We start from the raw sequence: 55,325 nt of genomic DNA on the forward strand, positions 1-55,325 counted from the left end.
CGGCCAGCGGCATCACGCCAAAACAGTGCCCTGGCAGGCCCAGCTTGTCCATGGCATCCGATACGCCGGGGGTATCGAGGCCCTCGAACAGCGCAACCAGTTCTTTGTCTTCGGTATTCATCAGCAGCTCCTTGGTACGGTGATCAAATAAAAGATTGTGCAGCGCAAGACCTCAGGACTCAGCCGTTCTGGGGACCGGCTCGATAATGGTCAGCAGCAACACGAAACTGACGAACGAACCGATCGCCAGGTAGGAGAAGACGTAGCTCCAGCCGTAGCTGTCGAGCAATAGACCGGTCAGGAATGGCGTGGCTGCGGCGCCCAACTGGCCAACCATGTTGACGATGGCATTGGCAATCGGGAAGGTCTGCTTGCTGGCCAGCGCCATGGGGTAAACCATATAGGACGAAAAGCCCAGGCTCAGCACCACACCCGTGGCCATCAGCAGCAGCCCATAGGCCAATGGGTCGGCAGGCGAGTTGATCAACAGGTACATCATCACCGAGGTACCCAGGGCCGACAGCAGCATCCCGGGCTTGCGCCGTCCGGCCAGCAAGCGGTCCGAGCAGTAGCCACCCAGCAGGTTGCCCAACACGGCGCCGACCCAAGGCGCTGCCGAGACCAGGCCCATGTTCATTACCGAGAAGCCCTTGACGGTCATCAGATAAGTCGGGATCCAGGCCAGCAGCACGCTGGACACGCCCAGCTGGAAGCAGTAGCTCAGCGCGCTGCCCCATATCTGCCAGGAGCCGAACACCTGGCGACGGGTTTCAAGCTGCGGTATTTCGCGTCGACGAATGAAGGCATCCAGCCGAGCAAAGCTGCGTACTTCAGGTCGCCCGGTATTGCTTGCCGCGGTTCCGGTGCCGCCGGTCCCTGCCGGCTCGCTGATGTAGTCCAACTCGGCCTGGTTAACGAAGCGGCTCCTGGAGGGGTGATCGGCAACCATGAAGTACCAGGCGATTGACAGCAGGATCCCGGGTACGGCAAAGAAGTAGAACACCTCGCGCCAGCCCCACACCGAAATGATCACGGCGCACAGGGGCGGGACGATGACTGGGCCGAACTTCACGGCAGACAGAAAGATGCCCGAGGCGATGCCTTTTTCCCGGGGCGGGAACCAGTTGTTGATGGTGGTCGTCATGCTGATCGGTAACGGGCCCTCCGCCACCCCCAGGCCCAGGCGATAGAGTTTCAATGCCAACAGCGAGCCTGCCGTGCCGACCAGGCCGGTCAGCGCCGAGGTCATGATCATTGCGCCGGGCAGGATTCGGCTTACGCCGTATTTGCTGAACGCCAAACCGGCCGGGATCTGGGCCAGTGCGTAGGCCAGCAGGAATAGGCTCATGAGGCCGCCGGCCTGGGCGTTGCTCATCTCGAATTCCTGCCGGATGAACGGCAGCGCGACACCGAGATTGGCCCTGTCCGCCGCTGCGATGGTGTAGATGGAAAAAATCATCCCGGCAACGATCCAGCGGTAGCTGCTGCGCCCTTTGGCATGGACTATTTCAGCGGTCAACATAATGTGCACACCCTTGTTGTTGTAATTCGCGGGTAATCTAGGCACGGTGATACAAGAAAAAAAGCGACAAAAACTCAACTCAAATCATCGCTTTTGGTGGACAGTCTGAATCCCACTCGCCCTAGACAGCAGCCCTGCGGAGGTAATAAACGTGATCACCCTGAAGCAGATCGAAGCCATTTACTGGATTGTCGAGCTGGGCAGTTTCGAGGCCGCCGCCACCAAACTGAACATGTCGCAGTCGGCGATTTCCAAACGAGTCCAGGAGTTGGAGGATGCCTTCGGCGTATCGATCTTCGATCGCTCCAAGCGCACTGCCCGGCTTACGCAAAAGGGTATCGAACTGCATGGCTGCGCGGTGGACATGCTGCGCCAGCGTGACGACTTGCTCGAACGCATCAGCTCGAAGGAAACCCTGATCAGGCGGTTTCGCCTTGGGGTGACGGAACTCACCGCGCTCACCTGGCTACCCTCGCTGGTCGAGCGCATACATCAGACCTACCCACGGGTCGACCTCGAGCCTTCCATCGAACTCAGCACCGACCTGTTGCGGCGGCTGGAAAACGATGAGATGGACCTCATCGTCGTGCCTGACATCTTTCACGATCCGCGCTTCATCAGCACGCCCTTGAAGGCCGTAGAGAACGCCTGGATGTGTGCACCCGCCTTGTATCCAGGCGACGGCGCCATCAGCCTGAATGCGCTGGCGAACTTCACCGTATTGACGCAGGGCGGCAGCTCAGGGACCGGCCTGACCTACGAGCGCTGGCTGGCAGAACACGACATTCGCCTTGGCAAGACCCTGACCAGCAACTACCTCGTGGCGCAGGTCGGCCTGACCATCTCAGGTGTGGGCATCAGCTACCTGCCGCTCGCCTGCATGGGCACGCTTATCACCCAGGAGCGCTTGAAGGTGATCCACACGCAGCAGCCATTGCCAGCCATCAACTACGTCTGCGTTCACAGGGCCGACCGCTACCAGGGGCTGACGGTCGAAGTGGCCCGTCTCGCCCAGCAAACCTGTAATTTCAACCAGCTAATCATCACTTGAGGCGATGATTTCTGATAAAAAAATATCGCTAAAAGCAAAGCCTGTTCTCTCCTAACATCGGCGCATACCCCTTGAACAGGAGATTGAACATGTTATTACCCGGGTCCCGCATCCTCGCTTCACCTGCTCTGGCCCCCGCGTCAGTCATCGAAGCTTTCGCTTCGGTGGTCACCCCGCACATCAGCGACAACCTCGGCCGCCACATTGGTGCCCGAGGCCTGACCCGCTACAACACAACGGGCAAACTGGTGGGTACCGCACTGACCATCAAGACCCGGCCCGGTGACAATCTCTATATCTACAAGGCCCTGACCTTGCTCGAGCCGGGTCACGTATTGGTGATCGACGCCCAGGGTGACACCAACAATGCGGTGATCGGCGAGCTCATCAAGCTCTACGCCGAACAACGCGGCTGTGTGGGGTTCATCGTCGACGGCGCGATTCGTGATGTGGATTCATTCCGTTCGAGCCCCTGTTACGCACGGGGTGTCGTGCATTGCGGCCCTTACAAGACTGGCCCAGGCGAAATCAACGTACCGGTGTCGGTTGGCGGCATGCTGGTGAACCCGGGTGACATCATCGTCGGTGACGAGGATGGCGTCGTGGCGTTCCCCCTCGCGGCAGCCGAGCAGGTGCTGGCTCAGGCCCATGCTCATCAAGCCCATGAAGAGCGGGTAAAGGCTGAAATCGCCACTGGAGCTGTGGATCAATCCTGGCTGGACAAGGTGCTGGAAAAGGCCGGGTTGGCGGATTGAAACCCGCTATCGATCAGCCCTCCCGTGGCGGACCGTCTGACCGCCACGGTCACTGCTTATTCCAGACTTGTCAGGAAGCTAAAGAGATTCGCTGCCTCTGAGGGTGATAGAGCGCGGGGATGGGTGCTGCATCGTCCGGATTACTCGACCACGATTGCCATGGCTATCAAAGATCACAGGGAAAAGTAACGGCTGCAATCAATCTGTCGGGCCCAGATGCCGTGATGGGTCCCGAGGGTACTACGGAGAAGTTCGTGGCGTTACAGCGGGAATGCAGCGGAAAGATCAGCGCCGAACTGGAATATGTCAAAGACTGATGACTGGATCGTGTGGCAGGACCGTGGAAACCTTGTGTCATAGGCAGCACGCACCAGACAGCCAATTCCATCCCACGACTTTACGCCATTTTTACTCGACATTTCCGGACAGCAGGCAATACTGCCGGCACTGTCCTAACGAGCTTACTCAATGCCGCTTCCAGCATTGCGTTTCATCGCCTTCATCATTGGTGTATTCCTGATTACTCTGGCCGTCAGCATGGTGATCCCGATGCTGACGCTGCTGTTGTATGACCGCAGCGACGACCTCGGCGCTTTCGCCTGGTCGAGCCTCATCATTCTGTGCGCCGGCCTGGTCATGGTAGCTCGCGGCATCCCGGACACACCGCAGTTGCGGGCCAGGGACATGTATTTCCTCACGACGGCAAGCTGGGTCATCGTGTGCGCATGTGCGGCCCTACCGATGGTGTTCATTCGGCACATCAGTTACACGGATGCGTTCTTCGAAACCATGTCGGGAATCACCACCACCGGCTCGACGGTGCTGACCGGCCTGGACAGTGCATCGCCGGGGCTGCTGATCTGGCGTTCTTTGCTGCACTGGCTGGGGGGCATCGGCTTTATCGGCATGGCCGTGGCGATCCTGCCACTGCTGCGCGTGGGCGGCATGCGCCTGTTCCAGACCGAGTCTTCGGACTGGTCCGACAAAGTGACGCCGCGTTCACATGTGGCAGCCAAGATGATCCTGCTGGTCTACCTGGCCCTGACAGCACTGGGGACAGGGGCGTTGTGGGCTGCCGGTATGACCCCGTTCGAAGCCATCAATCATTCGATGTCGCTGATTTCAACCGGCGGCTTCTCTACCTCGGATGCCTCGCTAGGTCATTGGGTGCAGCCTGCGGTGCATTGGGTGGCCGTGGTCATCATGATTCTCGGCAGCCTGCCCTTCACCCTGTATGTCGCCACGCTGCGTGGCCATCGACGCATCCTGCTCAAGGACCATCAAGTTCGTGGTTTCCTGGGTTTTCTAGTCTTCGTTTGGCTCACGGTCGGAACCTGGCTCTGCTGGCACAGCGACCTGCCCTGGTGGGATGCGTTTCGTATCACTGCGGTCAATGTGACCTCGGTGGTGACCACCACGGGCGTCGCCGTGGGTGATTACACGCTCTGGGGCAGCTTCGCCATCATGCTGTTCTTTTACCTGACGTTCGTCGGTGGCTGCTCGGGCTCTACTGCCGGCGGTTTGAAAATATTCCGTTTCCAGGTGGCCGCGGCCTTGCTAGTCAGCAGCCTGAAACAGTTGATCCATCCACGGGCAATGATCTCGAAGAAATACAATGGGCACCCCATCGATGAAGAGATCGTGCGCTCACTGTTGACGTTCTCGTTCTTCTTCTCAGTCACCATCGCGGTCATTGCCCTTGGCCTCTCTCTGCTAGGGCTCGACTGGACGACGGCGTTGAGCGGAGCCGCTACCGCCGTGTGCAACGTTGGACCAGGTCTGGGTACACTTATCGGTCCAGCAGGTAATTTCGCCTCGTTGCCGGACGCTGCGAAATGGTTGCTGACGGTCGGCATGCTGCTTGGACGGCTCGAAATCCTCACCGTGCTGGTACTCGTCTCGCCAGCTTTCTGGCGATTCTAGAGCAGACGTCATACAAACAATCAGCCATAAAATTGGGCAGAGGCTGCATATTCGTTCTAGGTTTACTGGCGCAGGAAGAACAACAACAAGCGGAGAACGACGCCATGAACCGAGCCCTTCGCCTGGCTTTGGCCAGCACCTTGTTTGCTGTCTGTGCTGCTGCCCAGGCCGCACCGACTTTCATCAACATCCTCACAGGCGGCACCAGCGGTGTCTATTACCCGATAGGTGTAGGCATCTCACAGCTCTACAGCCATGGCATCGAGGGCAGCAAGACCTCCGTGCAAGCCACCAAGGCGTCGGTCGAGAACCTCAACCTGCTACAAGCCGGTCGAGGGGAGTTGGCATTCGCGCTTGGGGACTCGGTGGCGGATGCCTGGAAGGGCGACGCAGAGGCTGGATTCAAAACGCCCTTGAAGAAACTCCGGGCCATCGCCGGCACCTACCCCAACTACATCCAGATCGTCGCCAGCAAGGAGTCGGGGATCACATCCCTGGCGGACCTCAAGGGCAAGCGCGTCTCGGTTGGAGCGCCCAAGTCCGGCACAGAGCTGAATGCACGCGCCATCTTCAAAGCCGCAGGGCTTACCTACCAAGACATGGGGAAAGTCGAGTACCTGCCCTATGCGGAGTCCGTCGAACTGATCAAAAACCGTCAACTTGACGCCACGCTCCAGTCCTCAGGGCTCGGTCAAGCGGCTATCCGTGATTTGGCCGCTACCTTGCCAGTCGTGTTCGTGCCTGTCCCGGCTGACGTCGTGACCAAGATCGGCAACAACGCCTACCAGCCCGCCACCATTCCTGCCAACACCTATGATGGCCAGAGTGCAGACGTATCGACTGCCGCGATCACCAACATCCTCGTGACCCGCGCCGATATCAGCGATGACCTGGCCTATCAGATGACCAAGCTGATCTTCGAGAATCTTCCACGCCTGGTCACGGCCCACGCTGCAGCGAAAGATATCCAGACCGAGAATGCGGCCAAGAACCTGCCCATTCCGTTACATCCTGGAGCAGAAAGGTACTTCAAGGAGAAAAACCTGCTCCCCTGATGACATCCTCAAGCCATGGAGCAGCGCATGAGTGATACCCAACAAGGTCTTCACGCCAGCACCGATCGTTGGCCTGCCACGCTTTTTGCCGTGGCGCTGGCCTTTTCGGTGTTCCAGATCGCCACAGCGGCCTTCCCCCTGATTTCTACCCAAGTACTGCGTGCAGTACACCTGGGGTTCCTGTTGCTGGTGGTGTACCTGAGCTATTCGTTCGTGGGTCACCGTCGGCCGTGGCAACCTCTCGGTTGGCTGCTGGGGCTTGCGGGAATGGCGACTGCCGCCTACCAGTGGCACTTCGAAGGCGACCTGATTCAACGCTCCGGTGAGCTGACGAGCAGTGACCTGGCCGCGGGCCTGTTGCTGACTGGTTTGGTCTTTGAGGCAGCGCGGCGAGTCATGGGCATAGCGTTGCCCATCATTTGCGCCCTGTTTCTGGCCTACGGGTTGCTCGGTCAATACTTGCCAGGAGAACTTGCGCATCGAGGCTACGGCCTCGATCAGATCGTCAATCAGTTGGCCTTCGGCACCGAGGGGCTGTATGGCACACCCACCTACGTCTCAGCCACTTACATTTACCTGTTCATTTTGTTCGGTGCCTTCCTTGAACAAGCGGGCATGATTCGTCTGTTTACCGATTTCGCCATGGGGCTGTTCGGCCATAGAAGCGGGGGGCCGGCCAAGGTATCGGTGTTTTCCTCAGCACTGATGGGGACCATTACCGGCTCAGGCGTGGCCAACGTCGTCACCACCGGGCAATTCACCATTCCGCTGATGAAGCGCTTCGGCTACAAAGCTGCATTCGCCGGTGGCGTCGAGGCGACCTCAAGCATGGGCAGCCAGCTGATGCCACCGGTGATGGGCGCGGTAGCGTTCATCATGGCCGAGACGATCAACGTGCCTTATGCCGAGGTAGCGAAAGCCGCACTCATCCCGGCATTGCTGTACTTTGGCTCGGTCTACTGGATGGTTCACCTGGAGGCTCGGCGCAGCCATCTGCATGGTTTGCCTCGTGAGCAATGCCCGAGTGCCTGGGACGCGTTGCGACAACGTTGGTTTCTGCTGGTACCGCTGATGGTCCTGGTCGCGCTGTTGTTTTCCGGACGAACGCCTTTGTTTTCAGGAATGGTCGGCCTGGCCCTGACCGCGATCGTCATCCTTGGCTCGGCCATCATCCTGCGCGCCCACCAGACATGGTTGCGAGCGGCCTTCTGGGTTGCGCTGGGGATACTGTGCTCTGGTTTTTTCCGCATGGGGATCGGCGTGATCCTACTGGTCATTGCCTGTTTGGCCATTGCGTGCTGCTTCGTCCAAGGCGGTCGCGCCACCCTGCGCGCATGCGTCATGGCCCTTGCGGAAGGCGCCCGTCATGCGGTGCCGGTGGGTATTGCCTGTGCGCTGGTCGGCGTCATTATCGGCATCATTTCGCTGACCGGCCTGGCCACCACGTTTGCCGGATACATTCTTGACCTGGGGCGAGACAACCTGTTCCTCTCGCTGGTATTGACCATGCTCACCTGCCTGGTGCTGGGTATGGGTATCCCGACCATCCCCAACTACATCATCACCAGTTCCATTGCCGCCCCCGCACTGTTGGAACTTGGGGTACCGCTGATCGTCTCGCACATGTTCGTGTTCTATTTCGGCATCCTGGCCGACCTGACACCGCCAGTGGCTTTGGCGTGCTTTGCCGCCGCCCCGATTGCCAAGGAAAAGGGGCTGTTGATCAGCTTCTGGGCAGTGCGCATTGCCTTGGCCGGCTTCGTGGTGCCCTTCATGGCGGTGTATGACCCGGCGTTGATGATGCAAGGCGAAAGCCTGGGCGCCACGCTGTACATGGTGATCAAAGCCGTGTTCGCGATAGTCCTTTGGGGATGTGCGTCGATTGGGCATTTGCGGGCACCCATGCCCGGGTGGGAGCGTCTATTGGCGTTCGCTGCTGGTGTGTCGTTGATACTCGCCGCGCCCATCAGTGATGAGGCCGGTTTTGCGTTGGGTACGGCAGTGCTGGGTTGGCACTACTGGCGAAGTCGGCCAGCCTCTGGGCAGCCCGCATGACCAGCCTTTGTCTTGGGCTGGCCGGCGTGGTCTGGGCCAGCCTGCCACTACAGGATTTTACTCTGGCCTGGCAGCACAGTATCGAAAAGCTCCGCTGGGAAGAGGATTACCACGTGACCCAGGCTGGCCTGTTGCTGGTAGAGGCCCGCGTCAAAGGCAGCGGAGCCGGCATGGAAATTCCGGACGACGCTCAACTGCGCGACGGAACTTGGCATTATCATCGCGACTTACCACCGCTGCAGCCTTTGCACGCTGGGCGGACGCCCGAGGCTGGCGACTACCAAGTCTGCACGACAGATTGGTGCCAGCCGCTGTCCTATTGGTTAGGACCGCCGAGCGAACGCATTGCTGCCGTAGACTTCTGGTCCTGTGAAAGTCCGCCCTTGGACAGCAGGCGAACCGCCCTGCCCTGACTGCACCAGACCAGGACCGAATCCATTTCAGCACACCACGTGCAAGTAATGCAGGTGGCGCTCGTACTGATCCAGGATGTTATCCACTACCAGCGCACCGGAGTCCGCCGACGTCACAAAAAACACCACAACCATCAGCATCGCGATCAACGAAACGACGCTGGAGAACGGGAAGTGCTATCGGCTTCGGTGATCGCGGCCGCGCTTGGCTTGGCCTGGGGTGTGTGGAGCAAGCTGAAGCTCAAGCAGCCTGCACGTGAAAAAGGCTACTCTGGCAGTACGCCAAAGCGTCGGACTGTTCCCTCGGCGAAGGAGACCTTAATGATAGCTCGGTGGCATTGGTTGGCTACGAGGATTGCCAAACGCCTCTGGTTCAGAGCGACACTCTTCTCGCTACTGGGGGTGGTGACAGCGCTTCTGGCCGTGGTATTCAAGGATGCGGTGCCGGCCACTTTGCCTGCGCGCATCGGCGCGGACGCAGTTGACAAGATACTGGGCATCATCGCGTCAAGCATGCTTGCTGTGACAACGTTCTCGCTGAGCACCATGGTGTCGGCCTATAGTGCCGCCAGCAGTGGGGTAACCCCACGTGCCACTTCGCTGGTCATGGAGGACGCGACGACCCAGAACGCGCTGGCCACTTTTATCGGGTCGTTTCTGTTCAGTCTCGTCGGTATCATTGCACTGAGCACTGGCGCCTACGGTACCCAAGGTCGCGTGCTGCTTTTCACCGTTACGATTGCAGTCGTGATCCTGATCATTTACACGTTGCTGCGCTGGATTGATCATCTTTCCAAACTAGGGCGCGTGGGCGAAACGATCGATCGTGTCGAAAGGGCAGTAATCAAAGCCATCCAGCAGCGTGTCGAGCATCCCCACCTGGGCGGCGCGGCCTACCCTGACAGCTTCGTACTACCTGAATCTACACATGCCTTGAGAAGCAGTGAAACGGGGTATGTACAGCACATCGATGTTCTCTCTCTGGGCAAGATTGCAACCGACGCCAAGGTCCGTATTTATGTTGAAGTCCTGCCAGGGGCCTTCGTTCATGAGGGAATGGTGTTGGCAAGAGTCCTGGCTTTGAACGGTGAGCCGGCCGATGTCGATGATGCACTGGACCTCGAGATTATCGCAGCCTTGACCATCGGGCTCAGAAGAACCTTCGAACACGACCCGCGTTTCGGGCTTTCAGTGCTGTCGGAGATCGCCTCGCGGGCGCTGTCTCCGGCAGTGAACGATCCAGGTACGGCGATCGACATCATTGGCCGTGGCATTCGATCCCTCACGTGTTGGGGCAGACTGCAGGCTGTCACACAGAGCCAGGCTAGCGAATGCGCGCAGGTACATGTTCGCACCCTGAGGGTAGATGATTTGTTCGATGATTTCTTTGCACCGATCAGCAGGGACGGCGCCGCTCTGCAAGAAGTGAACGTGCGCTTGATCAAAGCGCTTACCTGCTTGGCGCAGATTAACCCCCGTGTTTTTCAATCCTCAAGCAGCCGGCATGCCAAGCGATTGCTTGAACACGCGGACAGTGGACTTTTGATTCAACAGGACAAGGACGCTCTCCGCGCTCTTGCTGTCGAACTAATAGGGGTGCACTGAGTCAGGGTAAACCCAATTCTCTGAGTCGTCGAACCTCACCAAAGATCACAGCGATAATGCTGGTAGGCGGCGACCCGTACCGAAATGGGCGACTTAGCCGAATGACTGGTTGACCCGTTAGGTACGTTAACCCATGTGCTGGCGGTGTTCGGCGCTGCGAAACCGCACTGCGCTTATTTGTTCGCCAATCACCGAGCCAATCGGAGCGGATGACACGATTCCCAGCCACTTGCCGCGCCAGCGCGATGTCGTCGAGCGTGCAGCCTGGTCGGTGCCAGGCGTGAGCTAGCATTGACCCTGCGACCCCGTCCCGAGTAACGATGATGCTCACTGTCACACTGATCAATATGTTGATCGTTATCCTGGTGGTGGTCATCCACTACGAATGCCTGCTGCGCTTGAACGACTGGCTACCACGCCTGAGGCTGTGGAACCGGTTCCGTATCGTCGCGGGGGTGTTGGGCGCGTTGCTGGCCCATGCCGTGGAAGTCTGGTGCTTCGCCCTGGCTTATTACCTGATGGCCCATGCCGAGGGCTGGGGGACGCTCAGCGGAAATTTCGACGGGAGCTTTCTGGACTGCGTGTATTTTTCCTTCACCACCTACACCACCATAGGCTTCGGCGACATCGTCCCCACCGGCCACCTCAAATACCTCACCGGCCTGCAGGCGCTGACGGGCCTGGTGCTGATCACCTGGACCGCCTCGTTCCTTTTTCTGGAAATGCAGAAGTACTGGAAAACCAAATGAAGAAGGAGCCCGATGAAGCCATGCTCGACCAGTTGATGACGGTCGACCAGAACCGGCAGGCAGCCTATCACCCTGGGTGGATTCCTGGCCGCCGCGCGAGCCCTACATGAGGAGGTGATCGACGATGGCGTCTGCGATGAGATAGCCAGACCGCGATTGCCATGGCTATCAGAGATCACAGGGGAAAAGTAACGGCTGCAATCAATCTGTCGGGCCCAGATGCCGTGATGGATCCCGAGGGTACTACGGAGAAGTTCGTGGCGTTACTGCACCGAGCCACTTCACGCATGTCGCACGCCGTGCCGACGGTGTTCGCCCAGAGCATGATGGGAACCGTGCAAACCGCCTAACCTACCGCCCTGTCAAAGGCGTAGCCCTTCAAGACTAACCACCCTATCCCCCTGGGAACACTACACATGCCTATCGACTTCAGGCCCGCTCAAGCCTCGGACGCGCATGATATCGCGCGCTTCTTTCAACTGACTTCGGAGGGCATGGCCGATTACATATGGAGCAAGCTCGCCGCACCTGGAGAAGCATTGCTGAGTATCGGTACGTCTCGCTACGCCAGGGAGCAGGGCGACTTTTCCTACAAGAACTGCCTGATGGCCACTTTTGAAGGGCGCGTCATCGGCATGATGCATAGCTACGCCTTGCGCGCGATTCCTGACAGGCCTGTCGAGACCGACCCGGTCCTCGCGCCCTATTCCGACATGGAAATACCCGATACGTTGTACATATCCAGCCTGGCCCTGGATGAGGACTGGCGCAGCCAGGGGCTGGGCGTCCAGTTTCTTCGCCACGCCCAGCAGCGCGCTGAGGACAGTGGACTGCATGGGCTGTGCCTGATCGATTATGCAGAAAACCACGGTGCGCGCCGCTTCTACGAACGGCACGGTTTTGAGATTGTTAAAACCTGCCAGATCGTTCCGCACCCGATGCTGGGCGTAACCGGTGAGGCTTATTTGATGTACCGCCCTACCCACAACCTGCTCGAGAAAAAACCATGATCAAGAAACTGACCGTGTTCCGCGAACTGGATATTCAACCGGTGCGCGACCTGCCCTTTTTTGAAGAAGTGGTGGAGGGCACCCCTCACACGCTGACGTCCAAGTATTATCACGATGAACAGCAAGGTCGCATTTCCGGAGAATGGGAAGCCAGCACTGGAGCGTGGCGCATCGATTATAAAGTTTGGGAGTTCTGCCACGTCCTGAGTGGATGCTGCGTCATCGAGCTGGAGGGTTGCGCCCCCGTCACACTGGCCGCTGGCGACACGTTCATTATCGAACCGGGCGCCAAGGGCAAATGGACCGTGCTGGAAGACATGAAAAAGAACTTCGTGATCTTGTTGCCCGCGAACTAGGTACGGGGTTCGTTTCATGGAGCACAAGGCGATGACGGTTTGCATGATGCCGTAGTGATCGGAAACTTGCCTTCACCCGGCCATTGCGCAAGGACAGCTTTGTCGATGCGCGGTTGCAGGACTCCAGCTGGAACCTCTTCATCAAGACGTTGGCCCAGCGGCCGCTCGGGCTACAGCGAGACGGCGCTGGCCAATATCAGTGGCGGCCAGGTTGCCGCCGCCATCACTGAGAGCGCAGAGCGATTACGCTACTTGCCGCTCGAAAGGCATTTGATGGGTGGCCAGACACCTGGCGCGCCCTACCCCCCATGCCAATGCCCTGGTCATCGACTCGCCAGGCCGGGAGTCGAACGCTTCTTCATGGAGCGCCATCCCCGCCCCGGCATACACCCCGATGAACAACTGGGTATTGCCGGTGCGCGACAGTCGCACCTGGATATCCATGGTGGTGCCATCATCCAGTGTTTCGTCGTGAGACCTGTGATGGAGCGTTGGATCTGCCCATTTCCAAAACACATCACCGCGTATCCGCATGCCGACCTCCTACGACTTTAGTCTTATTTGTGGGGTGCTCTCACCATAGCGCAGCGAAGCGGCAACGCAATCACCGGCGGGCGGATTATGGCGGCTGATTATGTATGAAGCCTGGCGAACGCTTGGCGGTCCGGCATTACCGAGGAACTTTCCAGGCCAGGCAACAGCCCCAATTGGAGGTTTGACGTTAACGGAGATCAGACGATGAGTGCTCAACTGAATGGCAAGCGCGTGGCCTTCCTGGTCACGGATGGGTTTGAACAGGTGGAACTGACTGGGCCGCTGGAGGCATTGAAAAGTAGCGGCGCCGTGGTCGATATCCTCAGCGAGAAAGAGGGTACTGTGCGCGGCTGGAACCACGACAAGCCGGCAGACGAATTCCCTGTAGATGCAACCTTCGAAGGTGCCGGACTCGATCTCTACGATGCCTTGGTACTGCCGGGCGGCGTGCAGAATTCCGACACTATTCGTATCATCCCCGCCGCGCAGCAACTGGTGAAGAGTCATGACGCGGCGGGCAAGCCGCTGGCAGTAATCTGCCATGGTGCCTGGCTGCTGGTATCGAGCGGCCTGGTCAGCGGCAAACGCATGACCAGCTACAAGACACTGCAGGACGATATTCGCAATGCCGGTGGCCAATGGGTCGACGAACAGGTGGTGGTCGATGGCAACCTGATCACCAGCCGCCAACCGGATGACATTCCGGCATTCAATGAGCAGCTGATCAAGGCTTTAGCGCGATGAAAGCCAGCTATATCAGTGCCATGCGCGGCAAGCCGATTTTCTGATAAAGACAGGCTCGCCAATCGGCGAGCCTGACCCCTGCGTTATCGGGTTTTTTCCAGTTCATTCATGCCCTTTGTCACGTGCCGTTTTCTGCGCGGTGGAGTCATGGGAAGTACCGGTAGAACCATCAGGACGATGGGCATCATTGTCGCGCTCCTCCTCCCCTTTGGATCTGGTCGGCGCTTGCGGCTTGCGCGAATTGGCCTGGTCTTCTCTGTTCATGCTGATCTCCTGCCCCTTACTGTGGTCGGGTGGCGCCTGGCTTGCCCCTTATAGGCATAGGAAGCCAGCGCGCAGCGCGAAGTTCAGGCGAGATGCCAATGGGAGATGGTCGGGCGCAAGGTGTGATGAACCAATTACCGCTGGATTGCGTCCACCGGAAACAACTAGCGAGTAGATTCTCCCATGGCAACCGAACCTGTGTTGGCCGCGCTCGGCTACCTCAAAGACAACCACTTGATCCTGACCACAGCCGAGTCATGCACTGCGGGCTGCATGGTGGCGCTGCTGGCAGCGGTGCCCGGTACTGGGGAAGTATTGGAAAGTGGTTATGTGGTGTATTCGCCCAGTGCCAAGAAGCGCCTGCTGGGCGTCAGCCCCGAGACCATCGAGCGATATGGCCTTACCAGCGAGGCAGTCGCATGGGAAATGGCCTTGGGTGCCTTGAGAGACAGCGATGCCAATGTGGTGATTGCCACTACTGGAATCGCCGGGCCCGCGCCTGAATCCGGCATACCTCCAGGCACCATGTGCTTTGCCTGGGCCTTTGCCGGCGAGCCCGTTGCCGTCTTTACGCGCACTCAACGCTTTTTTGGCGAACGGGCAGATGTCATGCGTGAGGGTGCACTGTTCGGACTGACTCGCCTTTCCCACTATCACCAGCGCTGGCTGCGCGGCGAGCACGTCTGAGGCACAATTCGACGCCTCGATTCCAGGCCCTATTGCAAACATCCAGGAAAGCGAGCTGATCACATGAGTGAACGAATGGAAACGCGGCAAAGCGTCCTGAATTGTTACTCAAGCTCGCAGTCCTGAATGCATACCGTCTCAGAGAGCGAGCCATGATCAAGATAGCTCTACGCGTGTGGGTTGTCGGCGGGCTGCTGGGGCTTTTGCTGGGTTGTTCACCACTGAACGTGTTAAACCTGCTCACCCCCGCAGGCACTTACCACAAGGTATCTGACCTGAAGTACGGCAAGGATCCGCGCAACCGGCTGGATGTTTACACGCCGGTCAACCGCGCAGCCGATGTGCCGGTGGTGGTGTTCTTTTATGGAGGCAGCTGGAACAGCGGTTCACGCAGTGACTACCGCTTTGTCGGCGAGGCGCTGGCAGCACGCGGTATCGTAGCGGTGCTCGCTGATTACCGGCTTTATCCCCAGGTGCACTATCAGGGCTTTCTCGACGACAGTGCGCGAGTGGTTGGCTGGACGCGCGAACACATCCGCCAGTACGGCGGCGATCCAGCGCGACTCTATGTGATGGGCCATAGCGCAGGCGGCTACAACGCAGCGATGATTGCGCTAGACCCCAAATGGCTGGCAGCCGTGGATATGCAGCCTTCGGTGCTTAGCGGCTGGATCGGCCTGGCCGGGCCTTACGACTTTCTGCCCATCGAAAACCCGGAGGTTAAACCGATTTTCTTCTTTCCGAATTCGCCACCCGACTCCCAACCGATCAACCACATCAGCGCCGCATCGCCCCCGGCGCTTTTGATAGCGGCAAAGGACGATAAGCTGGTCAACCCCGAGCGTAACACGGGGGGCATGGCCCGACGTTTGCGCGAACAAGGTGTGCCCGTGCGCGAGCTCTATTTCTCCAGGCCGGGCCACGGGACATTGATCGCAGCATTCTCCCGCCCTATGCGAGGGCTGGCGCCGGTCCTGGATGAGGTGATGGCGTTCATTCATGGGCAGGATCCAGCCTCGGGAATTTCTAACGACAGATGAGGCACTGCGTTGATCCTGAAGCGTGCTCACGCGCTGGCATCTGATCACCGCCAGTGTCTTGTCAGGGCGCCGTCAGCCCCGGTAACCGGGTCCTGCTGAGGTATTGGGACTCTGGCGATCCTCGCCAGCGCCTGCTGGTGAGCACCGATCTCGGGGCGCTGGATGTCGTAGTGTTCCTGCCCTTGCGGATATCCGCCCACGACCAGAAAGTCGTCGCTGGACGCCAGGCAACGATGCCCGGTTCCGGCGGGTAGCACCAGCACATCACCCGCCTTTACCGTCAGCGCCTGACCTGCTGCACCACCGAGCATTATCCGGGCACGGCCGCGGGCAACGCCCAGCACTTCGTGCGCGTTGGAGTGGAAATGGTGGTAATCGAAAATGCCGGCACGCCAGAGCGGCGTCCACTGGTGCGCGGCGAACAAGGACTCGAAAGCGCCGGCATTGTCATGGGCAGGCTCCACCCGTTGCAGCCGGTAAAGCAATACGGGAAAACGGCTGTTGGGCGTTGCCCCGTCGTCCTCGAACCGCAAGGCTTGCATGGGCTGGGTGCTGCTGTCGATGGCGAACATGAGGGCATCCTGATCAGGCTGACGATATCCTTGAGAAGCCATGCCTACCCCGAGGTTCCTGTGGGGTGACCACGTACAGCCCGTGCTGCCCCTGCCGTCGCTCATCAAACTGCAACAGGCCAGGAAGTTCGCCAGCTGCCTACATCTGTCACAGCAGCCCGGGGAAAGCAGCGCCAGGCAGGCTGGGGTCCTTCAGGATCGATGCACTGCTGGCGATATCCGGGGCCAGCCAACGGTCCTGGGTGTAGGCCGGGACCCGTTCGCGCAACAACCGCCAGGCAATGTGGGTACCTGCGCCAAAGCGCTGCTCTTTGAAGAACTCGAAAGCCTGGGCGGCCAACAGGTATTCGATGGCAAGGATCTGCGTGCAGTTCTGCAGGGCGCGGTGCAGCTTCAAACCGGCATTGGTGCCCATGCTCAGATGATCCTCCTGCAGACCGGAGGTGACGTAGTTGTCGATGACCGCCGGTTGCGCCAGCTGACGGTTTTCTGCACAGAGAGAAGCGGCGACGTACTGGACAATCATCATGCCCGAGTTCACACCCGGCTGGCTAACCAGAAAGGCCGGCAAACCGCTGACCAGCGGGTTGATCAGGCGATCGAGACGACGCTCGGCAATCGCCCCGATCTCGGCCACCGCGATGGCCAGCAAGTCGGCCGCCATGGCCACCGACTGGCCATGCGGATTCGCCTGCGAAACCACCCGATACGACTCGGGTGTACCCAGCAATATCGGATTGTCGGTGGTGGAGTTGAGTTCGGTTTCGATCTGCCGCGCGGCGTGGTCCAACTGGTCGCGCGCGGCACCATGAACCTGCGGGATCGAGCGAATGCTCAAAGCGTCCTGGGTGCGAATGCCATGGCTGCCGGCAATGATTTCGCTACCGTCCAGCAGGCGACGCAAGTTGCTGCCCACCCGCTGCATGCCAGGGTGGGGTTTCAGCGCGATGATTTCTGGGTCGAAGGCATCGAGTTGGCCGCGCAGGGCCTCGAAGCTCATGGCGCTGATAACGTCCGCCCATTGGCTCAGCCGGGTGGCATCGTCCAGGGACAGGCAGCTCAGACCGGTCATGCAGGGCGTACCGTTGACCAGGCACAGACCATCCTTGGCACCCAGTTTGACCGGTGCCAGTCCGACCTCGGCCAAGGCTTGCTGCGCTGGCACGATCTGGCCGCGATAACTGACCTGGCCGACGCCCAGCAAGCTGATGCTGATATGGGCCATATGGGTCAGATACCCCACCGACCCCTGTTTCGGCACCTGCGGGGTGATGTGCTGGTTGAGCAGCGTCAGCAGCGCCTCGACCACCTTGCGCTGAAGGCCGGAACGGCCCTGGCAGAAGTTGATGATCGCCGCGCACATGATCGCCCGGGTCTGTTCGTCCGACAGCGCGGCACCCACGCCACAGGCATGGCTGAGCAAGGTGTTGTGCGACAGCTGGCTGAGTTGTTCGTCCTGTAACGAAACATTGCACAAGGCGCCAAGCCCGGTGTTGACGCCATAGGCGCGGTCACCGCTGGATACGATGCGCTGGACAATCGCCTGGGCGTTATCGATCCGCGCCCAGGCCGATGGGGCCAGCTCAAGCTTCGCTCCATGCCGGGCCACAGCCACCACGTCCTGCCAGCGAACGGGCGCCTCGGCGATGATGATTTTTTCGGCAAACGACATACTCGCGGGTCCTTAAAGCGAAGCTACGCGACGCTGCACGAAACGATCGACGTATTCGTCCGCAGGCTGGTAGAGGATTTCTTTGGGCGTGCCGACCTGGATCAGGCGCCCGTCCTTGAGAATGGCAATTCGGTTGCCGATACGCACCGCTTCGTCCAGGTCGTGAGTGATGAAGACGATGGTCTTGTGCAGGGTCTTTTGCAGTTCCAGCAACTGGTCCTGCATTTCGGCGCGAATCAGTGGGTCGAGCGCACTGAAGGCTTCGTCCATCAGGATGATATCGGTGTCGGCAGCCAACGCACGCGCCAGGCCGACGCGCTGGCGCATGCCGCCCGACAGCTGGTGCGGGTACGATTTTTCGTAACCCTTGAGGCCCACGGTGTGGATCCAGTGCAGGGCACGCTCTGTGCACAACGCTTTGCCCTCGCCACGGACTTTCAACCCGTAAGCGACGTTGTCCAGCACGCTGCGGTGCGGCAACAGGCCGAAGCTCTGGAACACCATGCTGATCTTGCGCCGGCGGAATTCGCGCAGGGCTTGCATGTCGTATTGCAGGATGTCCTCGCCATCGACCAGGATCTCGCCGCTGGTCGGGTCGATCAGGCGGTTGAAGTGACGCACCAGGGTCGACTTGCCCGAGCCTGACAGGCCCATGATCACGAAGATCTCGCCGCTGCCGATGGACAACGAGAGATCGTTGACCCCGACCACGCAGCCGGTTTCGGCCAGCACCTGCTCCTTGGTCTTGTTCTGGCGGATCAGTTTCAGGGCATCTTCGGCACGCGCACCGAATATCTTGAAGACATGGTTGACTTCGATCTTGTTCATCGTCTGCTTGGCGCTCATTTGCCCACCCCATGCCGTGGCCGGCCATAGGCCTGGGTAATGCGGTCGATCACAACCGCCAGAATCACAATGGCCAGCCCCGCTTCGAGGCCGCGGCCGACATTCAGGGTCTGGATGCCGACAAGGACGTCTTCGCCCAAGCCACGGGCACCGATCATCGACGCGATGACGACCATCGACAGGGCCATCATGGTGGTCTGGTTGATACCGGCCATGATGCTCGGCAACGCCAGCGGCAACTGCACGCCAAACAGTTGTTGCAGCCGGTTGGCACCGAACGCATTGATCGCTTCCATGACCTCGCCATCCACCTGGCGAATGCCCAGGTCGGTCAGGCGAATCAGTGGCGGGGCGGCATAGATGACAGTGGCGAAGATCGCCGGCACCTTGCCCAGGCCGAACAGCATCAATACCGGGATCAGGTACACGAAGCTGGGCATTGTCTGCATGATGTCCAGCAGCGGCATCAACACCGCCCGCAGGCGATCGTTGCGCGCCGACAGGATACCCAGCGGAATGCCGACCAGAACCGAGATCAGCGTTGCTACCAGCATCAGCGCCAGGGTCTGCATCAGCTTGTCCCAGAGCCCGACCGCACCGACCAGGAACAGCAAACCTACGATCACCGCGGTGGGTACGACTCGACGGGTGGCGTGCCAGGCAATACCGCCGACGATGGCCAGCATCAGCCACCAGGGTGTTGCGCGCAGCAAACCTTCGAGGTTGACGATGGCCCACAGCAGGGTCTCGGAAATGTGCCGGAACACGTCACCGTAGTGAGTGACCAGCGCATCAACCCAGCCATTGACCCAGTCGGCAATGGAAAACGTGAAGTTTTTCGGGAACATGGATTTCTCTCGAGCAAGTGCATGAAGCGGACTGCTAGGTGGCACGCCCGGCAGGCGCCGGACCCGTCCACGCCCTCAGAGTGCCGCGTCGACCTTTTTGGCTGCGTCTTCGCTGACCCAGCTGTGCCAGACTTCGGGGTGCTCCTTGAAGAACAACCTGGCCAGTTCCGCCGCCTCGATACGCTCCTTGCTCATGCGTCCCAGGTTCTGATTCAGCAGATCGACCGGCAGATTGACCTTTTCCAGCACAGCCACCAGTTCTGGTGCCTGCTCGTGGAAGGCCTTCGACACACCCACCTTGATGGTCACGGATTTATCCACGCCTGGGTGCTCGTCCAGCTTGACCAGGTCGGCCTGGCCCATCAGCGGGGTTGGCGACCAGTAGTAGAAGAGGATCGGCTCGCCACGCTTGTAGCTCGACAGCACGGCGGCATCCAGTGCCGGGCCGGTGCCCGGGCGGAAGTTGGTGTAGGTGTTCTCCAGGCCATAGCGCTTGAGCATTTCGCTGTTGTCCAGCTCGCAGGTCCAGCCGGCCGGGCAGTTGTAGAAGCGCCCCTTGTCCGGTTCTTCGGGGTCCTTGAATACCTGGGCGTATTGCCCCAGGTCGGCAATGCTCTTGAGGTTCGGTGCTTTGGCTTCGAGTTTGCGCCTGGCATCGCCTTCGATCACATAGCGCGGCACATACCAGCCTTCGACCGCGCCAGCCACCGGCGAGCCGACGCCGACGACCTTGCCGGCGGCCGCCGCCTTGTTCCAGACCTCGCTGCGCCCTACCCACTCCTCGGCGAACACCTGGATATCGTTGCTGCTCAGGGCGTTTTCCATGGAGATGGAGTTACCCGGCAGGCTGTCGGTGTCACAGCCGTAGCCATTTTTCAGCACGAACTGCATCACCTCGGTGAGCAGCATCCCGCTTTCCCAGTTCAAACCGGCGAACTTCACCGGCTTGCCCGACTCGCACCAACCGGCCGCCTGGCTGACGCCGGCGGACGCCAGCAGCCCTAAAGAAAGTGTCGTGGTCAGCAGAGCTTTTGTAATTGTCATTGTGACGCTCCCAAACAAGATGATCACTGCGCAGGAGAAATATTTCACAACCTCAAAAAAGGATAAAATAATAAGTCCTGATGCATCACCACGGAAAAACCTATGAAGTTCACACTGCGACAGCTTCGCTACGCGCTCGCAGCGGCCAAGCACGGAAACCTGACCACTGCCGCCATGGAGCTTCATGTTTCACAGCCTTCCATTTCGGCGGCCATCACCGAACTGGAGGAGGTGCTGGGTCAGTCGATCTTCATACGCCAGCGTGGCCTGGGGATATCGCTGACCCCGTTCGGTCGTACGGTCATGGTCCAGGCCCGCCGCGTGCTGGCAGAGGCCCAGACCTTTGCCGAGATCAATGCCAACGCAGGCGAGTGTGTCGGTGAACTGGTAGTCGGCTGTTTTGAAGACCTGGCGCCGTATTGCCTGCCACAAATTGTGCGACGGATGCAGGAGTCCTGCCCAAGGGTCACGGTCGACATGCGCGATGGCAGCTTCGATTATGTTGGCAAGCGGCTCAGCGAGGGGGCGATAGAACTGGCCATCACCTACGATCTGGGTTTACCAGCGAACACGCATTGCACCCAGCTGTGTCAGCTGACGGCCCAGGTACTGCTGGCGGCCGATCACCCGCTGGCCAAGCAGTCGCGCGTCAGTCTCAAGGCGCTAGCTGAATACACCCTGGTAGTCACCGATCAGGTCCACAGTTGGCAACATGTGCTGGATCTGTTCAGCTTTTACGACCTTTCACCCGCCGTTGTGCACCGTGTACGCACCTTCGAGTTGCAGCGCAGCCTCGTCGCCAACGGGTTTGGCGTGGCGCTGATCTACACCCGGCCATTTGGTGACCGTAGTTATGATGGTCATGCGCTGGTGTGTCGGCCGACTGAGGAAAAACTGCCAACCCACAGCATCGTACTGGCGCATGACCAGCGCTATCCGCTGACGCCTTCGGCTGAGGCGTTCAAGGCGCTGGCGGTGGCATGGTTCGCCGAGCGACCATCGTTTGCATCTGAATGAACAACAGGCTGGGCGAACATCACTTCCGTGATGTCCGCCTACTGGGGGTTTCGGATCTCTACGCCGTGTTTCGAGAAAATGTTGGGCCGACGACCACGGCTTACTCCAGCGCAATGGTCAGTCGATCGATCACGCCACGGGTTTCAGGTCGTACCCCTCGCCACCAGGCGAAAGCTTCCGCCGCCTGCTCGACCAGCATGCCGACGCCGTCGGCCATGCGCGCTACACCTTGCGCTTTCGCCATACGCAGAAACGGCGTCAGGCCTTTGCCATACGCCAGCTCATACGCCAGGCGCGTCTCGGCCAGTACGCCCTTGGGTAGCGGCGGCAGCTCACCCGTCAGGCTGGCGGAGGTAGCGTTGACAACGATGTCGAAACCCAGCCCTTCCAGCTCTTCGTAGCGACTGATGCGCAACCGTGGGTGATTCAGTTCGTTGCGTAACGTCAGTGCCTTGGCCATATCGCGGTTGGCAATCACCAGCTCGCGAGGCCCGGCCTGCAAAAACGGCAGCAACGCACCGCGAACGGCGCCGCCGGCGCCGAGCATGAGCACGCGCGTATCACGCAGAGGTTCGCCGAGGTTTTCTTCGATGTCCCGCAACAAACCGATACCGTCGAAGTTCTCCGCCAGGATACGACCATCCTCGAACTTCAGCGCATTGGCCGCCCGTGCCAATTGGGCCCGCTCGCTGCGCCGATCGGCCAGCTCGAAGGCCCGCAACTTGAACGGCGCGGTGATGTTCATGCCCCGCCCGCCGTCACGACGAAAATGCAGCACCTGGGTTTCGAAATCATCCAGCCCGCCTTCGATGGCGCCGTACTCCAGCGCCTGGCCGCTGGCCTCGGCGAACAGGCCATGAATCAAAGGGGACTTGGTGTGGTTGATCGGCCGGCCGATCACTGCGTAGCGGTCGCTCATCGCGCAACTCCTTGAGTAAACAGCACACCGTCTGCCTGCATGGCGGTGATTTCTTCAGGGCTGAAGCCAAGCCCGGCAGCGACTTCGGCATTGTGCTGGCCGAGGTCCGGGGCTACCTGGTGGATGGTGGTGTCGCAGTCGGAAAATCGGAACGGCAGGTTGGGCAGGCGCAAGGTGCCGTAGCGTGGGTGCTGCTGTTCGATGACCATGTTGCGGGCCTGGATCTGCGGGTCGGCCAGCACCTCGTCAATGCACTGCACCTTGGCACTGGGGATGTCGATGCCATCGAGCAGCGTGAGGATGTCAGCCACCCGGCGCGCGCCAACCCAGTCACGGACCACCGCCAGGATCGTCTCGCGGTGAGCGTTGCGGCCGTTGAGGTGGTGATAGCGGCGGTCGCTACCGAACCCGGGCGGGCCGCCGTTGGCTTCGAGCATGGCGGCGAAGCGCCGCCAGGCATCGTCGACCTGGGCAGCGATCACCAGGTCACCGTCGGCGGCACGGAACACGCCGTACAGGGTCGAGGTGGGCATGTCGTGGCCGGTCTGTTGGGGCAGCACGGTGCCGCCAGACAAGGTGTAGCACTGCACCGCGTATTCGTGCATCGACACCAGGGTGTCATACAGGGCCATGTCGATGTGCTGGCCACGGCCACTGCTCACCCGACCGAGCAGCGCGGCATTGATCGCCGCCACTGCGTGAATGCCGGTGTACATGTCACCCAGCGAAATGCGCAGCAGCGGCGGCGCTTCGCCCGGCACGCCAACCATCTGCATGATGCCGCTCTTGGCTTCGGCGATCAGCCCGAAGCCGGCGCGGTGGGCGTCCGGCCCGGTGTGGCCGTAGGCGGAAATCGAGCAGTACACCAGGCGCGGGTTGCGCGCCGACAGCTCGGCGTAGCCCAGGCCCAGCTTGTCCAGCGCGCCTGGGCGGTAGTTCTCGATGAAGACGTCCGCCGAATCGCTCAGGCGCTGCATGAATGCCTTGCCACGCGGGTCCTTCATATTGACGCTGACGCCCTGCTTGCCCATGTTCAGCTGCAGGAAATAGCCGCTCTGCTGATCGTCCAGGGTAAATGCATGCTGGCGACCGGCATCGCCGCTGCCCGGCCGTTCGACCTTGATCACCTCGGCACCCAGCGCCGCCAGGCAGCGCCCCACATAAGGCCCGGCAAGGAAGTGGCTGTAGTCGATGACGCGGATACCCGCCAAGGGTAATGGCTGACTCATGCTTCTATCCTCCGCGGCACCATCAGCCGGTGCTCGCCACGCTGCACGACGTCGCCGTGCTGGTTGATCAGTTCCGATGGCAGCACCACGATGCCCCAGCCTGGGCGGCTATTGCTGGGGCGCATCGCCCCCACCCGCATGCGCACATGCAGCACGTCATTGACCTTGATCGGCAGCACGAAGTCCCAGGTCCAGCCCAGCGACATGCCCGGCAGGAAGCGGTACTCGCACTGGGTTTTCAGGCCATCGGCGATCGACAAGCCGAACAGGCCGTGGGCCACCAGGCAGCCAAAGTGGCTGGCGTTGGCGTAGGCCTCGTCGACATGCACCGGGGTGTGGTCGCCAGTGAGATCGGCGTAAGCCAGGATGCGTTCGCGGGTCACGGTGTATGTCGGGCTGATGCATTCGTCGCCTTCGCGGGCATCGTCCCAGTACTTTTCAATCACGCTCATGCCTGCACCTGCGCACGCGGGTCGATGGCCAGTGCCTGGGCCACGCATTTCGCCGGCCGCGCCTGGATGAATTCCACTGCCAGGCCGTCTGGCAGGCGCAGCCAGTTGCGGCCTTGAGGCATTTCGCTGACGCCAAAGCGCTGGGCGGCGGTCAATGCCGCCTCCAGGTCCTCGCACATGATGCCCAAGTGCGCCATGCGCCCCTCTGGCCCAGTGAAGTCCGGCTGATGGATGAACTGCAGGCCGCCGAGGGTCCAGTACTGCGCCGGCTGCTCGACGTCGCCCTGCACTTCACGCATGGTCATGCCACATACCTCGCTGAAAAAGCGGATATGCCACTGGATGTCCTGCACCCAGAACGCCACGTGTTCGAGGTAGGCTTTTGCCTGGCTCATGGGGTATCCCTCTTCTGGTGATCGGCCATGGCGCGCTCGATGCCCTTGATGCAGGCCACCAGGGTCGCATTGACCGGCGTGGCCACGCCATGGCGCTGGCCCCAGCGCACGACGGAGCCGTTGATGAAGTCGATTTCGCTGATCGAGCCTTTTTCCAGGCTCTGCAGCATCGAGGTGCGAAAGCTCGCCGGCAGGCCCTCAGCGGCCAAGGTCCAGGCGGCGTCAGGGCTGCTCAGGCTGAGTCGGATGCCAGCGCGCTCGGCCACGGCGATGGCTTCGGCCACGGCGGCCTTGGCGGTACTTTCCAGCAGCGGCTCGCTGTACAGCTGGCCATAGCTGAGCATGGTGATGCCGCTTAATGCGCCGGTGGCGACGTTGACCAGCAGTTTGTCCCACATGGTTCCAAGAATGTTGTCGCTGACCGTGGTGGCCAACCCGGCGCCGTTGAAGACTTCGGCGATGGCCTGCACCCGCGGTGTCAGCTGGCCATCCAGTTCACCGATAAAGGTCTGTTTGCCGGCTACGCCTGCGCGGATCGAACCGGGCGCCAGCAGCACGCCACCGACATAGGTCTTGCCGGCCAGCACCCGCTCACGACCGACGGCGTCGGCCAGGATGTCTTCGTGACCGAGGCCATTCTGCAGCGACAGCACCAGCGTCTGCGGCCCGATCAGCGCGGCAGCACCGGCGATGGCCTCGGCGGTGTGGAACGACTTCACCAGCACCACCACCAGGTCGGCCACGCCGACATCTTCGGCTTCGATAGCAGCGTTGACCGGTATCTGCCGCTCACCTCGTTCGTCGTGCACCTGAAGCCCGTGCAGGTTCATCGCCTCGACGTGCGCCCGGCCGCGGTTCAACAACCAGGTTTCATGCCCCGCCTCGCTCAGGGCCGCACCAATGGCGCAGCCCAGGGCACCGGCGCCCAGAATGCAGATTTTCACGTCGCAGACCTCCTGTGGTTTGCGACTACCTTATGCAGCGAGGGTTATTTGCGCTATACAATGGCTTCAATACCATCATTGAGATTCGCAATAATGAAAGCGCTGGAGGCCCTGCCCGAACCCAAGCTGCTGCAGCTGTTCGACGTGCTGTACCAGTGCCGCAGCGTGACCCGCGCCGCCGAGCAGTTGGTGCAGAGCCAGCCGACCATCAGCATCTGGCTGGCGCGCCTGCGTGAACAGTTGAGCGACCCGCTGTTCGTGCGCACGCCTGGCGGCATGGCCCCTACCCCACGCGCAGACCAGTTGATCGGGCCGTGCCGCGAGGTGCTGGAATCGCTGCGGCGGCTGACCGCCTGGGAACCGCAGTTCATCGCCGGCACAGCGCAGCGGCGCTTTCGCCTGTGCGTCAGCGATGCCAGCCATATCACCTTGCTGCCGAGCATCCTCAACCACCTGCGCAACCATGCCCCCGGCATCCGCCTGGAGGCAGCGCGCATCGATGGCAATACAGAGAGCGCGCTGGAATCGGGCGAAGCGGACCTGGCCATCGGCTTCGTACCCTGGCTGGGTGGAGGGATGTACCAGCAGGTGCTGTTCGAGCAGGACTGGGTGTGCCTGAGCAACCCGCTGCATCCCCGCCTGGGCAAGGGCATGAACTTGACCCGCTACCGCGCCGAGGGGCATGTCCAGATCAGTTTCGGCACCGGGCAGAAGCTGCTGGAGGCAGGATTGGCGCGGGCCGGGATCGAGCGGCGGATCATGCTGGAGCTGCCGGCGTTTCTCGGGTTGGGGATGATAATCGGCACCACGGATCTACTGGCCACCCTGCCGCGGCATATCGGGCAGACACTGGCTGACATGCATGGGCTACGGGTGCATGACTGCCCGTTTGCGGTGGAGGGGTTCACAGTCAAACAGCATTGGCATGCCCGATATCATCAGGACAGTGGCAATCGGTGGTTGCGGGAAGTCGTTCGTGGGCTGTTCCAGCCGGCAAGCCAGTCGTGATGTGGTTTCGACTTTGATAGATGTGATTACAGCAGGCCAACCGCCCTGCCCTGACGAAGCCAGGGCAGGAGCGAATCAACGTCAGCTCACCACGTGCAGGTAATGCAGGTGGCGCTCGTACTGATCCAGGATGTCGCCTATCACGTCGTCGCGGCTCCAGCCCATGATGTCGTAGTCCTGGCCGCCTTCGCGCAAATGCACTTCGGCGCGGAAATACTTGCGGGCATCGCCGCCGTCTTCGGTATCGCGCATGACGAAGCTTGGCGTATTGAATGCCCGTGGCCGTACTTCGTAAAGGAAACGCCCCTCACCGGCATGGGAGAGTTCGAGCGTAACCCGCCCATCGTCGCGTTCACCCACATTCACGTCGTAACCTTGCTTGCGCAACTCTACGGCGACCTCGTCACAGGCGGGCTTTACCACCTCGGCGATGAAGCGGGTCACATGGGCCCGACGCGGCATCATGGCGATACTGCGCAGTCGACGCTGCCAGCCTCCGTGCGGGTCACGGCCATGCCGGGGGCCAGGCAAGGCCTGATTACGCAACCCCCGGCGAGTGGCATCCAGACTGAGCGCCTTGAACAAGCCCCAGATCGAGATCAGCAAGATGGCAGCGAACGGCAAAGCACTCGCGATGGTCGCCGTCTGCAACGCCTTGAGCCCGTTGGCCAGCAACAACGCGATCGCCACCGCGCCAATGCTGACTGACCAGAAGATACGTTGCCACAGCGGTGAATGGCCTTGCCCGGACGAAGCCAGCATATCCACTACCAGCGCACCGGAGTCCGCCGACGTCACAAAAAACACCACAACCATCAGCACCGCGATCAACGAAACGACGCTGGAGAACGGGAAATGCTCAAGGAAGGCAAACAGGGCAAGGGAACTGTCTTCACTGACCACCGCTGCCAGCTCCTTGACGCCATCGTTGAGGATCATATGAATTGCCGAGTCGCCGAACACGGTCATCCACAGCAGGGTGAAACCCGCGGGCACGAACAGTACGCCGCAGACGAACTCGCGAATGGTCCGGCCTCGAGAAATACGTGCGATGAACAGGCCCACGAACGGCGACCAGGACAACCACCAGCCCCAGTACAACAAGGTCCAGCCACCGATCCAGTCAGTAGGCTCATACGCGTAGAGGTTGAAGGTTTTGTTGACGATGTCGGACAGATAGGCGCCGGTATTCTGTACATAGGTCTGCAACAGGAACACCGTGGGCCCTAGCAGCAGCACGAACAGCATCAGGATAACCGCCAGGCTCAGGTTGAGCTCGGAGAGGATGCGAATCCCTTTATCCAGACCGCTGGCCACCGAGAGCGTCGCCAATGCGCAGGTGGCGGCGATGAGGGTGACTTGCACGGTAGTGTTCACTGGCAAACCGAACACGTAGTGGAAACCACTGTTGATCTGCAATACCCCATAACCCAACGAGGTCGCCACGCCGAACACTGTGCCGAGAATGGCGAAAACATCGACGGCATGCCCGATAGGGCCGTAAATCCGCTCGCCGATCAGCGGATAGAGCGCCGAGCGCAAGGTCAAGGGCAGGCCGTTGCGAAAGCTGAAATAGGCCAGAATGAGCGCGACGATGGCGTAGATTGCCCAGGCATGCAGGCCCCAATGGAAAAAGGTGATTTTCATCGCTTCACGGGCCGCGGCAACGGTGCCGGGATCACCTACGGGCGGCGTGGTGAAGTGCATGACCGGCTCGGCCACGCCAAAGAACATGAGGCCGATCCCCATGCCAGCCGAGAACAGCATGGCAAACCAACTGCTCTTGCGGTAATCCGGCTCACTGTGGTCCGGGCCCAGCTTGATATCGCCGTAACGGCTCACGGCCAGAAACACCACACTGATCAACACCAGCGCTACAGTGAGAATGTAGAACCAGCTGGCATTGGTGATGATCCATTGCTGGACTTGCTCGAAGAGCGTCTGGGCGTGCTCCTGAAATGCAGTGGCGTACAAGACCAGAAGAAAGATGAGGATTGCGCTGCTGTAGAAGACGGGTGGGTTGAGGGTGCTCCTCGGTTTGGGGGCTGCAGTCATTACGGCAGTTCTCCTTGTAAGGCGATGTGCACAGCGCGCCTGAATACGCCGACATTTCCCAAGGCTAGCAGGTCGGTAACTACCCGCTTGCCTAGCTCCATAGGCTCGAAACCAACATAAACCCTAACGTTCGCAGGAAAAAATCTCAAATCACCACCGTGCCGCCTGGGACTGGAAGCCCCAGTTTTTTTTCATTTGAAGGCGGTTGTTCGGTACACTAGCCGACGGGTGCCAACTGCATAGTGCAGGGGGGCAGGTTAAAGAACAGCGCAGGTCGGGCCGCCATGCGGGAGTACTTGCGCCTATGCATAACACAGAATTGCCTCGCGTCCAGGCACTGGCCGAGCGTGCCTTCGCCAACCTTGAGCGTTTCCTGCACATCGAAGCGGTCAGCGGCATTGTCCTGCTGGTTGCCGCTGTGGCTGCCCTGATCTGGGCGAACTCTCCGGCCGCAGACAGCTATGAAGCCCTTTGGCATACCCCCTTGACGATCGGCGTGGGCTCGCTGGTCTATTCGCAGTCACTGCACTTCTGGATCAATGATGGCTTGATGACCATCTTCTTCCTGGTCGTGGGCATGGAGATCCGTCGCGAGATCCACGAGGGCGCACTGTCCAGCTTGCGCCAAGCCACGCTGCCCATGGCTGCCGCCCTCGGCGGCGTAGCGGTACCCGCCCTGCTCTACCTGGCGTTTGGCCACGCGCCGGCAGAGCAACAAGGCTGGGCTGTGCCGACGGCTACGGATATCGCCTTTGCAGTAGGTGTGTTGGCGCTGCTCGGCAAGTCGATCCCATCGAATGTGCGGGTGTTTCTGCTCGCTCTGGCAATCATCGATGACATCATTGCCGTGCTGATCATCGCCTTCTTCTACTCGGGCGGCCTTGATTACAGCGGTTTCGGCGTTGCGGCAATCGGTCTGTTGATGGTGATCGGGCTGCAGAAGATGGGTGTGGGTTCTGCCTACGCCTACCTCATTCCTGGTGTGATCACCTGGCTGGGCATCTTGCTGACCGGAGCCCACCCTACCCTCGCTGGCGTTGTGCTGGGCCTGATGACTCCGGTCAAGGCAATGCCGATGCGTGAGCGCCCGCTGGATGCCATTACCCGCTTCACCGGAGAACTGCTGGGGCGTGCCAAGTCGCCTGAGCAGGACGCCAGCGACCTTATGGACCCGTTGAAACGGCTGCGCCTGGCCCAGCGCGAACTGGTACCGCCGGTGGTGCGCATGCAGGGTACCCTGCACCCTTGGGTCGCCTTCGGCATCATGCCGGTATTTGCCCTGGCCAATGCCGGAGTTAGCCTCTCGGGTGTCGACCTGTCCGCCGAGGGCCCCCAGTGGGTCATGATCGCCGTCGTTGCCGCGCTGGTCGCTGGCAAACCCGTGGGCATCGTCGGCGTCAGTTGGCTGATGGTCCGGTTGGGCTGGTGCGTGCTTCCCGCCGAGGTCAACTGGCGCAGCATTACCCTGGTCGGGCTGCTGGCCGGCATCGGCTTCACCATGTCGATTTTCATCGCCAACCTTGCCTTCGTCGACCCTGGTTCACTAGGGGCGGCGAAACTCGGGGTTCTGGCCGCGTCGGTGGTGGCGGCTGTGCTGGGCTTGAGTTGGGGTGTGTGGTGCAGGCGAGGAGCAGTGTCTGCTAACAGCGCAGGCTCAGCCACCCAGCGCTAATCCTGGTCAGGGGGCGTCCTGGGCCTTCAGCTCAGGCTTGATCGCACAACTTGAACGCGATGGTACCCACCAGTTCAAGGTGATTTGATCGAACCCATGCCCCCCGTGCGCTAATGCCAGTCAGTCAAGGCCAAAGGGGCTGCTGCGCAGCCCCAATGGCTTAGCTGACTGACGGGAGATGAGCGTGTTCAGGTTTCTGGTCATGTGTTCCCATACTTCGCCTCAGATCGAGCGCTGGTTCACGCGCATGGAAAGCTGTTCGGCGCTTTCTTTGCGTTCCGAATAACGATCCACCAGAAACTGCTGGCGATCACGTAACAGCAGGGTGAATTTCACCAGTTCTTCCATGACGTCCACCACGCGATCGTAGTACGCCGACGGTTTCATGCGGCCTGCATCATCGAACTCCAGATAGGCCTTGGGCACCGACGACTGGTTGGGGATAGTGAACATGCGCATCCAGCGGCCCAGCACCCGCAGTTGGTTGACTACGTTGAACGATTGCGAGCCACCGCAGACCTGCATCACCGCCAGTGTCTTGCCCTGGGTGGGGCGCACGGCGCCAAGCGCCAGGGGAACCCAGTCGATCTGGGCCTTGAACACGGCAGACATTGCGCCGTGACGCTCCGGCGAGCACCAGACCTGGCCTTCCGACCACAGCACCAGATCACGCAGCTCCTGCACCTTGGGATGCTCCACCGGCACGTCGTCAGGTAGCGGCAGGCCAGAGGGATTGAACAGACGCGTCTCGGCGCCGAAGTGCTCCAGCAGGCGCGCTGCTTCTTCTACCAGCAAGCGGCTGAAGGAGCGCTCGCGGGTCGACCCATATAGCAACAGGATGCGCGGCTTGTGCGCGCTGGCGGGGATTTCAGCTGGCGGCAGGTCGAACAGCGAGAGATCGAGATTAGGCAGTTGCTCGGACATGTTTCCTCCTGCTCAGAGAGCACCAATGCGATCCAGCTCGCGTTTGAGCTGGTCGCGGCCAAGGATGTCGAAAGGAAGAGCGAGGAACGCCCGGCAGCGCAACTCGATGCGGGCCAGGGTGGCGTGGAATGCAGCGTCGATCGACGCTTCGTCAGCCACGACATCGGACGGATCCTCAAGCCCCCAGTGCGATTTCAGTGCAGGGCCGAAATACACCGGGCAAGCTTCACCGGCAGCCTTGTCGCAAACGGTGATGACGATATCAGGAGGGCAACCCTCGAACGCGTCATTGCCCTTGCTGCTCAGCCCATCCGTCGCGATGCCGGCATTCTGCAAGGTGGTCAGGCTGCGCGGCAACACCTGGCCTTTCGGAAAGCTGCCGGAACTGACGGCTTCAAATCCGTGAGGCGCCAGGTGATTGAACATGGCCTCGGAAAGGATACTGCGGCAGCTGTTGGCTGTGCACATGAACAGGACTCGCATGGGGGGCTCCTCCGCTTCGTGGCGGATGTCAGAGGCTAAGGCGCAATGCCAGGGCCGAAAGGGTGATCAACAGAACTGGCAGCGTCAGCAGGATGCCGACCTTGAAGTAGTACCCCCAGGTGATGCGCATGCCTTTGCGCTCCAGCACGTGCAGCCAGAGCAGCGTGGCGAGGCTGCCGATGGGGGTGATTTTGGGGCCGAGATCGCAGCCGATGACGTTGGCGTAGATCATCGCTTCACGCACCAGCCCTTGCGCCTCGCTGGCCTGAATCGACAAGGCGCCGACCAGCACGCTGGGCATGTTGTTCATGACCGAAGACAGCAATGCAGCGATCAACCCGGTGCCGATGGCGGCGCTCCACAGCCCTTGCTGCGCAAGGCGATCGAGCAGTTGGGTGAGCATATCGGTGAGACCGGCGTTCTTCAGCCCGTACACCACCAGGTACATGCCTAGAGAGAAGACCACCACCTGCCAGGGCGCTTCGCGCAGGACACGACGGGTTGAGATGCGATGCCCGCGAGCGGCGACGGCAAAGAGGATTGCCGCACAAGTTGCAGCTACCGCACTGATCGGAATACCCAGTGGTTCCAGGGCGAACAGGCCGATCAGCAATACCACCAGTACCCAGCCACCGACGTTGAAGGTCGCGCGGTCATGAATCGCCTCGCTCGGCGGCTTCAGGGCCGCGACTGTGTAATGTCTCGGGATATCACGGCGGAAGAACAGGAACAGCACCAGTAGGGTTGCGGCCACGCTGACGAAATTCACCGGCACCATCACCGAGGCGTATTCGCTGAAGCCGAGCCTGAAATAGTCGGCCGAGACGATGTTCACCAGATTGGAGACTACCAGCGGCAGGCTCGCCGTGTCGGCGATGAAGCCGGCGGCCATGACGAAGGCTAGCGTCGCGGCGGGCGAGAAACGTAGCGCAAGCAGCATCGACATGACGATGGGCGTGAGTATCAGCGCCGCACCATCGTTGGCGAACAGCGCTGACACCGCAGCACCGAGCAGCACGCAGAACGCGAACAATCGATAGCCACTGCCGTTTGCCCAGCGTGCCACGTGCAGCGCGGCCCACTCGAAGAACCCCGCCTCGTCCAGCAGCAGGCTGATGATGATGACGGCGATGAAGGTGGCGGTGGCGTTCCAGACAATGGCCCACACGGTCGGGATGTCATGCAGCGAAACGGCACCCGCCGCCAGGGCTATGAGGGCACCGAGCGCGGCACTCCAGCCAACGCCAAGCCCCTTCGGTTGCCAGATGACCAGGATGAGGGTGAAAACAAAGACGGCGATTGCGACCAGCATGAAGATCTCGCTCGATGTGGGTCAGCAGCAGGCAGCGTCACGGACGGGGCGGCCGTCCATGTTCTGCAACCGAAGCGAGTTGCCTGCCAGCCACTGTGAGTTGGCCTGCAAGGTCATCTGCAGCATTTCATGCACCCAGGCGGGAAGCTCCGGGTTAAGGCGGTAGTACACCCACTGCCCCTGGCGACGATCCAACAGCATGCCATTGCTGCGCAGCTGCGCGAGGTGGCGGCTTATCTTGGGTTGGCTGTCGTTCAGCGCGCACATCAGTTCGCAGACACACAGTTCACCGAGGCTGGCGATCAGCAGGGTGGCGCGAGCACGGGTCTCGTCGGATAGGCTCTTGAACACATCGGGCGGGGTAATCATGGCGGCACCAATACATATGGATAGCCGAATATACGGATTTACATATGTCATGTGCAAGGATTTCTAGAACAATCATCAAACCGTACAGGGCCAGATGCGTGAGAGCGTGGTGGACTCAGTCCACCGGGAGCAGCACCGTGGCGGCTAGCCCACCGCCAGCCCGGTTGTGCAAACGCACGTGGCCACCCAGCCGGTCGACGATGGTCGCTACGATGGACAGTCCAAGGCCTGCACCATTCGGGCTATTACGGCTGTAAAAACGCTCGAATACGCGCGACAGACTCGCTTCATCGATACCCGGCCCCTCGTCCTCGACGACCAGTTCGAAGTGATTGTCCAGGCGCCTGAGTGACACGGTGATGCGGCCAGCGGGCGGTGAGTGCTCCACCGCGTTGGACACCAGGTTCTGCAGGGCAATGCCCAGGGCGCCGGCATCGATCGCCAGGTGATGGTCGCCTTCACCGATGTCCAACGAGGGCTCAAGCCCGCGGTCCAATATCCACGGGGTCAGGTCAGCCAAGGTCTCGGTGACCACGGCGGCCAGGTCGACCTGTGTGCTCGCGCGCTGCCCCAACCTTGGCTCGACACGGGCGAGCGTAAGTAACTGGTTGACCACCCGGGTGAGCCGGTCGACCCCGCCCATCAGAAAGCCCAGCGCCTTTTGCCGCTCGGCATCGCTGCTGGCCTCCAGCGCGTTTTGCGCATGCAGCCGCAGAACGGCCAGGGGTGTACGCATTTCGTGGGCGGCATCGGCAATGAACCGATGCTCACGCCGCAACAAGTCCTCGATCTGCGCCAGCAAGCGGTTGATGGCGGCCTGCATGGGCTCTAGCTCCGAGGGCAGCGGCACCAACTGCAGCGGCTCCAGCGAATCGGCGTGACGCCCACGGATGACGTTGGCCATGTTCTGCAACGGCCGCAATCCCCAGCCGATAGCGGCCCAAACCAGCAGTGCCAAGGCCAGGCTGCCGAGCAGAAACGGGAACAGGGTGTGCCGAACGATGCGGTCGATAAGGTCGTAGCGCACATCGTCGCGCTCGCCTACCCAGATCACCCAATGCCGTTCCGGTACCGGCAGCACAAAGCCGCGCCACTGCTTGCCACCACTGGATAAATCGTAAAACCCGGGGGCCGTCGGTGGAGGGTCGATGCTCGGCGCACTGGGTGTGTGCACTATCAGGCCAGCGCCGTCCTGCCAGACCTGGAAGGCCAACTTGCTCTCGTAGGGGTGGCCTACCCGATGGTGACCCGCCTGTGCCAATGCCACGTTGAATGCCTGGTACATCGCTTCACGCGAGCCACTTTGCACCGGCAGGCTCATGACGCCTTGCAGCAAGCGAGCGTTCTGGGCCAGGTGCGCGTCGTACACTTCGTTAATTTCATGACGGCTGTCGTGATAGTTATAGAGTGCCAGCAGGCCGGAACCCAGCAGCAGCAACAGCATCACCCGCCACAGGGTGCGCTGGCGCAGCGAGCTCATGCCTTGGCCTCGACCAGGTAACCAATGCCACGCACCGTGCGAATGAGGCCGTTGAACAGCTTCTTGCGCAGGTGGTAGATATTCACCTCCAACGTATTGCTCTCGGGCTCCTCATCCCAGCCATACAGCAACTGGGTCAGGCGTTCACGGGTGAAAACCTTGCCGGGTTGCGCCAGCAACTCATGCAGCAGCACGTACTCCTTCGGGGTCAGTACCACTTCAACGCCGTGGTAGTGAACCTGCTGGGTGGCCGGGTCGAGGCTGACCCCGGCATGTTCGATCAACACCTTGGCGCGCCCGGCGCTGCGGCGCAGCAAAGCCCTGAGGCGCGCCTTCAACTCGTTGAGGTCGAACGGCTTGACCAGATAGTCGTCGGCACCTGCATCCAGGCCGGTGATGCGATCGTCGAGGGCATCCCGTGCGGTGAGGATCAGCACCGGCAGGCTGTCGCCGCCGGCGCGTACCCGCCGCAGCAGTTCAATGCCATCCATGCGGGGCAATCCCAGATCCAGGATCACCAGGTCGAAGGTCTCGTGCTGCAACGCATGCAAGCCACTGACACCGTCCCGCAACCAGTCGAGGGTATAGCCCTGCTGGCGCAAGCCGTCACAGATCCCTTCGCCAAGCGCGATGTCATCCTCAACCAGCAATAGCCGCATGTTCAGTCCTGTTTGTCCTTGATCGCCTTGAGTAAAGCATCGATATCGGCCCGGCGGCCCTGGTCAGCCAGCTCGCGCCCCGGCCGGGGCGGTGCCTGCAAAGCCTTTTGCAGGGCTGCGGTAGCCTCCGGGTAGCGCTTCTGCCGATACAGATGATCAGCCCAGAAATAGTTGCTGTCGATACCGTTGGGGTTGATCTGCAAGGCTTTGCGCAGCATCTTGTCGGCCATCTCGGTATCACCGAAACCAATCGGCCAGCCGGGCACTTGATCGTACAACGTGCCCAGGCTGGTATAGGCGGAGCCCTGCAGGGCGTTGGGGTCCAGCTTCATGGCCTGCTCCAGGCTTGCCCTCGCCGCCTTGACCTTGCCCAGTGCCCCAAGGCCACCGGTGGCGCCCGCCCAACTGCTGTTGATGATGCCATCCCAGATCAGTGGCTCAGCTGTGCCGGGGTATTGATGCACGAATGCCGCCGCGTCACCCGCCAGTTGTTCGAAGGCGTCGGCGCGCTTGTCCTTGGGTAACTGGTACTGGATCTGTGCCCAGCGCTGCTGCAGCTCGCTCAGGTGCTGCGTACCTGCCTGGTCCAATGCCCAGGTAACGGGGGCGAAGGCCAGCAAGCTGGCAATAAGCAGTCGCTTCATTTGATCGATTCCTTGGAGTGGCTACCGATGTAGCGGCGGATGACAGGCAGTTGTTTGCGCAGTGCTCGATCGACCACCCCCGGCAACATGCCGTTGATGCGCACGAAGAGCTTTTCCGGCCAGCCCAGGTACAGTTCGCTGCGTTCTGACTGCACCGCCTCGAGCACTGCACGGGCGACATCCGCCGGGTCGTCCATGCCGACCTTCAACGCCTGATTGAGCGCTGTTGCAGCGCTGCTGTTCATCGCCGTACGCGTCGCCCGGGGCGCTGCATAGAGCACATTCACCGTGGTATCGGCCAGCTCGCGGCGAAGCGCTTCCGAGAAGCCGCGCAGCGCGAACTTGCTGGCGCAGTAGGTGGCATAGCCGGGATAGCCGATCGAGCCATAGGTGGAGCCGACATTGACCACCAATGCCCTGGGCTGGGCGCGCAGCAACGGCAGGCAGGCGCGCGTCAGTTGCACAGGGGCCTTCAGGTTGATGTCCAGCAACTCGTCGAGTGCGTGCTCGTCCAGTTGGTCGAGCAAGGCGAAGCGGTTTACCCCGGCAGCGTTGATCAGCACATTTACGCCACCCATTTCGCGAGCCCGACCGACAACCTGCTCGCGCCCTTCCCGGGTACGCAGGTCGGCGGTCTGCCAACGCAGACGGTCCGGGTAACGGTTCATCAGGCCGGCCAGCTTGCCCATGTGCCGGCTGACCGCCAGCACCCGGGCACCCGCCGCGCACAGTTGTTCGGCCAGCTCCAGGCCGATGCCACCACTGGCACCGGTAAGAATCACCACGGACTCAGGCAAACGCATGGCGCACCTCGTGCTGCCCGGCGCGTGGCAGGCCTTGGAACATCTCGGTGTACAGACGGTAGACGATCCTGGCAGCGTGAATGACGGCTAGCTGGTCACTCTCATCATCGAGGCGGTCCATCAGCTGTTTATAGGTCACCATGTGGTCCTGGTCGAGCGCACCATGGGAGCTGAGGTAGCTGAAGGCCTGCTCAGGCAGGGCAAGCGTACTTTGGATAGCGCCCGCAGCCTGGGTAGCCAAGGCGATGCTGGTGCCTTCGAGCACATTGACCATGCCAAACAGCCCTACCGGGTTGCCACGGGCGATCAAGTCGTAAAGGTAGGCGACCATCAGCTCGATCGATTGCGCTGGCCGACCGTCACGTACGGCCTCCCAGTTGCCGCCGCAGGCCTTGATGTCGTTGAGGATCCACTGCTCGTGGCCGTACTCCTCCTCTATGTATTCGCACACGGCACCGCGCAGCCACTCCAGGCGCGACGGCAGACGCGCGCCACACGCCATCATCAGCGGGACGGTGTGGCGCACATGGTGATAGGCCTGGGTGAGGAAGGCGATGTAGCTGTCCAGGCTGACCTGGCCGACCAGCGCGTCCCGTATGACCGGCACGGCGAACAACGCGTGACGTTCCTGGGTAGTTTGTGTTTGCAGAGTGTCGAAAAAGGACATGGTCAACCTCACAGCGAAATGTCGGATAACAGGGTGTGATAGCGCTGCAGGATCGCCTCGCGTCGCGGGCGGCCGTTGGCAGTCAAGGTTTCGTCACGGTCGCTCAATGGCGCGGGAAGACGGCGCCAGGTATGCACCCGGGCGTAATCGGGCAATTGCGCGTTGCTGTTTTGTACGGCCTGTTCGATGGCCTCATCGCTGGCCGTGGGGTCCAGTGGCCAGAGCAGTGCCAGGTTGCGCGGCAGGCCTTCGCCATGCACGAACGCCTGGGCAATCACGCCGCCTTGGGTGAGCTCGGACTCTACCCATTCCGGGTTGACGTTACGCCCGAAACTGGTGATGAACTGGTGCTTCTTGCGTCCGTCCAGGTAGAGGTAACCCTCTTCGTCGAGGTGACCCAGGTCACCCGTTGCCCACCACTTGTCGCTGACAGGTGTGTCCCCCAGGTAGCCCAGCAAGGTCGAGCCGGCCACAAGCACCTCGCCATCACCCGAGATGCGCACCTGCACATGGGGCAACGGCTTGCCAACGCTGCCAGCGCGCACAGCCCCTGGGCGGTTCAGCGCCACCACCGAGGCGCACTCGGACAGCCCGTAACCCTCGAACACCGGCAAGCCCACCGCCTCGGCCCGGGCCAGCAGGCTGGGGGATACGCGAGCGCCACCCACCGCCACGAACCGCAGCGGACCCACACGCATGAGCCCGCGCTCGATGGCAGTGACCAACCCCATCAGCAACTGCGGCACAAGGATCAGGCTGTGCGCGCCACTGAGCGCAATTGCCGCCAGCAAGCGCGTGAAATCCACCTGGCTTGCCCCGCCCATGCCCAGCTGTTGCTGCGGGTAGAGCTGGACGCAGGCGCCCGCAATGAGCGCGGCGTAAACGCCCAGGTTCTCCAGCAAGACACCCAGCGGCAGTACCGCCAGGTAATGCTGCGGCTCGGCGGGCCGGCTGGCAGCCTCCAGTTCACGCGCCACCCGCAGCATGGTCTCAGCCCCCAGGCACACGCCTTTGGGTGCCCCGGTGCTGCCAGAGGTATAGGTGATCTTTGCCGTGCCCGCCGGCATCGCAATGGCGCCGTGCGCTCGCCTCCAGAAGTCCCCTGGCTGATGCTGGGCAAAGCCTTGCTCGAGTAGCTGAGCCGTCCATGGTTGTTGGCACAGAACAATCGTGGCACCACTCTGCCTCAGGCAATGTCGGAACTGAGCCGCGCTGAAGAACGACGGTACGATCACACAAGGGCGCTCGACGAACAGTGCCGCCAGGTCCCAGAACAGCACTTCAGGCCCGTTATCCAGTACCACCACGAACGCGCCCGGTGGTTCACTCTGCAAACGGGCGATACGGGACTCAACCTCGTCGAGAAGCCCCCTGTAAGTGAAACGCTGAACCGGGCCCTGCACAGCTACATCATCAGGTCTGTGCTCGGCATGCTGGAGCAGTAAAGCCCGAAAGGCGCTCGGTTCATGCGGCATGACCGGCCTCCGGGGCCAAGCAGGGAAACCCAAGGCGTTGGAACACCCCCCCGCGGGTCAGGGCATCGAAGCCAACGCCGATGCTGCCGGCGAATACCTGAGGACGTTGATCGTAGTAGCTACCCCATTGGTCCATCTGGCCCTGTAGACGTTCTGGGTCGGCCGCGGCCAATACCGTGGGCATCAGTCCCAGCCGCCGGAAACTGTTGATCAGCGTCGCCGCGCCTGTGAATGTGACCCACTCAAGACCGCGCATAGCTAACAGCCACGTCACGGCAATGATCATGATCCGCGCGCTGCCGGCGCTGAGTGACGCCAGGTTGCCCACCTCAACCATGCATGCTCGGTCCCGAGAAACGCCTGCAACCCGAGAGATGGCAGCCTCTATTGGCTCATCCAGATATCGCTCAAGGAACAGCGGACCTTCACTCGCCGGTCGCATGCCGGCGGCGGCGATCAGTCGACTATGGCTGTCATGTAAGGCCAGCAGCTCTGGCAAGTAATGCTGCACATCTGCCTGATGCACGCTGGCAAAGCACTGGTGGATGAAATGCTGCAAGTCTTCACGTGCAGGATCACCTGCCACATGGAGCGTCAGGTGAGCGTGATGGTCGGCATGGCTGCCGATGGGTAGCGGGAGCAGATTGCTCCAGTGAGGCTGGGTCATGAAACTCCCCCCGGTTTGGGTTCGACGGAGGGATTATCGGGGTCGAATCTGAATGGAATCTGAAGTCGAACAGCCTAGGGCGTTTGTGACCACGGAACGCCGGGTGGAATGCACGCATTACCCTGCAAGGGCGGCGCATGGGCTGAACGTCCGCCAAGGGTCGAACGCTGCCGGTCACGCCCCTTGGCGGACATCTGTAACCGGGGCCGCGTCGCGGCCCATCGCCGGCAAGCGCGGCTCCCACAGGTACAGCGCATGCCTGAAGGCTGGCGATATTCCTGTGGGAGCCGGCTTGCCGGCGATGAGGCCGGTACTGACTACAGAGCTTTGGATCAGCTGTTGCAAATCAACCCGGCAGTGCCGCCAACACCGCACCCACCATGCGATTGAACGTAGCCGGCGAGTCCACGATGCGCGCGGGGGCGTTTGCCTCGCCGTCAGCACGCGTGGCGCGACGGCCCTGGTCGGCGGTGGCCGAGAGCTTGACGATCACCAGTTCGCGACGGGGGTTGATGTAGATTTTCTGCCCGAAGCGCCCGCTGGCCTCGACGGAACCTTCACCGTCATTTTTTTGGTACCAGTAATTGCGGTAGCCGTAGCCAGGGCGCCCAGGGCCGAGGCTGCCTTGGGCGAACACTGCCGGGTCCGCAGGCTGGAAAGTGCTGTGCACCGCCTGGTTGAAACTGTCGCCCTTGGCATCGCGGGCCAGTTCGCGGCGTACCAGTTCGGCAAAGCGGGCGGTGTCGCGCAAGTTGCAGCTGATGCCGCCGCTGGCCATTTCGGTACCGAGCGGGTCGACTTGCACATAGGCATCGTCCTCGGCGAAGCGTGACCACAAACGCTGCTCGACCAACTGCGCCCAGTTCAGCCCGGTGATACGCCGCAACGCCCAGGCCAGCGCTTCCGGCGATCCGTTCTGGTAGAAGAACGGCGCCTGGCCAGCGGGGTTCGGCGCCTGCAGTACCTGCCGCAGGAAGCTGTAGATATCCCCTGGCATGCCCTCGCCCCGCGGGATCAGGCCGGTGGCGGCAAACAGGCCGAGGTCCGGCGGCATCTGCGCGGGGTACTGCACCGCCACCTGCATATCCAGGTTGGCCTGCACCGTCGCCTCGCCAAACGGCGTGCCGCGCAGTTCCGGCACGTAATGCGCCAGCGTACGTTGCGGGTCGAGCGCACCTTCAGCGATCAGCTGTGCGGCGATCAGGCCGGTGACAGACTTGGTCATCGACGCCCAGATGTGGGGCTGACCGGGTTGGAAGCCGTCCATATAACGCTCGAACACCACCTTGCCCCGGTGGAGCACGATCAGCCCGTCGGTGCTGGTTTGCTGCAGGTAGCCGGCCAAGGTCAACGGCTGGTCGCCGGCGCTGAAGGCCAGTTGGTCAAGCGCCGCCGCGCGGCCTTCGGTCAACGCCAGCGGTGTGGCTGCGCGGCCGATACTCCGGGTGGGTGACACCTCGCGGGCGTGGCGCATCGACCAGCGCAAGTACGGTGGCTGAAAGGCGTTGGCCTGGTTGACCCGCAACTCCGGCGCCGGAGGGAACCCCTCCATCACACCTTGCCCGGTCGGTGCACCGACCGCCAGGGTTGGGGCCAGGGCACCGGCCAGCACCAGGGCGATACCCGTCAGGTTGGCGGATGAAGGGTGCATGCTGCGCTTGGACATGGTCGTGCTCCTTGGTTGCACTAGAAGTTGGCGCCCACGCTGAACGCCACATAATCGCGGTCGCCGCGGGTGCCGTAATCGCCGTCGAGGTAATCGGTATAGGCCAGGCTGGCCCAGTACTGGCTGGCCAGGCTGAGGTCCACGCCCACGCTGATCGAGCGCGAGCCTTCGTTGAAGCCCGAGCTGTCCGCCGGTGAGTAACCCTTGACGTCATGGGCCCAGGCCAGGCCTGGGCGAATGTCCAGGCCTTGGATCAGGTTGGGGTAGCTCCAGGTCGCGCGCAGGCGGTAGCCCCAGGAAAAGGGTGTGACAAAGCCCTCGTCGTTGCAGTCGCCCGGGCTTTTCGAGATCGCCAGGCACAGGCTGTTGTCGGCCAGCTCGCCGTTGCCATAGGCACCGGAGCGGCCATACCGCGGCCCGAAACGCCCCTCCAGCCCGCCGACATAGGTGGCGCCCACTTCGCCCATCAGCAGAAGCTGGTTAGCGCCCATGACCTGGCTGAACGCCTGCACGGCCGATATCTGGGCCTGGGTCACCTCCTTGCGCCGGTAACCGTCGAAGGGTGTGTTGTCTGTCGCAGGGCGCAGGCCGTCGGCGTTGAGCGGGCTGCGGCCAGGGGCATTGAGCAATGACTGCAGCAGATCGTTGCCGTTGAGCTGCACCGGCATGTTCGGCCGGTAGCTCAGTTCGCCCTGCACGGCGGCACCGTTGCGCAGAGTGGTGGCGAAGGTCAGGCCGTACAGGCGGATGTCTTCGGGGTATTGCGCCCGGTACTGCGAGGTGCCCATGCGCAGCGCGCCGGCCAGGGTCTGCCCGTTGCTGGACGCCAGAAAGGCACCGCAATTGGCCAGCGCCACACCGACGTTGCCGCACAGTTCACGGGCAAAGCCCGAATTGGCGTAATAGCGGCTGCTGACAGTACCCAGGTACGGCGAGCGGCTGTGGTAATTGGCGGCGAAAAGGCCAAACTCGGTATCCAGTGGTTCAACGTACCAGTGCAGCGAAAAACCCCATTGGCCACCGTTGCGTGCATCCTGGTCGGCGCCCCGAGGCACGCGCACGCCCTCCTCCGTCAGCGTCACACCAAACGGGGCCAGGGCCGGCGACACAGCCGGGTTGGTCACCATCTGCCCGCCGACATCCAGCCCCTGGCAGCCTTCGGGCATGAAGTCGTTGGCGGAAAAGAACGTTGCGCAGTTTTCCAGTCGGGTCTGCTCCCAGTCCAGCTGGTAGAAGGCATCGAAAGACAGCGCCTGGTTGAGGTTCTGCGTGACATACAGCAGGTTGACCGGCGCCAGGGCGTCTTTCACTTCCGAGCCTGGCCGGCGCAGCGCAGCCTGGTTGAAGGGGTTGATCACGTTCAGCCCGCCCTGGATGAACAGGCTTTCCCCCCAGTTGACCACCTGTTTGCCCACCCGCAGCGAACCGGGCTCACCGCCAATGTCGTAGAGGCCATAGGCGAACGCATCGAGCAGCTCCGCCCCGGCGGTTTTCGCCGAAACCTGGCGGTTGCGGTCGTCGATGTCGACGGCCCGCTGGCTGTGGTCGCGCTGCGCGGTGTCATACCAGTAGGTGCCACGCAGGAAGACACCCACGTTATCGCGGTGCAGCTCCAGGTCATGGGTGCCTTTGAACATCGCCGAAAACACATCGCCCGAGCGGTAGTTGCGCCGCGCGTCGTTGCCATTGGCAGCCTGCAACTGCTGTTTGTCGGGGTTGGCAGTGCTGACGGCGGTACTCAATGACAGCGCCGAGTCGAAACGCCCTTGCAGCGAGCCAACGTTGAATTGAACGCCCGCAACCGGGGTGGCGAGCAGGCAGCACAGGGCCGCCAGCGGCGCCTGGCGCCGGCAGAATAGGAGGGTTGCGCTCACTCTTAACCTCTTGTTGTTTTATTAGAGAGGGAAATGATGGGTTCAGCGCGGACGCGCCGGCCGCCCAGGCCGGCGGTGTCGGTGACGAGCAGTATCAGGCAGGTTTGATTACGCTCACAAATAGCGTCTTCGGATCAATGCCATGCCGGTTCGTTATGGCTCCAAGGCGGTGCTTCAGAGCACTTCGAACAAGCCTGCCGCGCCCATCCCCCCGCCCACGCACATGCTCACCACCACGTAGCGAACCTTGCGCCGGCGGCCTTCGAGCAACGCATGCCCGACCATGCGCGCACCGCTCATGCCATAGGGGTGGCCGATGGCGATGGCGCCCCCGTTGACATTGAGCCGCGCCGGGTCGATGCCCAGGTGTTCGGCGCAATAGAGCACCTGGCAGGCGAATGCCTCGTTGATCTCCCACAAGCCGATGTCCTCGATCCGCAACGCGTGGCGCGCCAACAGGCGCGGTATCGCCAGCACCGGGCCGATGCCCATTTCCTCCGGGGCCAGGCCCACCACCGCCATGCCCCGGTACAGCCCCAGCGGCTGGCAGCCTGCGCGTGCCGCCCGGGCACCGCTCATCAGCACACAGGCGCTGGCACCATCGGACAACTGGCTGGCATTGCCCGCAGTCACGCAGCCGCCCTCGATCACCGGTTGCAGTGCCTCAAGGTCCGCCAGCCGGGTGTGCGGGCGGTTACCTTCGTCCTGGCTCAGGTGCACGCGCTCGTGGGACTGGACGCCAGTGGCCTTGTCGACGACCTTGCGCTGCGCCGTGACTGCCACGATTTCATCAGCGAACAGCCCGGCCGCCTGCGCTGCCGCTGTGCGCTGCTGCGACAGCAAGGCGTAACGGTCCTGGGCGTGGCGGTCGATACCATAGCGTTTGGCGACGTGCTCGGCCGTGTGCAGCATGGGCATGTAGGCGTGCTCGCACAGGCGCCGCACCGTGGCGTCCTGGGCAGCATTGGCAGCCTGCATGTGCGCGTGCTGCACCAGGCTGATCTGCTCCTGCCCGGCCCCGACCACCACCTGCATGCCCTCGCCGCGGATCTGCTGAGCGCCGATGGCAATGGCCATCAGCCCTGAAGCGCATTGGCGGTCGATGGTCTGCCCGGCCACCGACTGCGGCAAGCCAGCCGCCAGGGCCGACAAGCGCGCCGGGTTGATGGCGGCGGTCCCGCTTTGCATGGCGGTGCCCAGCACCAGGTCCTCGACTTCGTCCGGTTCCACGCCGGCGCGCTCGACGGCGGCGCGGATGGCAATGGCGCTCATGCTGGGGGTGGTGAGGTCGTTGAACGCGCCGCGCCAAGCCTTGGCGATGGGCGTGCGCGCGGTGGATACGATGACGGCGTCTTGCATGAAACGGCTCTCCTTGGGCAGTTACACCGGCAGCAGGCTTTCGTAGGCGCTGCGCAATTTGGCGGGAATAGTGACCGGGCGGTTGTTCAGGCGATCGACGAACACATGAGTGAAACGGCCAGCGGCGCAGGCCTCGGGCTCGCCCTCGACGAACACGGCCAGGGCGTAGTGCACCGAACTGTTGCCCAACCGTTCGACGGCGATGCCCACCTCGATGCGTTGCGGGAAGGCGACGGCGGCAAAATAGTCGCAGGCAGACCCGGCCACGTAGGCCACCACCGGGTCGTGGTGGATATCAAGGCCGGCGTGCTCGATCAGCCAGGTATTCACGGCACTGTCGAAAAACCCGTAATAAACGACGTTGTTCACATGCCCATACAGGTCGTTGTCGTGCCAGCGCGTGGTGATCGGCTGGAAGTAGCGGTAGGCGCCGCGCAGCGGGCGTTCCCTGGCCATGTTCAAAACGCCGCCTGATAGAGGGCCAATGCGTCGTCGAGGGTGACCTTGCGCGGGTTGTTGACCAGCAACCGTTGCTGTTGCAGGGCATCCTCGGCCAGCAATGGCAGGCTGTGCCGCGGCACCCCGACATCTCGCAGCCGGCTGGGCAGGCCGCAGCGTGGCGCCAGCTGCTCCAGCTCATCGATGAACTGGTTACACAGATCATGCGGGTCGCCAGGCACCAGCCGATCGCCCAGCAGTGCCGGGGCCAGCGCGGCATAGTCGGCGAACGCTTCGCGACGGTTGAAGCGCATCACGTGGGGCAGCACCAGCGCATTGGCCAGCCCGTGCGGCACGTGGTAACGCGCACCCAACGGGTAGGCCAGCGCATGCACCGCCGCCACTGGCGCGTTGGCAAACGCCTGCCCGGCCAGGCAGGCGCCCAGCAGCATGGCCTGGCGCGCCGCCAGGTTGCCACCGTTGTGCACCGCCTGGTCGAGGTTGCCGGCCAGCAGCGCCAGCGCCTCACGGGCCAACAGGCTGGACAGCGGGTTGCGCTTGTACTGGCTGGTGGTGGCCTCGATGGCATGGACCATGGCATCGATCCCTGTAGCGGCGGTGATCGCCGGGGGCAGGCCCAGGGTGCGCTCGGCGTCGAGCAACGCCAGGTCGGGCAGCAACAGGGGGGAAATCACCGCCATCTTGGCCGCCTCGCCGGTGGTGACCACGGCCACGGGTGTGACCTCCGACCCCGTCCCGGCGGTGGTCGGCACCTGGATCAGCGGCAGGCGCTGGCCTTTGGCCTGGTCGATGCCGTAGACCGCCTCCAGGGTCTGATCACAGGCCGGGTGCGCCAGCAGCGCCACCAGCTTGGCGACATCCATGGAGCTGCCGCCACCGAAGCCGACGATCAGCTCGGCGCCGATATGCCGCGCCCGAGCGACGGCCGACAGCACGCAGGCATGGCTGGGGTCGGCGCTGACCTCGCTGAAGATCGCCACGCTCAGGCGGGCCTGGGTGAACCCTGGCAGCAAGTCATCGAGCATGCCCAGGTTGACGATACCCGGGTCGGTCACGATCAGCACGCGGCGCACGCTGCGTTGCTGGCACAACTGCGCCAGACGCCCGGCGGCACCGGGTTCGCACAACAGATGGGGAGTGGTGGCAAAACTGAAAGGCTGCATGCTCATGTTCCTCTTGTTCTTGTGGGTGAACAGCTGGGCCATGTCAAAAGGCGAAGTGCGCTTCATCCAGGCTCATCAGGCACTGCGCGCCGCCGCGCAAGGCCTCGCAATGGGCGCTCGCGCGCGGCAACACCCGCCGCCAGTAAAAAGCTGCAGCCTGCAATTTGGCCTGGTAGAAGGCGTTGTCCTGGCTGCCTGCGGCCAAGGCCGCGCTGGCGGTTTCGGCAGCCCGCAGCCACAATGCGGCCAGCAGCACGTAGCCCGAATAGGCGAGAAAATCCACCGATACCGCGCCGATTTCCTGCGGGTCGCAGCGGCAGGCGTCGAGCACCTCGGCGCTCAGGTTGCGCCATTCCTGCAGGCGCTGAGCAACCGCCTGGGCCATCCCGGCCAGCGCGTCTGCACGGCAGTTGCGTGCCGCTTCAAGCAACTCATCGATCAGCAGGCGCAGCTGCTCGCCACCGTCGCCAAGCAGCTTGCGGCGAATCAGGTCCAACGCCTGGATGCCGTTGGTGCCCTCGTATAGCTGGGTGATGCGGCTGTCGCGCATGAGTTGCTCCATGCCCCATTCGCGGATGTAGCCATGCCCGCCGTACAGCTGCACGCCCAGGCTGGCAGTCTCCTGGCCGACATCGGTGAGGAAGGCCTTGACGATGGGGATCAGCAACGCCGCCCGGCGCCCGGCGGCCGCCTGCACTTCAGGCTGCAAGGCGCCGTGCTCCAGGTCCAGCGTTTGGGCAACAAAGGCCGCCAGCATGCGGCAGCCTTCGCTGAGGGTTTTCTGGGTAAGCAGCATGCGCCGCACGTCAGGGTGGCAGATGATCGGGTCGGCACTGCGTTCGGGCGCCACCGGCCCTGCCAGGCTGCGCGACTGCAAGCGCTCGCGGGCATAGGCCAGGCCACCCTGGAAGGCCGCCTCGGCGATGCCCAACCCCTGCAGGCCGACCTGGAAGCGCGCATCGTTCATCATGGTGAACATGCACGCCAGGCCCTGATTGGCCTCCCCCACCAGCCAGCCACGAGCGCCATCGAAATTCATCACGCAGGTCGCCGCGCCCTTGATGCCCATCTTGTGCTCGAGCGCGCCGCATTCGACCGCATTGCGCGGGCCCAGCCCTCCGCCTTCGATGCATTCGAACTTGGGCACCAGGAACAGGCTGATGCCACGCACACCGGCCGGCGCATCCGCCAGGCGCGCCAGCACCAGGTGGACGATGTTGTCGGTAAGGTCCTGGTCGCCGCCGCTGATGAAGATCTTGCTGCCGCTGATGCGGTAGCTGCCATCGCCCTGCGGCTCGGCACGGGTACGCAGCAGCGCCAGGTCGGTACCGGCCTGCGGCTCGGTCAGGCACATGGTGCCGGCCCATTCGCCGCTGACCAGCTTGCCCAGGTAATCGCGCTTGAGCGCTGCGCTGCCATGCCGGTGCAAGGCCAGCACGGCGCCCTCGGTCAGGCCGGAATAGATCCGAAACGACAGCGACGCGCCCATCAGCATTTCGTGAAAGCAGGCCGAAACCATTTGCGGCAGGCCCTGGCCGTCATGTTCCAGCGGGCCGGTCATGCCACCCCAGCCCTGCTCCACATACTGCCGGTAAGCCTGGCGAAAGCCATCCGGTGTACGCACGTTGCCTTGCTCCAGGCGGCAGCCCTGTTCATCGCCCTGGCGGTTGAGCGGCGCAACCACCTCGCTGGCAAAGCGTGCACCCTGCTCAAGAATGCCATCGATGGTTTCGCGGTCCAGCTCATTGCCCAGCCGGGCACAGTGCGCCGTCACATCGAACAGTTCGTGCAGCACGAAGTGCATGTCACGCTGGGGGGCTCGGTAGTTCATGCGCGGCCCTCGTGGACGTCGGCCAGCTGTTTGCGCTCTGCCACCAGGCGCATCAGCAACCCGGCCGGGCGCCAGTGCTCGCCGAACAGGCCTTGCAAGCGTTCCAGGCGTGCCAGCAGCAAGCCCAGCCCCTGCTGGTCGGCCCAGCGCATCGGCCCGCCGACCTCGTGCGGGAAGCCATAGCCATGCAGGTACACCCGGTCGATGTCAGCGCTGCAGCTGGCCACCGTTTCCTCGAGAATTTTCGCGCCCTCGTTGACCAGCGCCAGCAGGCAGCGCTCGTGGATTTCCGCGTCGTCGACCGCGCGCCGGTGCACACCAAGGTCCTGAGCGACCTTGAGCACCAGCGCATCGACCTCGGGGTCGTGCACGGCTTCACGACTGCCGGGGGCATAACGGTAGTAACCCTGGCCGCTTTTCTGGCCGAAACGCCCCAGCGCGCACAGGGCATTGTCGACCTGTATCAACGGCGCATCCATGTCTTTACCGGCCAGCTGGCGCGCACGCCACTCCAGGTCGATGCCGACCACGTCGTACATGCGAAACGGGCCCATGGCCATGCCGAACGCCTGCAGCGCCTCATCCACCTGCCGCGGCGTGGCGCCTTCGAGCAGCAGCTTGCGCGCCTCGGCCACATAGCTGGCGAGCATGCGGTTGCCGATGAAGCCCGGGCAGTTGCCGGCCACCACCACTTCCTTGCCCATGCGCTGCCCAAGGACCTGGGCCGCCTCGAGCACCGCAGGCGAAGTGCGCTCCCCGCGCACCACTTCCAACAGCTTCATCACATGGGCCGGGCTGAAGAAATGCAGCCCGAGCACCTGTTCGGGCCGGCGGGTGACGGCCGCGATCGCGTCGATGTCCAGTGCCGAGGTGTTGCTGGCCAGGATGGCGTCGGCCTTGAGTGTGCTGTCCAGGGTACGGAAGATGGCCTGCTTGAGCGCCAGGTTCTCGTACACCGCTTCGATCACCAGGTCGGCTTCGGCGAGGTCGTCATAGGCCGTTACCTGGCGCACCCGCGCCAGGCAAGCGTCGGCCTCGGCCTGATCGATACGACCCTTGGCCACCTGCTGTGCCCAGGTTTGCGCGATCATCGCCAGGCCGGCTTCGGTGGCGCAGGGGTCGTTGTCCAGCCACAGCACCGCAAGGCCTGCACGGGCCAGGCTGATGACGATGCCGCGGCCCATAGTGCCGGCGCCGATCACCGCCGCCTGCTGAACGTTGTAGGGAGTACTCACGGGTGACGCTCCTGATTCGAGGTGTGAAGGCATTGCCCTCACCCTAGTCAGGCGCCTACTATTTTTGAAATTCTCATTTTCCATCCCATGTATTTTTCGCATGAATATAGCCAACTTCGACCTCAACCTGCTGCGCGTCCTGGACATGCTGCTGCGTGAACAGAACGTGTCGCGCGCGGCCGAGCGCCTGGCGCTGACCCAGCCGACGGTGAGCAATGCGCTGGCGCGCCTGCGCGACCTGCTGGGCGACCCGCTGCTGGTGCGCGTGGGCCGGCGCATGCGCCCCACCCCACGCGCCTTGGCCCTGGAAGGCCCGATTCGCGCGGCATTACTACAGATCGAACAGACCCTTGGCGCCGGCGACAGCTTCGACCCGCAGCTCAGCCACCGCCAGCTGCGTATCGCGCTCACCGACTTCGCCGAACAGCTGTGCATGCCAAGGTTGCTGGCCACCTTGCAAACCCAGGCCCCGCACTTGCGCGTGGATGTGCTGCACCTGACGCCCAACCTGCCCGCCGAAGCCCTCGATCGCGGCGAACTCGACGTGGTGCTGGGGCGCTTCGATGAGGTGCCCGCGCGCTACGAGCGGCGCCACTGGCGCAGCGAAACCCTGCAAGTGGCGGTGCGCCAGGGCCACCCCGATGTGGATGGCACCCTCGACCTTCAGGCGTTTCTCGCCCTGCGCCACCTGTGGGTGCACGGCGGCCAGACCCGTGGCATGGTCGACCAGTGGCTGGGGGAACAGGGCCTGGCCCGGCGCATCGTCTACACCACGCCCAATTACCTGCAGGCCGCGCACCTGGCCGCAAGCTCCGACCTGTGCGTGGTGCTGCCCACCGCCCTGGCTCGCCATTTCGCCCGGCTGCTGCCGCTGCAGGTATTGGACCTGCCGTTCGCCCTGGAGCCCTTCCAGCTGGAGCTGGTGTACCTCGCCCATCGCCAGCACGACCCGGCACTGGCCTGGCTGGTGGCGCGCATCATGGACATTGGTGCCGGCTGAGCCATCGCATTTGTGCATGGGTGGCCATGCAAGAGTGGTATTGGTTCGCCAGTGAGCTCTGTCCTTAGAGTGTTCGCCCTCAGAACAACAAGGACCACCCCATGCACCTACGCACACTGCCCTGCCTGCTGGCCCTCGCCCTGCCCTACGCGGCGCTGGCCGACGGGCCGGCCAAGGACGCCAGCGACCTCACCCGTCAGAGCAATCAGCAATGGTTGCAGCACCTGCCCTTCGAAGACCGCAGCGACTTCGACAATGCGCGCCGCGGGCTGCTCGAAGCCGTCGAGCAGCCCGTGGTCAATGCCAACGGCAAAACCGTCTGGGACCTGCAGCGCTATGCCTTCCTGAAAGGCGAGGCACCGGCCACGGTCAACCCGAGCCTGTGGCGCATTGCCCAGCTCAACACCTTTGCCGGGTTGTTCAAGGTCAGCGAAGGCATCTATCAGGTGCGCGGCCTGGACCTGGCCAACATGACCTTGATCGAAGGCGAGCACGGCCTGATCGTGATGGACCCGCTGCTGTCGGTGGAAACCGCCAGGGCCGGGTTGGCCATGTACTTTCGCCATCGCCCGCAGCGGCCGGTGGTGGCGGTGATCTATACCCACCCGCACGTCGATCATTTCGGGGGTGTGCGTGGGGTGATCGACGAGGCCGACGTCAAGGCCGGCAAGGTGCAGGTCATCGCCCCGCAGGGCTTCTTCGAACATGCCGTCAGCGAAAACGTGCTGGCCGGGCCGGCAATGAAGCGCCGGGCGCAGTACATGTACGGCGCACCACTGCCACGCGGGCCACGCGGCCAGGTGGATGCCGGCCTGGGCAAGGGTGTGCCGGCCAATGCCACGGTTAGCCTGATTGCCCCGACCCGGCTGATCGAACAGCCCTTCGAGACCCTGCGCATCGACGGTGTCGACATCGAGTTTCAGCTTACCCCTGGCACCGAAGCGCCTGCTGAAATGAACCTGTGGTTCCCCCAGTTCAAGGCCTTGTGCATGGCCGAGAACGCCTCCCACGTGCAGCACAACGTGCTGACCCTGCGCGGCGCCCAGGTGCGCGATGCCAAGGTGTGGGCGCACTACCTCGACCAGTCGCTGTTACGCTATGGCGAGCAGGCCGAAGTGGTGTTTGCCCAGCACCACTGGCCGACCTGGGGCGGGGCGGCGATCCGCGACTACCTGGCTGATCAGCGCGACATGTACGCCTTCATCGACAGCCAGACCCTGCGCCTGATCAACCGCGGCCTTGGCCCCACCGAGATCGCCGCCGAGCTGACCACCTTGCCGCCACGGCTGGCCAGCAAATGGTACAGCCGCGACTACTACGGCTCGCTCAGCCACAACGTGCGGGCGGTGTATCAGCGCTACATGGGCTTTTACGACGGCAACCCGGCAACCCTCAACCCGTTGCCGCCGAGCGAGGCCGGCACGCATTACGTCAAGGCCCTGGGCGGCGCCGAGCGGGTGCTGACCCTGGCCCGTGAGGCCTACGGCAGCGGTGATTACCGTTGGGTTGCCGAGCTCACCCGGCACCTGGTGTTCGCCCAGCCCGACAACAGCGCAGCGCGCGAGCTGCAGGCCGACGCCCTGGAGCAACTGGGCTACCAGAGCGAGAACGCCACCTGGCGCAACGCCTACCTGACCGGTGCGCAAGAGCTGCGCAACGGTGTGGCGCCGGCCGCCAGCAAAGGCGGCAGCGCGGACGACCTGGTACGCGCCCTGACCCCGACGCTGTTCTTCGATTACCTGGGCGTACGCGTGGATGCTGCCAAGGCCGCCGAACAGGACCTGACCATCAACTGGCACTTCACCGACCTGAACGAAGACTACGCCCTGACCCTGCGCAACGGCGTGCTCACCCACCGCGACCACACCCGCCACGGGCAGGCGGATGTCGAGGTGAAAATGAGCAAGGTTACCCTGGACCGCATCGCCCTGAAGCAGACCGGCTTTCTCAAGGAAGCGACCGTGGGTGATATCGACATCAGTGGCGAGCGCATGAAGTTCATGCGCTTCATGGCAGGGCTGGACGAGCCGGACGGGCGCTTCAATATCGTCACCCCCTGAATCACCCACAGCGCCGCCCTAAAGCGAGCGGCGCAACCACACGCTGAGCACCAGGCCCGCCACTCCCAGGGCACAAAGCAGCACGCTCCAGGCGGCCGCGTGGCCCTGCTCGCGGTGCAGCATGCCCAGCCCTCGGCGGTATACCCCGCGCTCACGAGCCCGGCCCAGCAGCGCTAGCAGCGCCGCCATACCGGCCACCATCCACATTTCGCCACGCCAGGCGATGCACGCTACCAGCAGCAGCGACACCTGCGTGCGCCGCCAGGCCAGCACCGTACGTTCGGCCTGCAGCCCAGTATCCCTGGTGCTATCCGCCATGCCAACGCGCCCATAGCACGCCGACCAGCGCCACGCAGGCAAGCCCGCACGCCACGCTCAGCAGCGGCACCAGGCGCGGCAGCGGCAGCGGCGCCTCGCGGCGCAATGCGCGCTCCACCGCCAACCAGCGCCAGCCGGCGCCCAGGCTCACCAGCAAACTGGTGGCCAGCAACGCCAGTTCCATCGCCACGCGCCCAGATGGCGGCCAGGCATGGGCAGCGAAGGTTTCGATGGCGATTGCGCCGCCGAGCAAGGCCAGGGCGGTGCGGATCCAGGCAAGAAAGGTGCGCTCATTGGCCAGGGTAAAACGCGGATCGGGCGCCTTGCCCTGCCCCAGCAACCAGCGCTCCCAAAGGGTATGACGGTGATCGGAATTCATGAGAGCCCTGTGTCAACGCAGCCCTTGGCTGCGCAATGCGCCGGGGGAGAAGTAGGAAGCACTGGTGCGCACGTCGAAGGCGTACGGCCTTGGCTGCTCGTTGGTCAGGCCAGACAGCTGGTAGCGGCCACTGCGCAGGTCGTAGATCGCCTCCATAGCGTTGACCAGCGCCTGCCCGGTCACGTGGTAATAGCTGTGGGCCTGGGCGGTACGCCACACCTGGCCCTTGTGGTCAAAGAAGTCCGCCTCAAGGATGGCCCAGCTGTCCTCGTCCAGGTAATAGCGGCGGCTGGCGTACAGATGCTTCGCCCCAGGCTTGAGGGTACCCACCACTTCCCACACCCGGTGCAGCTCGTAGCGGGTGGTTTGCGGGTTGACGTGCCCCGGCCCGATCAGCGCGGCATAACCGAGCAGGGGCGAAGCCAGGCGATAGCTGTTGTACGGCACATGCAGGGCCTTCTTGCCCACCAAGGTCCACTGGTAGAGGTCCGGGGCGCCGTTGAACATGTCGCGGCTGTCGGCGGTGCGCAGGCCGGCCGTGCCCGGGGTGATGCTGTCATAGGCCAGCGCCGGGGCGCGCCGCACCCGCCGCTGGCTGCTGCTGTACAGCCACGAGAGACGCGGCTGGGCCACCTGATCGAGGGTTTCGTGCAGCACCACAGCATCGCCCGCCAGGCGCGACGGCGCGGTCATGCGGTAACTCAGGTAATACAGCACGTTGCCCGCTTGGCCGCCTTCCAGAACGTCGGGGCGGGCGAAGTTCTGTTGCAGGCTCATCGTCGCGAAGCGGCCATCGCCACGCGGGGTGATGCTGTCCGAAGCCAGGCGGTAACTGCCGTTGCGCGGTCGGGTGAGGTGGTTCCACAGCACCTGCAGGCCATTCTCGGGCTTGGGGAATGCCACTACACCGGCAAAGCCCTCCACGCCGTTGCCGTCGTTGACCAGCCGGGCGTTGGCCGCATTGTGCCGGGCCCACTCGCCCACGGGTGGCGGCACCGCGACACTGCGATGGGAGGGATACACCGGCAGGCGAAACGACTGGGGGTAACGCTGCATCAAGGCCACCTGCCCCGCCGTCAGCTGCTCCCGGTACTGGGTGTAGTTGCTGGCGGTGATCACATACAGCGGCTGCTCATCGGCGTACGGGTCCAGCGGGGTGCCGTTGACCGCCAGCGACACTTGCCGCGCCTGCAGGCCGCCGTTCCAGGCCGGTATGCGTCCGTCGCTGCCGGGCCCGCGTTCGGCCCCCACCGGCGTCAAGTCTGCGGACAGTGGCATGGCCTCCGCGTACAGGCTCAGCAGGCTGGCGTTGACAAACAGGAAGATGCGCAGCAGGGCAAATGGTTTCATCGGGCTTGGCCTCTTGTTGTTGTGGTGTCCGGGCCGGGCTTGCCTTGGCACGCCCTTTCGGGGTGATACTAGGAGCCGCGCTTCGAACCCCACAAATAACGTGTTCGGATACGTGCCATATCAGTTCGGCATACCCTTGGAACCGCTCCGATGACCCTGAAACAGCTCCGCTACCTGATCGCCATCGTCGAAGCCGGCAGCTTCTCTTCCGCTTCACGTCGCGCCTACATTGCCCAGCCGGCGTTGAGCCGGCAGATCAGCTTGCTGGAAAGTGAACTGGAGATGCAGCTGCTCGACCGCCAGCACGATGGCATTGCCCTGACCGATGCCGGGCGCCAGCTCTATGAAGTGGCCCGGCAGGTGGTGCAGAAACTCGACTCGGTGAAAGATGAGCTGAAATCCAGCCGCGGCGACCCCAAGGGCCACGTGGCCATTTCCATCCCGGCCACGGCCGCCGACCTGCTGCTGCCAGAAATCGTCATGCGCGCCGAACAGCGCTTCCCCGGCGTGACGCTGACCGTATGGGACGGCCTCAGCCGTGAAGGCGGCCAGGCCATCGAGCTGGGCAAGGTGGACTTCGGTGTGGTGCCCAATGCCGAGGAACTCGACCATGTGGAGGCCGAGCCGATCTTCACCGAAGCGCTGTACTGGGTCGGCGCATCAGCCCCTGGCACCCCCGACACCATCACCCTCGCCGAAGCCGCCGCCACCC

Annotated in this window: 56 protein-coding genes and 2 pseudogenes (2 of these 58 only partly in view); 21 read left to right on the forward strand and 37 right to left on the reverse strand. The window is 62.5% G+C overall.

The genetic code is table 11. The features are described 5' to 3' along the window. Together AC5O5R_RS15935 and AC5O5R_RS15940 are read right to left on the reverse strand one after the other, a co-directional pair. A protein-coding gene (locus AC5O5R_RS15935; protein WP_172224676.1) for an RraA family protein crosses the window boundary here: on the reverse strand, positions 1-121 show its beginning. It extends 542 nt beyond the left edge of the window; 121 of the gene's 663 nt are visible here — the first part of the coding sequence; its start codon is at positions 119-121; its stop codon lies beyond the left edge, outside the window. Between the two features lie 51 nt (positions 122-172). Next, on the reverse strand, positions 173-1,522 hold the full coding sequence (locus tag AC5O5R_RS15940) for an MFS transporter (RefSeq protein ID WP_172224673.1): 1,350 nt from the start codon (positions 1,520-1,522) through the stop codon (positions 173-175). Positions 1,523-1,673: 151 nt separating this feature from the next. On the opposite strand from AC5O5R_RS15940, the gene AC5O5R_RS15945 reads away from it, so the two are divergent. From AC5O5R_RS15945 to AC5O5R_RS15975, 7 genes and pseudogenes are all read left to right on the forward strand, one after another. Then, on the forward strand, positions 1,674-2,573 hold the full coding sequence (locus AC5O5R_RS15945) for a LysR family transcriptional regulator (RefSeq protein ID WP_172224670.1): 900 nt from the start codon (positions 1,674-1,676) through the stop codon (positions 2,571-2,573). An 89-nt stretch (positions 2,574-2,662) separates the two neighbouring features. Next, positions 2,663-3,328 (forward strand): RraA family protein, encoded by a 666-nt coding sequence (locus AC5O5R_RS15950; protein ID WP_172224667.1) that lies wholly within the window; start codon positions 2,663-2,665, stop codon positions 3,326-3,328. A gap of 99 nt (positions 3,329-3,427) precedes the next feature. Then, positions 3,428-3,645, forward strand: a pseudogene (locus tag AC5O5R_RS15955) (IclR family transcriptional regulator domain-containing protein); the annotation flags it as partial. A gap of 151 nt (positions 3,646-3,796) precedes the next feature. Continuing rightward, complete coding sequence (locus tag AC5O5R_RS15960) at positions 3,797-5,251, forward strand: TrkH family potassium uptake protein (RefSeq protein ID WP_172224664.1); 1,455 nt, start codon at positions 3,797-3,799, stop codon at positions 5,249-5,251. A gap of 104 nt (positions 5,252-5,355) precedes the next feature. Further along, positions 5,356-6,306 (forward strand): TAXI family TRAP transporter solute-binding subunit, encoded by a 951-nt coding sequence (locus AC5O5R_RS15965; protein WP_172224661.1) that lies wholly within the window; start codon positions 5,356-5,358, stop codon positions 6,304-6,306. Between the two features lie 27 nt (positions 6,307-6,333). After that, a complete protein-coding gene (locus tag AC5O5R_RS15970; protein WP_172224658.1) occupies positions 6,334-8,361 on the forward strand; it encodes a TRAP transporter permease in 2,028 nt (675 codons plus the stop codon). After that, a complete protein-coding gene (locus tag AC5O5R_RS15975; RefSeq protein WP_172224655.1) occupies positions 8,358-8,774 on the forward strand; it encodes a DUF1850 domain-containing protein in 417 nt (138 codons plus the stop codon). The genes AC5O5R_RS15970 and AC5O5R_RS15975 overlap by 4 nt, the downstream gene beginning before the upstream one ends. 81 nt (positions 8,775-8,855) lie before the next feature. Here AC5O5R_RS15975 and AC5O5R_RS15980 read toward each other — a convergent pair. Then, a pseudogene (locus tag AC5O5R_RS15980) lies at positions 8,856-8,951 on the reverse strand (BCCT family transporter); the annotation flags it as partial. A 144-nt stretch (positions 8,952-9,095) separates the two neighbouring features. Between AC5O5R_RS15980 and AC5O5R_RS15985 the strand changes: the two are divergent. The 5 genes from AC5O5R_RS15985 to AC5O5R_RS16005 all read left to right on the forward strand — a co-directional run bounded on the left by AC5O5R_RS15985 (position 9,096) and on the right by AC5O5R_RS16005 (position 12,494). Next, positions 9,096-10,379 carry a DUF2254 domain-containing protein gene (locus AC5O5R_RS15985; RefSeq protein ID WP_172224685.1) on the forward strand — a complete coding sequence of 428 codons (1,284 nt, stop codon included), beginning with the start codon at positions 9,096-9,098 and terminating at the stop codon, positions 10,377-10,379. A 323-nt stretch (positions 10,380-10,702) separates the two neighbouring features. Beyond that, positions 10,703-11,128 carry a potassium channel family protein gene (locus AC5O5R_RS15990; protein ID WP_172224652.1) on the forward strand — a complete coding sequence of 142 codons (426 nt, stop codon included), beginning with the start codon at positions 10,703-10,705 and terminating at the stop codon, positions 11,126-11,128. Positions 11,129-11,289: 161 nt separating this feature from the next. Next, a complete protein-coding gene (locus AC5O5R_RS15995; RefSeq protein WP_218584495.1) occupies positions 11,290-11,478 on the forward strand; it encodes an IclR family transcriptional regulator C-terminal domain-containing protein in 189 nt (62 codons plus the stop codon). 66 nt (positions 11,479-11,544) lie between these two features. Continuing rightward, complete coding sequence (locus AC5O5R_RS16000) at positions 11,545-12,138, forward strand: GNAT family N-acetyltransferase (RefSeq protein ID WP_172224649.1); 594 nt, start codon at positions 11,545-11,547, stop codon at positions 12,136-12,138. After that, positions 12,135-12,494, forward strand: a complete 360-nt coding sequence (locus tag AC5O5R_RS16005; RefSeq protein ID WP_172224646.1) for a cupin domain-containing protein — start codon at positions 12,135-12,137, stop codon at positions 12,492-12,494. The genes AC5O5R_RS16000 and AC5O5R_RS16005 overlap by 4 nt, the downstream gene beginning before the upstream one ends. Before the next feature lie 243 nt (positions 12,495-12,737). Here the strand turns inward: AC5O5R_RS16005 and AC5O5R_RS16010 are convergent, their stop codons facing one another. Then, complete coding sequence (locus AC5O5R_RS16010; protein WP_256676303.1) at positions 12,738-13,028, reverse strand: hypothetical protein; 291 nt, start codon at positions 13,026-13,028, stop codon at positions 12,738-12,740. Positions 13,029-13,232: 204 nt separating this feature from the next. Between AC5O5R_RS16010 and AC5O5R_RS16015 the strand changes: the two genes are divergently transcribed. Further along, positions 13,233-13,772 (forward strand): type 1 glutamine amidotransferase domain-containing protein, encoded by a 540-nt coding sequence (locus AC5O5R_RS16015; protein ID WP_172224640.1) that lies wholly within the window; start codon positions 13,233-13,235, stop codon positions 13,770-13,772. 102 nt (positions 13,773-13,874) lie between these two features. Here AC5O5R_RS16015 and AC5O5R_RS16020 read toward each other — a convergent pair whose 3' ends face one another. Beyond that, positions 13,875-14,036 carry a hypothetical protein gene (locus tag AC5O5R_RS16020; protein WP_172224637.1) on the reverse strand — a complete coding sequence of 54 codons (162 nt, stop codon included), beginning with the start codon at positions 14,034-14,036 and terminating at the stop codon, positions 13,875-13,877. A gap of 183 nt (positions 14,037-14,219) precedes the next feature. On the opposite strand from AC5O5R_RS16020, the gene AC5O5R_RS16025 reads away from it, so the two are divergent. Both AC5O5R_RS16025 and AC5O5R_RS16030 read left to right on the forward strand, forming a co-directional pair. Beyond that, a complete protein-coding gene (locus tag AC5O5R_RS16025) occupies positions 14,220-14,723 on the forward strand; it encodes a CinA family protein (protein WP_172224634.1) in 504 nt (167 codons plus the stop codon). A gap of 152 nt (positions 14,724-14,875) precedes the next feature. Beyond that, entirely contained in the window at positions 14,876-15,763 is an 888-nt protein-coding gene (locus tag AC5O5R_RS16030; protein WP_172224631.1) for an alpha/beta hydrolase, read from the forward strand. A 44-nt stretch (positions 15,764-15,807) separates the two neighbouring features. On the opposite strand, the gene AC5O5R_RS16035 is transcribed toward AC5O5R_RS16030, so the two are convergent. From AC5O5R_RS16035 to AC5O5R_RS16055, 5 genes are all read right to left on the reverse strand, one after another. Beyond that, entirely contained in the window at positions 15,808-16,335 is a 528-nt protein-coding gene (locus AC5O5R_RS16035; RefSeq protein WP_494514531.1) for a cupin domain-containing protein, read from the reverse strand. A 148-nt stretch (positions 16,336-16,483) separates the two neighbouring features. After that, a complete protein-coding gene (locus AC5O5R_RS16040; protein WP_172223232.1) occupies positions 16,484-18,007 on the reverse strand; it encodes an HAL/PAL/TAL family ammonia-lyase in 1,524 nt (507 codons plus the stop codon). 12 nt (positions 18,008-18,019) lie between these two features. Further along, a complete protein-coding gene (locus AC5O5R_RS16045; protein WP_172223229.1) occupies positions 18,020-18,853 on the reverse strand; it encodes a quaternary amine ABC transporter ATP-binding protein in 834 nt (277 codons plus the stop codon). Continuing rightward, positions 18,850-19,701: an ABC transporter permease gene (locus AC5O5R_RS16050; protein WP_172223226.1), complete on the reverse strand. Its 852-nt coding sequence runs from the start codon at positions 19,699-19,701 to the stop codon at positions 18,850-18,852. Before AC5O5R_RS16050 ends, AC5O5R_RS16045 begins: the two co-directional genes overlap by 4 nt. A gap of 75 nt (positions 19,702-19,776) precedes the next feature. Further along, entirely contained in the window at positions 19,777-20,745 is a 969-nt protein-coding gene (locus tag AC5O5R_RS16055) for an ABC transporter substrate-binding protein (protein WP_172223223.1), read from the reverse strand. A gap of 102 nt (positions 20,746-20,847) precedes the next feature. Between AC5O5R_RS16055 and AC5O5R_RS16060 the strand changes: the two genes are divergently transcribed. Beyond that, entirely contained in the window at positions 20,848-21,762 is a 915-nt protein-coding gene (locus AC5O5R_RS16060; protein ID WP_172223219.1) for a LysR family transcriptional regulator, read from the forward strand. 100 nt (positions 21,763-21,862) lie between these two features. Here AC5O5R_RS16060 and aroE read toward each other — a convergent pair whose 3' ends face one another. From aroE to AC5O5R_RS16085, 5 genes are read right to left on the reverse strand one after another with little or no spacing between them, the layout of a single operon-like run. Further along, complete coding sequence (aroE, locus tag AC5O5R_RS16065; protein ID WP_172223216.1) at positions 21,863-22,681, reverse strand: shikimate dehydrogenase; 819 nt, start codon at positions 22,679-22,681, stop codon at positions 21,863-21,865. Beyond that, positions 22,678-23,910 carry a CaiB/BaiF CoA transferase family protein gene (locus AC5O5R_RS16070; RefSeq protein ID WP_172223213.1) on the reverse strand — a complete coding sequence of 411 codons (1,233 nt, stop codon included), beginning with the start codon at positions 23,908-23,910 and terminating at the stop codon, positions 22,678-22,680. The genes aroE and AC5O5R_RS16070 overlap by 4 nt, the downstream gene beginning before the upstream one ends. Next, positions 23,907-24,362, reverse strand: coding sequence for a MaoC family dehydratase (locus AC5O5R_RS16075; protein WP_172223209.1), 456 nt, complete (start codon positions 24,360-24,362; stop codon positions 23,907-23,909). The genes AC5O5R_RS16070 and AC5O5R_RS16075 overlap by 4 nt, the downstream gene beginning before the upstream one ends. Further along, complete coding sequence (locus tag AC5O5R_RS16080; protein ID WP_172223206.1) at positions 24,359-24,757, reverse strand: VOC family protein; 399 nt, start codon at positions 24,755-24,757, stop codon at positions 24,359-24,361. Before AC5O5R_RS16080 ends, AC5O5R_RS16075 begins: the two co-directional genes overlap by 4 nt. Beyond that, on the reverse strand, positions 24,754-25,701 hold the full coding sequence (locus AC5O5R_RS16085) for a ketopantoate reductase family protein (protein WP_172223203.1): 948 nt from the start codon (positions 25,699-25,701) through the stop codon (positions 24,754-24,756). Before AC5O5R_RS16085 ends, AC5O5R_RS16080 begins: the two co-directional genes overlap by 4 nt. 93 nt (positions 25,702-25,794) lie before the next feature. Between AC5O5R_RS16085 and AC5O5R_RS16090 the strand changes: the two genes are divergently transcribed. Continuing rightward, the gene (locus AC5O5R_RS16090) at positions 25,795-26,709 is read left to right on the forward strand and encodes a LysR family transcriptional regulator (protein ID WP_494514532.1); all 915 of its coding nucleotides are present in this window, start codon (positions 25,795-25,797) and stop codon (positions 26,707-26,709) included. 81 nt (positions 26,710-26,790) lie between these two features. On the opposite strand, the gene AC5O5R_RS16095 is transcribed toward AC5O5R_RS16090, so the two are convergent. Then, the gene (locus AC5O5R_RS16095; protein ID WP_172223196.1) at positions 26,791-28,764 is read right to left on the reverse strand and encodes a BCCT family transporter; all 1,974 of its coding nucleotides are present in this window, start codon (positions 28,762-28,764) and stop codon (positions 26,791-26,793) included. 304 nt (positions 28,765-29,068) lie between these two features. Between AC5O5R_RS16095 and nhaA the strand changes: the two genes are divergently transcribed. Further along, positions 29,069-30,436: a Na+/H+ antiporter NhaA gene (nhaA, locus tag AC5O5R_RS16100; RefSeq protein WP_172223193.1), complete on the forward strand. Its 1,368-nt coding sequence runs from the start codon at positions 29,069-29,071 to the stop codon at positions 30,434-30,436. 222 nt (positions 30,437-30,658) lie between these two features. Here nhaA and arsH read toward each other — a convergent pair whose 3' ends face one another. The 18 genes from arsH to AC5O5R_RS16190 form a co-directional block, all read right to left on the reverse strand. Further along, positions 30,659-31,360 carry an arsenical resistance protein ArsH gene (gene arsH / locus AC5O5R_RS16105; protein WP_172223189.1) on the reverse strand — a complete coding sequence of 234 codons (702 nt, stop codon included), beginning with the start codon at positions 31,358-31,360 and terminating at the stop codon, positions 30,659-30,661. 12 nt (positions 31,361-31,372) lie between these two features. Then, positions 31,373-31,843 (reverse strand): arsenate reductase ArsC, encoded by a 471-nt coding sequence (locus AC5O5R_RS16110; protein WP_172223172.1) that lies wholly within the window; start codon positions 31,841-31,843, stop codon positions 31,373-31,375. A 28-nt stretch (positions 31,844-31,871) separates the two neighbouring features. Beyond that, positions 31,872-33,155: an arsenic transporter gene (locus tag AC5O5R_RS16115; RefSeq protein ID WP_172223169.1), complete on the reverse strand. Its 1,284-nt coding sequence runs from the start codon at positions 33,153-33,155 to the stop codon at positions 31,872-31,874. Positions 33,156-33,176: 21 nt separating this feature from the next. Then, positions 33,177-33,524, reverse strand: a complete 348-nt coding sequence (locus AC5O5R_RS16120) for a metalloregulator ArsR/SmtB family transcription factor (protein ID WP_172223164.1) — start codon at positions 33,522-33,524, stop codon at positions 33,177-33,179. A 115-nt stretch (positions 33,525-33,639) separates the two neighbouring features. After that, entirely contained in the window at positions 33,640-35,004 is a 1,365-nt protein-coding gene (locus AC5O5R_RS16125; protein WP_172223159.1) for a sensor histidine kinase, read from the reverse strand. Beyond that, positions 35,001-35,663 (reverse strand): response regulator, encoded by a 663-nt coding sequence (locus AC5O5R_RS16130; RefSeq protein ID WP_172223155.1) that lies wholly within the window; start codon positions 35,661-35,663, stop codon positions 35,001-35,003. Before AC5O5R_RS16130 ends, AC5O5R_RS16125 begins: the two co-directional genes overlap by 4 nt. A gap of 2 nt (positions 35,664-35,665) precedes the next feature. After that, positions 35,666-36,307, reverse strand: coding sequence for a tetratricopeptide repeat protein (locus AC5O5R_RS16135; protein WP_172223151.1), 642 nt, complete (start codon positions 36,305-36,307; stop codon positions 35,666-35,668). Continuing rightward, complete coding sequence (locus AC5O5R_RS16140; protein WP_172223147.1) at positions 36,304-37,110, reverse strand: SDR family oxidoreductase; 807 nt, start codon at positions 37,108-37,110, stop codon at positions 36,304-36,306. Before AC5O5R_RS16140 ends, AC5O5R_RS16135 begins: the two co-directional genes overlap by 4 nt. After that, entirely contained in the window at positions 37,097-37,777 is a 681-nt protein-coding gene (locus AC5O5R_RS16145) for an iron-containing redox enzyme family protein (RefSeq protein ID WP_172223144.1), read from the reverse strand. Before AC5O5R_RS16145 ends, AC5O5R_RS16140 begins: the two co-directional genes overlap by 14 nt. Before the next feature lie 8 nt (positions 37,778-37,785). Beyond that, positions 37,786-39,252 (reverse strand): AMP-binding protein, encoded by a 1,467-nt coding sequence (locus AC5O5R_RS16150; RefSeq protein ID WP_494514533.1) that lies wholly within the window; start codon positions 39,250-39,252, stop codon positions 37,786-37,788. After that, the gene (locus AC5O5R_RS16155; RefSeq protein ID WP_494514534.1) at positions 39,242-39,919 is read right to left on the reverse strand and encodes a thermostable hemolysin; all 678 of its coding nucleotides are present in this window, start codon (positions 39,917-39,919) and stop codon (positions 39,242-39,244) included. The genes AC5O5R_RS16150 and AC5O5R_RS16155 overlap by 11 nt, the downstream gene beginning before the upstream one ends. Positions 39,920-40,265: 346 nt before the next feature. Further along, positions 40,266-41,585, reverse strand: coding sequence for a serine hydrolase domain-containing protein (locus AC5O5R_RS16160; protein WP_172221375.1), 1,320 nt, complete (start codon positions 41,583-41,585; stop codon positions 40,266-40,268). Between the two features lie 20 nt (positions 41,586-41,605). Further along, positions 41,606-43,459 carry a DUF1302 domain-containing protein gene (locus AC5O5R_RS16165; RefSeq protein WP_172221378.1) on the reverse strand — a complete coding sequence of 618 codons (1,854 nt, stop codon included), beginning with the start codon at positions 43,457-43,459 and terminating at the stop codon, positions 41,606-41,608. Positions 43,460-43,633: 174 nt separating this feature from the next. Next, positions 43,634-44,818 carry an acetyl-CoA C-acyltransferase gene (locus AC5O5R_RS16170; protein WP_172221381.1) on the reverse strand — a complete coding sequence of 395 codons (1,185 nt, stop codon included), beginning with the start codon at positions 44,816-44,818 and terminating at the stop codon, positions 43,634-43,636. Between the two features lie 21 nt (positions 44,819-44,839). After that, complete coding sequence (locus AC5O5R_RS16175; protein ID WP_172221384.1) at positions 44,840-45,274, reverse strand: acyl-CoA thioesterase; 435 nt, start codon at positions 45,272-45,274, stop codon at positions 44,840-44,842. A 2-nt stretch (positions 45,275-45,276) separates the two neighbouring features. Beyond that, complete coding sequence (locus AC5O5R_RS16180) at positions 45,277-46,440, reverse strand: iron-containing alcohol dehydrogenase (protein WP_172221387.1); 1,164 nt, start codon at positions 46,438-46,440, stop codon at positions 45,277-45,279. Between the two features lie 43 nt (positions 46,441-46,483). Beyond that, positions 46,484-48,271, reverse strand: a complete 1,788-nt coding sequence (locus AC5O5R_RS16185; protein ID WP_172221390.1) for an acyl-CoA dehydrogenase C-terminal domain-containing protein — start codon at positions 48,269-48,271, stop codon at positions 46,484-46,486. After that, a complete protein-coding gene (locus AC5O5R_RS16190) occupies positions 48,268-49,506 on the reverse strand; it encodes a 3-hydroxyacyl-CoA dehydrogenase (protein WP_172221393.1) in 1,239 nt (412 codons plus the stop codon). The genes AC5O5R_RS16185 and AC5O5R_RS16190 overlap by 4 nt, the downstream gene beginning before the upstream one ends. Positions 49,507-49,606: 100 nt before the next feature. On the opposite strand from AC5O5R_RS16190, the gene AC5O5R_RS16195 reads away from it, so the two are divergent. Both AC5O5R_RS16195 and AC5O5R_RS16200 read left to right on the forward strand, forming a co-directional pair. Then, positions 49,607-50,506 (forward strand): LysR family transcriptional regulator, encoded by a 900-nt coding sequence (locus AC5O5R_RS16195; protein ID WP_172221396.1) that lies wholly within the window; start codon positions 49,607-49,609, stop codon positions 50,504-50,506. Between the two features lie 101 nt (positions 50,507-50,607). Then, positions 50,608-52,566: an alkyl/aryl-sulfatase gene (locus AC5O5R_RS16200; RefSeq protein ID WP_172221399.1), complete on the forward strand. Its 1,959-nt coding sequence runs from the start codon at positions 50,608-50,610 to the stop codon at positions 52,564-52,566. Positions 52,567-52,584: 18 nt separating this feature from the next. Here the strand turns inward: AC5O5R_RS16200 and AC5O5R_RS16205 are convergent, their stop codons facing one another. From AC5O5R_RS16205 to AC5O5R_RS16215, 3 genes are read right to left on the reverse strand one after another with little or no spacing between them, the layout of a single operon-like run. After that, entirely contained in the window at positions 52,585-52,884 is a 300-nt protein-coding gene (locus AC5O5R_RS16205; RefSeq protein WP_172221402.1) for a DUF202 domain-containing protein, read from the reverse strand. Then, the gene (locus AC5O5R_RS16210) at positions 52,874-53,263 is read right to left on the reverse strand and encodes a YidH family protein (protein WP_172221405.1); all 390 of its coding nucleotides are present in this window, start codon (positions 53,261-53,263) and stop codon (positions 52,874-52,876) included. Before AC5O5R_RS16210 ends, AC5O5R_RS16205 begins: the two co-directional genes overlap by 11 nt. Positions 53,264-53,275: 12 nt before the next feature. Beyond that, positions 53,276-54,613 carry a DUF1329 domain-containing protein gene (locus tag AC5O5R_RS16215; protein ID WP_172221408.1) on the reverse strand — a complete coding sequence of 446 codons (1,338 nt, stop codon included), beginning with the start codon at positions 54,611-54,613 and terminating at the stop codon, positions 53,276-53,278. 150 nt (positions 54,614-54,763) lie between these two features. On the opposite strand from AC5O5R_RS16215, the gene AC5O5R_RS16220 reads away from it, so the two are divergent. After that, positions 54,764-55,325, forward strand: the 5' portion of a protein-coding gene (locus AC5O5R_RS16220) for a LysR family transcriptional regulator (protein WP_172221411.1). It continues 401 nt past the right edge of the window; only the first 562 of its 963 coding nucleotides appear in the window; its start codon is at positions 54,764-54,766; the stop codon falls past the right edge of the window.

The sequence above is a fragment of the Pseudomonas sp. 8_5_2 genome, assembly GCF_059295255.1.

Coding starts and splice junctions, on each gene's coding strand:
- AC5O5R_RS15985 (WP_172224685.1), top strand. CDS start 9,096: ATGATAGCTCGGTGGCATTGGTTGGCTACGAGGATTGCCAAACGCCTC.
- AC5O5R_RS16170 (WP_172221381.1), bottom strand. CDS start 44,818: ATGCAAGACGCCGTCATCGTATCCACCGCGCGCACGCCCATCGCCAAG.
- AC5O5R_RS16045 (WP_172223229.1), bottom strand. CDS start 18,853: ATGAGCGCCAAGCAGACGATGAACAAGATCGAAGTCAACCATGTCTTC.
- AC5O5R_RS16160 (WP_172221375.1), bottom strand. CDS start 41,585: ATGTCCAAGCGCAGCATGCACCCTTCATCCGCCAACCTGACGGGTATC.
- AC5O5R_RS16130 (WP_172223155.1), bottom strand. CDS start 35,663: ATGCGGCTATTGCTGGTTGAGGATGACATCGCGCTTGGCGAAGGGATC.
- AC5O5R_RS16175 (WP_172221384.1), bottom strand. CDS start 45,274: ATGGCCAGGGAACGCCCGCTGCGCGGCGCCTACCGCTACTTCCAGCCG.
- AC5O5R_RS16080 (WP_172223206.1), bottom strand. CDS start 24,757: ATGAGCCAGGCAAAAGCCTACCTCGAACACGTGGCGTTCTGGGTGCAG.
- AC5O5R_RS16025 (WP_172224634.1), top strand. CDS start 14,220: ATGGCAACCGAACCTGTGTTGGCCGCGCTCGGCTACCTCAAAGACAAC.
- AC5O5R_RS16075 (WP_172223209.1), bottom strand. CDS start 24,362: ATGAGCGTGATTGAAAAGTACTGGGACGATGCCCGCGAAGGCGACGAA.
- AC5O5R_RS16000 (WP_172224649.1), top strand. CDS start 11,545: ATGCCTATCGACTTCAGGCCCGCTCAAGCCTCGGACGCGCATGATATC.
- AC5O5R_RS16145 (WP_172223144.1), bottom strand. CDS start 37,777: ATGTCCTTTTTCGACACTCTGCAAACACAAACTACCCAGGAACGTCAC.
- AC5O5R_RS16095 (WP_172223196.1), bottom strand. CDS start 28,764: ATGACTGCAGCCCCCAAACCGAGGAGCACCCTCAACCCACCCGTCTTC.
- AC5O5R_RS16015 (WP_172224640.1), top strand. CDS start 13,233: ATGAGTGCTCAACTGAATGGCAAGCGCGTGGCCTTCCTGGTCACGGAT.
- AC5O5R_RS16120 (WP_172223164.1), bottom strand. CDS start 33,524: ATGATTACCCCGCCCGATGTGTTCAAGAGCCTATCCGACGAGACCCGT.
- nhaA (WP_172223193.1), top strand. CDS start 29,069: ATGCATAACACAGAATTGCCTCGCGTCCAGGCACTGGCCGAGCGTGCC.
- AC5O5R_RS15975 (WP_172224655.1), top strand. CDS start 8,358: ATGACCAGCCTTTGTCTTGGGCTGGCCGGCGTGGTCTGGGCCAGCCTG.
- AC5O5R_RS16140 (WP_172223147.1), bottom strand. CDS start 37,110: ATGCGTTTGCCTGAGTCCGTGGTGATTCTTACCGGTGCCAGTGGTGGC.
- AC5O5R_RS16135 (WP_172223151.1), bottom strand. CDS start 36,307: ATGAAGCGACTGCTTATTGCCAGCTTGCTGGCCTTCGCCCCCGTTACC.
- AC5O5R_RS16125 (WP_172223159.1), bottom strand. CDS start 35,004: ATGAGCTCGCTGCGCCAGCGCACCCTGTGGCGGGTGATGCTGTTGCTG.
- AC5O5R_RS16115 (WP_172223169.1), bottom strand. CDS start 33,155: ATGCTGGTCGCAATCGCCGTCTTTGTTTTCACCCTCATCCTGGTCATC.
- AC5O5R_RS16030 (WP_172224631.1), top strand. CDS start 14,876: ATGATCAAGATAGCTCTACGCGTGTGGGTTGTCGGCGGGCTGCTGGGG.
- AC5O5R_RS16205 (WP_172221402.1), bottom strand. CDS start 52,884: ATGGCGGATAGCACCAGGGATACTGGGCTGCAGGCCGAACGTACGGTG.
- AC5O5R_RS15970 (WP_172224658.1), top strand. CDS start 6,334: ATGAGTGATACCCAACAAGGTCTTCACGCCAGCACCGATCGTTGGCCT.
- AC5O5R_RS16155 (WP_494514534.1), bottom strand. CDS start 39,919: ATGACCCAGCCTCACTGGAGCAATCTGCTCCCGCTACCCATCGGCAGC.
- aroE (WP_172223216.1), bottom strand. CDS start 22,681: ATGAGCGACCGCTACGCAGTGATCGGCCGGCCGATCAACCACACCAAG.
- AC5O5R_RS16020 (WP_172224637.1), bottom strand. CDS start 14,036: ATGAACAGAGAAGACCAGGCCAATTCGCGCAAGCCGCAAGCGCCGACC.
- AC5O5R_RS16005 (WP_172224646.1), top strand. CDS start 12,135: ATGATCAAGAAACTGACCGTGTTCCGCGAACTGGATATTCAACCGGTG.
- AC5O5R_RS16040 (WP_172223232.1), bottom strand. CDS start 18,007: ATGTCGTTTGCCGAAAAAATCATCATCGCCGAGGCGCCCGTTCGCTGG.
- AC5O5R_RS16055 (WP_172223223.1), bottom strand. CDS start 20,745: ATGACAATTACAAAAGCTCTGCTGACCACGACACTTTCTTTAGGGCTG.
- AC5O5R_RS16010 (WP_256676303.1), bottom strand. CDS start 13,028: ATGCGGATACGCGGTGATGTGTTTTGGAAATGGGCAGATCCAACGCTC.
- AC5O5R_RS15950 (WP_172224667.1), top strand. CDS start 2,663: ATGTTATTACCCGGGTCCCGCATCCTCGCTTCACCTGCTCTGGCCCCC.
- AC5O5R_RS15995 (WP_218584495.1), top strand. CDS start 11,290: ATGGCTATCAGAGATCACAGGGGAAAAGTAACGGCTGCAATCAATCTG.
- AC5O5R_RS15965 (WP_172224661.1), top strand. CDS start 5,356: ATGAACCGAGCCCTTCGCCTGGCTTTGGCCAGCACCTTGTTTGCTGTC.
- AC5O5R_RS16185 (WP_172221390.1), bottom strand. CDS start 48,271: ATGAACTACCGAGCCCCCCAGCGTGACATGCACTTCGTGCTGCACGAA.
- AC5O5R_RS16210 (WP_172221405.1), bottom strand. CDS start 53,263: ATGAATTCCGATCACCGTCATACCCTTTGGGAGCGCTGGTTGCTGGGG.
- AC5O5R_RS16070 (WP_172223213.1), bottom strand. CDS start 23,910: ATGAGTCAGCCATTACCCTTGGCGGGTATCCGCGTCATCGACTACAGC.
- AC5O5R_RS16195 (WP_172221396.1), top strand. CDS start 49,607: ATGAATATAGCCAACTTCGACCTCAACCTGCTGCGCGTCCTGGACATG.
- AC5O5R_RS16050 (WP_172223226.1), bottom strand. CDS start 19,701: ATGTTCCCGAAAAACTTCACGTTTTCCATTGCCGACTGGGTCAATGGC.
- AC5O5R_RS15960 (WP_172224664.1), top strand. CDS start 3,797: ATGCCGCTTCCAGCATTGCGTTTCATCGCCTTCATCATTGGTGTATTC.
- AC5O5R_RS16035 (WP_494514531.1), bottom strand. CDS start 16,335: ATGTTCGCCATCGACAGCAGCACCCAGCCCATGCAAGCCTTGCGGTTC.
- AC5O5R_RS16180 (WP_172221387.1), bottom strand. CDS start 46,440: ATGCAGCCTTTCAGTTTTGCCACCACTCCCCATCTGTTGTGCGAACCC.
- AC5O5R_RS16215 (WP_172221408.1), bottom strand. CDS start 54,613: ATGAAACCATTTGCCCTGCTGCGCATCTTCCTGTTTGTCAACGCCAGC.
- AC5O5R_RS16200 (WP_172221399.1), top strand. CDS start 50,608: ATGCACCTACGCACACTGCCCTGCCTGCTGGCCCTCGCCCTGCCCTAC.
- AC5O5R_RS16090 (WP_494514532.1), top strand. CDS start 25,795: ATGAAAGCGCTGGAGGCCCTGCCCGAACCCAAGCTGCTGCAGCTGTTC.
- AC5O5R_RS16110 (WP_172223172.1), bottom strand. CDS start 31,843: ATGCGAGTCCTGTTCATGTGCACAGCCAACAGCTGCCGCAGTATCCTT.
- AC5O5R_RS16060 (WP_172223219.1), top strand. CDS start 20,848: ATGAAGTTCACACTGCGACAGCTTCGCTACGCGCTCGCAGCGGCCAAG.
- AC5O5R_RS15940 (WP_172224673.1), bottom strand. CDS start 1,522: ATGTTGACCGCTGAAATAGTCCATGCCAAAGGGCGCAGCAGCTACCGC.
- arsH (WP_172223189.1), bottom strand. CDS start 31,360: ATGTCCGAGCAACTGCCTAATCTCGATCTCTCGCTGTTCGACCTGCCG.
- AC5O5R_RS15990 (WP_172224652.1), top strand. CDS start 10,703: ATGCTCACTGTCACACTGATCAATATGTTGATCGTTATCCTGGTGGTG.
- AC5O5R_RS16150 (WP_494514533.1), bottom strand. CDS start 39,252: ATGCCGCATGAACCGAGCGCCTTTCGGGCTTTACTGCTCCAGCATGCC.